Origin of the sequence: Tritonibacter sp. SIMBA_163, from assembly GCF_046535935.1 — a bacterium.
In the GTDB taxonomy this organism is placed as follows: domain Bacteria; phylum Pseudomonadota; class Alphaproteobacteria; order Rhodobacterales; family Rhodobacteraceae; genus Epibacterium; species Epibacterium scottomollicae.
Map to the genome: position 1 here is coordinate 1 of NZ_JAWJBP010000018.1, position 53,230 is coordinate 53,230.

Consider the following 53,230-nt stretch of genomic DNA (forward strand, 5'->3'; position numbering starts at 1 on the left):
GTTGGTCTCCATTACAGATACCAGCTTGAATCACGCCCGCGAGCGGATGTGAATCCCTTTTGTCAACACGACCTAGGCTTCCTGTTGTTACGCAGTGGTTGATGTATGAAAATTAACTAGAGTGGATTTCAAAAATGCCCAAAGTAACTCGACTAGGCGACATAGGCTCCGGACACGGATGCCACTTCCCTCCGGCTCCATCGACTGGAGCCTCGCCTGACGTCTACGTCAACGGCATCGCAGTGGTTCGTCAGGGTGATACTTACGCAGATCATGGGTGCGGTATTTGCCCGGCTCCGGCTCACGGGCGGAATTTGTCGGCAGGCTCAGGATCGGTTTTTGTGAACGGGAAACCTGCTGGTCGTGTGGGAGATGCAATCTCGTGCGGAGGCGCAGCTGACGCAGGTTCTTCAGATGTGCGCTTTGGCGACTGAAGCACCCAAACCTATCTTTCTGTATGCGAGCACGCCTTTAAGATTTAGGGCAAAGCGATGCGACACGCTGAGAAGGGCGGCTTTGCCCAGTGCTCGTGCAGCATAGGCATTTCGTGCTGCCGCCAGTTCCGGCGACTTTGCAAATGTCGCTAACTGCGCTTTGCTGACATCTGAGCTGAGCGCGGCATCGCCATGGTCATCGGAGCCGTTCGAAGGTCCGCTCTCAGGAGATCGTTCGCGCTTGCAGCAAAGGTATCGCTGCACCTTGCATGCATGTCGTATTCGGGCTGGATACGGTCATCGATGCGGGTATCAGCACTAGCGGTTTAGTCCCAGACCTGTGAACTCAGTTTTCAATATTGAATGACCGCAACACGGAGGCGGGGCTGATGGCCCCGCCGCTTCTGTTTTGTGGGCCAGCGGGGTTTGGACAAGCCAAACGCCCCTGGCCGTCAGGGAGAGGGCGCTGCCCTCCCCCTCGGGCAATCCGATTAGACCGGGCCGTGTCCTCGGCTGCGCCTGCGGGCCGCACCAACCCGGTCGAATAGCATTGCCTCGCCCCCTCCCGCGTTCGCCACGTGGCAGATCAGCAGGAACAGGCGGCTTCGCCGACTGAACCTGCAAATCAGCCCTGATTTTCCGAATGGAGGGTCAGATCAACGCAACAAGCCACACGGCAAAAACAGCGGATTGGGTCAGTTTATGACGCGTAGGTCAATTTCGTCTGACGTTCAACAAGGGGGAAGTGGCGGACCGAGGAGGATTCGAACCCCCGACCCCTTGATTCGTAGTCAAGTACTCTATCCAGCTGAGCTATCGGTCCACTAATTGCGGGGTTTACTCTTGGCCCGAGGGAGGTGCAACCCCAAAATGGAAAAAAATCCGGCAGGCCTGCGAACACTCTCAGACTGCGCCATCGCCCTTTGGCAGGCAGACCTCAAAGGTGGTCCCCTCGCCCCCCGTTGCAATCAGCGCAAGCTGTCCGCCGTGCCCTTTGACAAGCTCCGCCGCGATGGCAAGACCAAGACCGGAGCCGCCTTTGCGCGCACCGCCCTGAAACGGCGTGAAGAGATTGTCTTGCGCTTTCTTCGGCAGCCCCGGACCGGTGTCATCAATCACAATCCACCAGTCGTTTTCGTCTTCGCGCAAGGACACCGTGATGCGCCCGTCACGACCGGTGGCAATGATCGCCTGACGCGCATTGCGCACGAGGTTCATGATCACCCGGAAGATCTGCTCCTTGTCACAGCGGATCATAGTTGGCAGCGGCACCGCATTCACGATTTCCACCGTCACATCCGAGGCTGCAAGGTTTTCACTCTCGGCCACATCATCCACGACCTCGCTCAGACAGACCCGTCCGAAGGTGGGGGACGGCTCCTCCGCGCGGCCAAACGCCAGCGTTCCTTCACACAGGGAGACCGCGCGGGTGATGGAGTTCACCAGCTTTGGCGCCAGACGACGCACCAGAGGGTCTTCGCTCATCTCGATCCGGTCCGTGAACAGCTGGGCAGAGGTCAGGATATTGCGCAAGTCATGGCTGATCTTGGCCACGGCACCACCGAGCTGTGCCAGCCGTTCCCGCTGCTTCAACGCATGGGTCAGCTCAATCTGCAACTTCTGCAACGCCTCCTCGGCTTCGCGCAGCTCGATCACACCGGCCTTGGGCGTGATGATGCCGCGGGCATCCTCCGGTGCCGCCGCATAGCGCTGCATATAGCCGATCACCCCCTTGATGGGTTTCACCAACACCATGCGCACCGCAATGAACAGCAGGACAGCCGTCAGCACCGAGATGACCGCCGACAGGAGCAGGATGCGCAAGCCGTAGTCGATCATCTCGGCCCGAAGCGGCGCGGTCTGCATGGTGATCTCGATCAGCAGCCCCGCATCCCGCACCGGCGCGCCGATCACCCGAATGATATCGTTTTGTGGTGTGTAAAGGCGCGCCAACGCATCCCCGATCAGGGTCAGCGCTCCGGCGTCACGCAGATCGAATGTCGCGCCGATGGGGCGCGGGATCGGCGAGGACAGCACCAACTGTCGCATCTCGTCGCGCCGCAGCACCACGTTATAGACGCCTGCGTTTTCCAGCAGTTCCTTTTCCAGATCGCTCTCGATCATATCGTCTGCCAGCAACGCCAGAGAGGCGATCTGAGCGCGTTGTAGGCGGTCCTCCAGATAGTCCTGGCGGAAACGGGAAATGGAGGGGACAAAAATCAACACTTCGGCCAACATCACGAAGACCGTCGTCAGGATCAGAAATCGGCCCGAAAGCGTGTTTAACATGCGTCCCCGTTTTCGCCTCAGGGTATCCAGCGCTGCACGAACCGGACAACCCGCTTTATGACGGAATTCTCAAATAGTCTCGGGGAGAAATACGCGCCTGCGACCCGTTTGTTAAGCTCCGCGATGGTCGGATAAGGTGCAATCATTGCGGCGATTTGGCTCATCTTGAGGCGATTGGCGATGGCCAGCGACCACGTGGCGATCAACTCCCCCGCCTGATGACCCGCGATGGTGGCCCCGACCGGGCGGCCCGCAACCACCATCACCTTGATGAACCCCGTCGCCCGCCGGGTGGCAATGGCGCGATCATTGTGACCGTAGTCGAACCGCGCCACCTCCAACCTGCCGCCATATTCTGACCGCGCCTCTGCCTCCGTGAGGCCGACCTGCGCGATTTCCGGGTCAGTATAAGTGGCGCGCGGGACATGCGCCGTCTTGGCCTTTGCAGGCAGCGCAAACAACAGCGACCGGATGATAACGCTGGCATGATACCCCGCCAGATGGGTGAACTGCCCCTGCCCCGCCACATCGCCGATGGCATAGACCCTTGGGTTGGTCGTCCGCAGGTTTGCGCCCACCTGAATGCCGGTTTTGGTGGTTTCCACCTCTGCCACGTCGAGGTTCAGCCCCTCCGTGTTGGGTTTGCGCCCGACTGCCACCAGCAGATGCGAACCGGTGACAGGCCCGGCGCTGGTTTCCACCACGATCTGGTCGCCCTGCTGACGGACAGCCTCTGCCGAGGTCTGCTCCCGCACGTCAATCCCCTCGCCGCGCAAGTGGTCGAGCACAAAGGCCGCGGCCTCCGGATCATCCCGGCCCAGCGCGTCTTGCGCCTCCAGCACCGTGACCTTGCTGCCGAGGCGATGATGCGCCTGCGCCATTTCCATGCCGATGGGACCGCCGCCGATGACAATCAGGTGGTCCGGGCGATCCTTCAGGGACCAGAGCGTCTCGTTGGTGAGGTAGTTCACATCCTCCAGCCCTGGGATCGGCGGGACAAACGGGCTTGACCCGGTGGCCACAACGATCCGGCGCGCCCGGATACGGGTATCACCGGCCTCGACCTCCGTGCGACTGACAAAGCGCCCTGTCTCGCGGATGACGCGCACCCCGAAGCCCTCGAACCGGTCTTGGCTGTCCACCGGTGCGATGGTGTCGATGACCTCTTGCACATGCCCCTTTGCGGCGGCGTAATCCACGTCTGGCGCATGATCCTCTATACCAAAGGCGCTCCCATGCGCATGCGCATGGGCGACATGGCCACTGGCCAGCAGCGCCTTGGAGGGCACGCAGCCGTAGTTCAGGCAATCACCGCCCATCTTATGCGCTTCGAGGAGAACCACATCAGCGCCCATCTGGCTGGCCCCTGCTGCCAGAGACAGCCCGCCAGAGCCTGCGCCGATGACGAGGAGATCACAGGTAATCGACTTCATTCTTCAAAGTTCCTTCTTGCCGCGCAACATTTTGACCAGAATGGGCAGAGCCGCCAATGCACATAGTCCGAGGATCGGCCCCATCACATGCGGCTCCCACAACAGGCTCAGATCCGGGCTGCCACCACGGTCAAACACCTCGCCCAGCCCGACCCCGATCCAGGTAAAGACAATGGCGCCGGGTATGATCCCCAACGCCGTGGTCCAGAAGAAATTCCAGATCTTCACCCCAACAAGCGCCGGCAGCAGGTTGGCTACAAAGAAGGGAACCGCCGGCACCAGTCGCAACAGAAGCAGCACTTCGACCTCTGCATCGTGCAGCGCAGTCTTGAGCTTGTGGATACGGCCCTCGCTTGCCTCCATTTTGGCTGACAACGTCGCCCCCAGCCCCCAGCGGGCGGCGAGGAAGATTGCCATCGCACCTATGGTGGCGGCAAGCACGTTGATTCCTGTGCCTGCCACCAGACCAAACAGGAAACCGCCAGTGACCGAGGCCACAGCCGCCCCCGGCAATGAAAAGGCAACAATCACGATATAAGCGGCAAGGAAGGTCAGTGCCATGACCGCATAATTCTGGTCCCGGAACGCCAGCAGCGCCTCGCGGTTGTCACGCAATGTGTCAAAGGACAGCACATCCCCCAATGTGACCGCTCCGACGATGGCGACGAGGCCCACCAGCGCCAGTGGCACATGCCGAAGCCAGCTTTTGCGGGAAAGGTTGCTTGGTGTCTCGTCCATCGTCGTCAGATCCTTGCAGGGATGGGGGCCGTACGCTGGGCTACCCCGAATGGTCATCATGCCCATTGCTCTAGCGTCGAAGATGTGGTGCTGGCGAGAGCGGCGCAGCCTCTCTCACGCCCGCTTGAAGGCAATCCGCTGTTTCGTGATCGTCTGGCCCCGGGAGCAGCAAAACTGAAACATTTCCATGCTGGTGATTCCCTCTGCGCAGGTGATATCAGCCAGCTTCCTGATGATTTACCGCTACGCATCCGTGGCAGAACGCGTTTTTTAACGGAAATATGGCAGGCAGGGCGGAAATTGCGCCCATTGGGTTTGACAGAGCGGCGACAGGCGTCTAGAGACCGGGCTTCGAGATAGACCCCGGGGGGCCATTCCGCGCCGTACCCGATGATATATAATTGGAGACCGGAGCGATGAAACGCACCTTTCAGCCTTCGAACTTGGTTCGCAAACGTCGTCACGGCTTCCGTGCGCGCATGGCCACCAAAGGCGGCCGCAAGATTCTGAACTCGCGCCGCGCACGTGGCCGCAAGTCCCTGAGCGCATAATACCGCGCTCAGAGACAGGTTCTGACGGACATGACACCGCCGGAGGCTCCCATGGATGGCATTGCTGACCAAGGGACACAGCCTCCGGCGGTGTCCGTTTGCGCATCTGTCGCACCCCCTACCGTGACCACGCGCGCGCCGCGCCCAGCCCGACCGGCCAAGGTGCGGGCGGGAATGGAGATCCTGACCAAGCGCGGTGATTTCATCGCTGCCGCCCGGGCGCGCAAGCAGGGCACTCAGTCGATGATGGTGCAGGGGCGCAAGCGTGATGACGACGGCCCGTTTCGTGTAGGCTATACCTGCTCCAAGAAGGTCGGCAACGCGGTCACCCGCAACCGTGCCAAACGCCGCCTGCGCGAAATCGCACGGCTTCTGCTGCAGGATCACGGCCAGCCCGGCTGGGACTACGTGCTGATCGGTCGCGCGGGAGAAACCACGACGCGCCCCTTCGAGCAGATGCAAAAAGACTTCCTTTACGCCCTGCGCAAGATCCACAGATCCTAACGCCTCAACGCATCCGGCGCACGAGCGCGCTTCCGCACACCTCGGCTGCATTGGCATGTCTCCGCCAGCATTGGGCTATATAGACCCGAACGCCGCGATCAAGCGCGGTTGCACGCCCGTCGGCAGCCCCCTATGTCAGACCCCATGCGCTTTCTTGCTCACCTCATCGCACTGCCCGTGCGCGGCTACCGGCTGTTGTTCAGTCCCTGGGTGGGCTTCAACTGTCGCTATCAGCCCACCTGTTCAGCCTACGCGCTGGAGGCACTGGAGCGCCACGGCCCTATTCGCGGCACATGGCTGATGCTGCGCCGCATCGGGCGCTGCCATCCCTTTGGCAGCTCCGGCTATGATCCGGTTCCGGGGGCCGATCCGGACCATGACTGCAGCTGCAAGCACGATTCCTAAAGATCAACTCTCACCCCGACATCAAGGGGGACCTCAAAGGCGCTGCTCAAAGAAGATCGTCACCTCGCCGAGGGTCACCCCGAACCGCTCCATATAGGCGATGTTCAACAGCCGCCCATCCTCCTGCAGCCACATCCAGTCATCAAACGCGACCCGCATAGTCTCGCCGTCCGGCATGGGCAGGTCGATGGTGTAGGTCCAGTTGAAGGTATCGCCCACTTCGCGCCCGGTGGCCTGCCCCTGCACGCCCGGCGCTGTTCCGGTCCAGCTGTCGTCACCGGTCTTGGTGAGGCTCCAGTTGCGGACCTCTGCGGTTCCATCCGCATAAGCGAACTGTTCCTTCAACGTGAGTGTCTTGCCATCCCACGCCCCGTCGATCTCGACCTTGAAGCGGCGTCGCACGGTGCCGAACCGGTCCTTGAACTGCCCATAGGCCACTGTTTTTCCGTCAAAATATTCCTCAAGATTGAGCTGACGATCGCTGAGCTTGGCATCCTCCAGAGAGGGCCGCCCGCAGCTGCCAAGCCCCAAGAGCGCAACCACACCAACACTCGCAGCCACGCCGCGCCATAGCAGTTTCATCCTGACCCCTCCTTGCGTTTGATACCAATGATACGCTTGGTACCCCGCCCCGGATCGAAAACACTTGCATCAGTTTGCAGCGAGCCATGCAGGTTTTACTTGGCAAGCGCTCAGACAGGCGCTACCCGGCGGATATGCTGGATCAGGATCAAGACCACATTCACCCGCTGTTTCACGGCGCGCCACAGACCACCGAGTTCAAGAAGCTCCGCAAGCGGATCGTGCGCGCGACGCGCGAGGCGGTGGAGCAATATGGCATGGTCGAACACCGCGAGGACGGCTCCGTTCCCAAGTGGCTGGTCTGCCTGTCTGGCGGCAAGGACTCCTATACGCTGCTCGCCGTACTTCATGAGCTGAAATGGCGCGGACTGCTGCCTGTTGATCTCCTGGCCTGCAACCTCGATCAGGGCCAGCCAGGGTTCCCGGCGACAGTGTTGCCGGAGTTCCTGGAAAAAATGCAGGTCCCGCACCGGATCGAGTATCAGGACACCTATTCCATCGTTGTCGACAAGGTCCCCGCCGGACGGACCTATTGTGCGCTGTGCTCGCGGCTGCGGCGCGGCAACCTCTATCGCATCGCGCGCGAGGAAGGCTGCTCGGCGGTTGTGCTCGGCCATCACCGGGATGACATCCTGGAGACGTTCTTCATGAACCTCTTCCATGGCGGCCGTCTCGCCACCATGCCGCCCAAGCTGGTCAATGAAGAAGGCGACCTGTTCCTGTTCCGCCCGCTCGCCCATGTGGCGGAGGCCGATTGCGAAAAATTTGCGCGGTCGATGAACTATCCCATCATCCCTTGCGATCTTTGCGGCAGTCAGGACGGGCTGCAGCGCCAGCAGGTGAAACAGATCCTCGATGGTTGGGAATCAAACAGCCCCGGACGTCGTCAGGTGATGTTCCGAGCGCTGATGAATGCGCGTCCGTCGCATCTTCTGGATCCAAAACTCTTTGATTTCACAGGGCTGACCCTTAAAAATTTCGACGATATGGACGATTCTGAGGAAATCCCGCAACTGCGTTAACTCCTCGGTCAGACCCGGACCCTAGTCTAAGCCAGAGCCACCGGCGAAGTCGAAAGGTCCCACTGCTATGAAACTCCCGAATTCACGTCTCCTTCAGCGGGCCAGGGACGGAATCTCGCAGGTGGTGTTCGGCCCGCCTATGCTGGCTTTCTTGCCTGCAATGACACTCGGGGCTTTCTGGTTCGGTGGCGAACGCGCGCTGATGATGGTTGCCTTGGGATTGCCGGTTGCGCTGGCGCTCTTGGGCAGCTTCACCCGCGCCACGCGGCCTGCCCCCGGTCGCGACGGTCTGACTGGCCTGCTGATGGCACCGGGGTTTGACAGCCATGTGAAGGACCTGTTTGCCCGCACCGAGGACTGTGGACTGAAATCCGCCCTGCTGGTGATCGAGATCGACGATTACGACGAACTGTTGGCTGCCCATGGTCAAGACGCCGGGGATGTTGTTGTACAGCGCGTGGTGGAACGGATCGGCGCTGTCGTGCGTCACCGCGATACGGTGGCGCGCCTGGACCGCAACCGGTTTGCCATTTGCCTCACCCCGATCATGCAACTGGATCTGGAACTCTGCATACAGCTCGCCGGCCGGCTGCAGTTGCGCATCGAGGAACCTGTTCCGTTCGACGGATCCTCGCTGTTTGTGTCCTGCTCCATCGGCATCTGCCAGCGTCACCGCGTCCCAAAGGGGGCAACCAGCAGCTGGCTCGACTGTGCCGTCGCCGCACTGGACGAGGCGCTCAACGTCGGACCATCGAGCATCCGAGCCTTCTCCAGCGACACCCACATTCATCTCAATCATGGCGACACGCTGAAGGAAGAAGCCGCACAGGCTCTCGAATCCGGCATGATCCAGGCCTGGTTCCAACCGCAGCTCAGCACCGACACAGGTCGCGTCTCTGGCTTTGAGGCGCTGGCGCGCTGGTTTCACCCGGTCCAGGGCATGATCGCGCCTTCTGTCTTTCTTCCTGCATTGGAAGAGGCCGGGCTGCTGCCGAAACTGAGCCAGCAAATGGTGCAGCAGGCGCTGATTGCGATCAAATCCTGGGATGCGGCAGACTTGGATGTGCCCTCTGTCGGGGTAAATTTCGCCACTGACGAGTTGCGTGACCCGGCGCTGGTAAACCGCATCCGGTGGGAGCTGGACCGGTTCGGCCTTACCCCGGATCGGCTGACGATCGAAGTGCTGGAGACCGTGGTCACCGATCAACCAGACGAGGTGGTCGCCCGCAACATCACCGCGCTGGGAGAGATGGGCTGCCAGATCGACCTCGATGACTTTGGCACGGGCCATGCCTCCATCGCATCCGTGCGCCGGTTCCGGGTGTCGCGAATCAAGATCGACCGCAGTTTCGTGACCAAGGCCGATCATGACCCCGAACAACAGAAGCTGATTGCTGCGATTCTGACCATGGCTGAACGGCTGGAGCTGAAAACCCTTGGTGAAGGGGTGGAGACCGCAGGCGAGCACGCTTTGCTGGCGCAACTGGGCTGCGATCATGTGCAGGGCTTTGGCATCGGACGCCCGATGCCCTTCGACCAAACACTCGACTGGGTGGTGGCACATGAGGCGAAACTGCAGGACGCTCCAGTGATTGGCCGCCAGAGCCACTAAACCTGCCTTGATGCGGCTCGACGCGTGATTCCCAATGTTTTTTGGGGATTCGCCCCCTTGCAACCCTTGCCGTGCCCGGATTTCCCTTGACCTTCATGACCGACCTCTGTTGAACCACACCCTGTCTTTGCATGCATGAGGTGGCTGTCCAGATGGACGATCAGAACAAGAATCTACTGCTCGCAACCGCTCTGAGTTTCCTCGTGATTCTCGGCTGGTACTTCTTCTTTCCTCCCCCGGAAGAGGCTCCGCAACCGGAGGCCCAGGTGGCAGAGACCATCGCGGCCCCAGACGGGACATCGGCCCCTGCGGCCGCGCCCGCAGCAGGTGCGGCAACCGGTGAGGTCGACGCGGCCGCCACCGAAACGCAGACCGTTGCGGACACACCGCGCGTGGAGATCAACACCCCCCGTGTCGAAGGCTCCATCTCGCTCACGGGCGGACGCATCGATGACCTCAAGCTGAAAGACTACCGCGAGACGCTGGACGATGATTCGCCCATCGTGACACTGCTGTCGCCCGCAGGCGACGCCAATGCCTACTACGCGCTCTATGGCTGGGCCCCCGGCACCGGTCTCGGCATCGAAGACGTGCCCACCGCAAATACCGAGTGGCAGGCAGAGGACGGCGCGACCCTGACCCCGGAGACCCCGGTGACCCTCACCTGGGACAACGGCAACGGGCTGACCTTCACCCGCGAAATCGCCATCGACGCGGATTACATGTTCTCGATCACCCAGTCGGTCACCAACCAGACCGGCGGCTCTGTCGCACTGGCCCCCTACGGCACCCTTGCCCGTCATGGCCTGCCGGCGAACCTCGAAAACTTCTTCATTCTGCATGAAGGTGTGGTCGCCATGGCCGATGGTGAACTCGCCGAGATCGACTATGACGACATGGCCGACTTTGACCCGGATCCGCGCGACGGCTCGCGGGCTCAGGTCACGCCCGTCACCGAAAATGGCTGGATTGGCTTCACCGGTCACTACTGGATGTCTACCTTGATCCCTGGCCCCGGCGACGCCTTCCGCTCCATTGCCAAATATGACGAGCGCCGCGACATCTATCAGACCGATGTGGTGCTGCCGACGGTCACGCTCGCCGCGGGCGAGAGCACCGCTGCCAGCACGCAGCTGTTTGCAGGCGCCAAGGAATGGGCCACCATCCGCGAGTATGAGCGCGGCGGTATCGACGGCTTTCTCGACTCCATCGACTGGGGCTGGTTCTTCTTCTTCACCAAGCCGATCTTTGCGGTGCTGCACTGGCTCAACGCTGCCATCGGCAACATGGGCGTCGCAATCATCGCGCTCACCTTCCTCCTGAAGATCCTTGTTTTCCCGCTGGCCTATAAATCCTACGCCTCCATGGCGCGGATGAAGGAACTGCAGCCGGAGATGGAAAAGCTGCGCGAACGCGCGGGTGACGACCGCCAGAAGGTCCAGAAGGAGATGATGGAGCTTTACAAGCGCGAGAAGGTCAATCCGGCGGCAGGCTGTCTGCCGATCCTGATCCAGATCCCGATCTTCTTCTCCCTCTACAAGGTGATCTTCGTGACGCTGGAGCTGCGCCACTCGGCCTTCTTTGGTGTTTTCCGCGACCTCTCTGCGCCCGATCCGACGTCGCTCTACAACCTCTTCGGCCTGTTGCCCTGGGGGGCACCGCCTGTGGATTCGATCCTTGCGCTGGTGTTCATCGGCGTCCTTCCGATCCTGCTCGGTGTCTCCATGTGGCTGCAGCAAAAGCTGAACCCGGCACCCACGGATGAAACGCAGGCGATGATCTTTGCCTGGATGCCTTGGGTCTTCATGTTCATGCTGGGTGGTTTTGCGTCGGGCCTCGTGGTCTACTGGATCACCAACAACGTGATTACCTTCACCCAGCAGTATCTGATCATGCGCAAGCACGGGTATTCGCCGGATGTCTTTGGCAACATCAAGTCCAGCTTCAAGAAGAAGCCCAAGGCAGAGAAAGAATGACAGCAACTGTCAAACAAATGTGGCGGCACCCGATCAAGGGGATCGGGGCCGAACCACTCACAGGGGTCCGTTTGGAAACAGGCGGACCCATGCCTTTGGACAGGGCCTGGGCCGTGTTGACGGGCAAGGCAGAAGATACCGGCGCATGGCAGCCCTGTCGCAACTTTGCGCGGGGCTGTTTCGGTCCGGAACTGATGGCCGTGACCGCCGAAACCCGCACCGATGCCGAGGGCACCCGGATTACCCTGCGCCACCCCAAACAGGGTGAGATCACCCTGAACCCCGCCAGCGACAGCGACCAGCTTGTGGAATGGCTCCAACCGATCTACCCGGCGGAGCGTCCGCAGCCGCACAGCCTGATTTCCGCCCCGGAGGGCGGCATGGCCGATGCAAGCTTCCCCGCACTCTCCATTCTGTCTCTCGCCTCCCTGCGCGCCCTTGGCGACGCTCTGGGGCAAGAGCTGGACCCGCGTCGCTTTCGCGGGAATCTCTGGATTGATGGCACCGAGCCGTTTGCCGAATTCGACTGGATCGGCAAGACGCTGCAAATCGGCACGGTGCGCCTTCAGGTGGTCGACCGGATCACCCGCTGCCGCGCCACGGAAACAAACCCCGACACCGGCGCGCGCGATGCCAATACGCTCAAGGCCCTGCGCGAACATTGGGGTCACACCGATTTTGGCATCCGTGCCAAGGTCCTGTGCGATGGCGAAATCGCTCTCGCCGACACCATAGAGGTTCTTTGATGCAATTGCCCTTCCCCCTCGCTGAAGAGCCCGAAGCCATTGCCCATGAAACAGGGCGCAAGCTCTTTGCCGGGCAATCGGAGTTCGTAAAAGGCGTGGTCGCCATGTCCGGCCTGCCGCCTGCAGACCGGATGGAGGTCTGCTTTGCCGGGCGTTCCAATGTCGGGAAATCCTCGCTGATCAACGCGCTGACCGGCACCAAGGGCCTGGCCCGTGCCTCGAACACACCGGGACGCACGCAGGAAATCAACTACTTCACCCAAGGGCCCGAGCTCTACCTCGTTGACCTGCCCGGCTATGGCTATGCCAATGCGCCGCTGGCGGTGGTGGAGAAATGGCAGCGCCTTCTGAAACAGTATCTTTCCGGCCGCCAAACCCTGCGCCGCGCCTTTGTGCTGATCGACACCCGCCATGGCGTGAAGAAGGTCGATGAAGAGATCATGAAGCTGCTGGACACCTCTGCCGTGACGTTCCAGGTGGTGATGACCAAGGCCGACAAGGTCAAGGACAAGGACCGCGCCAAGATCCTCGATCAGGTGCGCGAGGCGCTGTCCAAACATCCCGCAGCCTATCCCGAGATCGTGCTGACCTCCTCGGAAAAGGGCGATGGCATCGCCACCCTGCGATCCATCATCGCGCATCTGGACTAAGCCTCTGCGCCGCCTTGTGCCATACTTGGGCCTGCTGGCCATCCTGATCGCCGGACTGGTTCCGGCGGGCTGGATGCCGATGTCGGCGCAGGACGGCAAGATGCTGCTTGTGCTCTGTACCGGGGACGGCCCACAGGAGATGTGGGTCGAACTTGATGATTATACGCCAGCGCATGAAGAGGACGACCACGGCAATCGACATTGCCCCTTCGCCTCACACCCGCCGCTGGCGGCGCATCAGGCGGTCGAGTTGCCATTGCCCCTGATGGGGCCGGAGCGGGACCTGTGGTTCCGCGCCCCTTTCACTCATCACCCCGCCGGGTTTCACTGGCGCTATGATGCTCGCGGTCCGCCCGCCCTCTCCTGATTCCAAAACATCGTCATCTTGACTGCACCGCGCCCCAGGGCCCGGCCCCTTTTTGGTATGGAGATCTCTCTCAATGGCACTGAGCCAAACCGCAGGCATGGACAGCCGTCCTGCCGCCCCGAACCTGTCGCAAAAATTTTATTTCGCCGCATGGCGCTGGCACTTCTACGCTGGCCTCTACGTGATCCCCTTCCTCATCATGCTGGCGCTCACCGGCCTCGGCATGATGTATATCTCGGTCTTTGACGGGCGTGACGGCGAGTATGTCGCCGTGCCTGTCGGCGAGACCGTGCAGCCCATCGAGCTGCAAACCCAAGCTGCAGTGGATGCCATTCCCGGCGCCACACTGATTGAGTGGATCGGCCCGAAGGCCGACGACCGCGCCGCCGTTGTGCGGGTCGCCGTGGAAGGCGGCAACCGCATGGTCGCCGTCGATCCCTACACGGCCGAGGTCGTGGAAAGCTGGGATCGCCGCGCCGGGTGGTATGATTTCCTATCCGACATCCATGGCACCCTGCTGATCGGCGACACAGGTGACCGGCTGATCGAAATTGCGGCCGGTCTGGCCATCGTGCTGGTGCTGACTGGCCTCTACCTTTGGTGGCCGCGTGGGGACTGGACCTCTGCCTTTGTTCCCCGGCTTGCCGCGAAGGGCCGCGCCCTGTGGAAGAGCCTGCATGCGGTGATCGGCGTCTATATCTCGCTGATATTGGTGGTGTTTCTTGTCTCTGGTCTGTCTTGGGCGGGCATTTGGGGCGAGCGGTTCGTGCAGGCCTGGTCGACCTTTCCCGCCCAGAAATGGGACGCGGTGCCCCTGTCGGACAACACCCATGCCGGTCACATGAACCATGGCGCCATGAAGGACGTGCCTTGGGCGCTGGAGCAAACTCCGATGCCCGAATCCGGATCAGACGCAGGGATCACAGGCCTGCCCGAAGGCACCGTGGCCACGGCAGACAGCATCTACGCGCTTGGCCGCGCGCTTGGCTATCAGGGCCGTTTCCGCATCGTGTTCCCGCGCGATGACGCCGGTGTTTTCACTCTCAACCAGGACAGCATGAGCAACGACAGCGCCTGCCCGACCTGTGACCGTACCGTGCATGTCGACCAGTTCACCGGCAAGATCCTAGCCGATGTCCAATTCTCCGACTATTCGCTGGCGGGCAAGTCCATGGCCGTGGGCATCGCCTTCCACGAAGGCGACATGGGCCTGTGGAATATTGTGCTGAACACCGTGTTCTGCCTGTCAGTGATCTTTGTTTGTGTCTCAGGCGTGGTCATGTGGCTAAAACGCCGCCCCACGCGCGCCGGTCGCCTTGCAGCGCCGCCGGTACCGCAGGATCTGCCGTTCTGGAAAGGGGCAGTCCTGATCGGTCTGCTCACATCCCTCGCCTTTCCGCTGGTGGGCCTCACGCTTCTGGCGGTCCTGACACTGGATGTGCTGTTGCTGTCGAACCTGCCACGTCTGAAACGCGCCGTCAGCTGACGGTTTGCCCTCCGCAGTCTCACCGCTGCGGAGGGATCTCCCACACGGTGGACCTTCAGCGGCCCGCCAATAAAGGCCGCGTCAGACGTGCTGCGCACCGTTCACTTCGATCTCGGTGCCGGAGATATAGCTGCTGTGTTCCGAACAGAGGAAATAGATCGCATCCGCCACCTCCGACGGCTGCCCCAGACGGCGCATCGGCAACTGCTCAACGATCTTGTCGGTGCCGGGGCTGAGGATGGAGGTCTCGACCTCGCCCGGCGCGATCGCGTTCACCCGCACCCCAAGCGGACCGAAGTCATGCGCCATCTCCCGCGTCAGCGCCGCGAGCGCCGCCTTTGAGGTGGCGTAGGCCGCACCCGCAAACGGATGCACTCGACTGCCAGCAATCGAGGTCACGTTGACCACCGATCCCTTCGCCGCTGCCAGCTCCTCCTTCAGGCCGCGCGCCAGCACGACCGAGGCAAAGAAGTTGACGTGAAACACCTTGGCCCAATCCATCAGATCGGTGTTGAGCGTGCTCAGCCGCTCCCCCTCGGGCCCCTTGGGTGAGACGCCGGCATTGTTCACCAGCGCATCAAGCTTGCCGCCCTCAAGCCGTTCCTGGATCACCCCAACGGCGTTGATGGTATCCGAAGGGTCCGACAGATCCAGCTGCACATGGTTTTCCTCCCCGCCGCCCCAGGGACATTCCTTTGGAAACGGCTGGCGCGAACAGGTGATGACCCGCCAGCCCTCGGCGTTGAACCGGCGCACGGTGGCATGGCCGATACCGCGGCTTGCGCCGGTCAAAAGCAGGGTTTTGCGACGCATGACGCGGATCCTTTCGCGGGTGACTCAATGCCCGCGACACTAGCACCCGCACCCGTGACGGCAATGCCGCGTAGACCATCCCGTGCCAGATCATCCTTGGCAGATGCTGCGGAAATGCGTAACACCCTTGTAACACCCCACCCCGGCACGGTCCGGGGCATCAGGACCTGACAGCGATGAAGACCCAAGACATGAACCGCGACTGGATTGCCACTGCCGAAACCCTCTCGAGCGCCCTGCCCTATCTGCAGCGCTATGACGACGCCATCGTGGTGATCAAACTCGGCGGTCACGCCATGGGCAGCGACGAGGGCATGGAGAGTTTCGCCCGCGATGTGGTCCTGCTGCGTCAGGTCGGGGTAAACCCGGTTGTCGTGCATGGCGGCGGCCCCATGATCAACGCAATGCTGGACAAGCTGAAGATCCGCTCCGAATTCGTCAACGGCAAGCGAGTGACCGATGCCGCCACCATGGAAGTGGTCGAAATGGTCCTGTCCGGCATGGTCAACAAGCGCATTGTGCAGGCGATCAATGCGCAGGGCGGCAAGGGTATCGGCCTGTCGGGCAAGGATGCCAATCTCATCACCTGCGAGCCGACCGACCCCGCGCTTGGCTTCGTCGGCACCCCGTCGGAGGTGAACGCCGACATGCTGAAGAACCTGTTCGAGAAAGAGTTCATCCCGGTCATCGCCCCGATCGGTTCCGGCGCCGAGGGCGGTACGTTCAACATCAACGGCGATACCGCCGCCGGGGCCGTTGCCGCCGCGCTGCGGGCGGACCGGCTGTTGCTGCTGACGGATGTCGCCGGGGTCAAGAACTCGGATGGCGTTGTTGTCACAGAGCTCACGGCCGCGGATGTGGATGCCATGACCGCCGAGGGCGTGATCGCCGGTGGCATGATCCCCAAGACCGAAACCGCGCTGGCCGCGGTACGCGGTGGCGTGCGGGCTTGCACCATCGTCGATGGCCGGGTGCCAAACGCGGTTCTGCTGGAACTGTTCACCGACCATGGCGCCGGATCCATGATCCGCAACTAAAATTGCCAGTGTTAAAGACGACAGGCCGACTGTCGTTTGCGCGCTTGCCAGGGGCGGCCAATTCCGCGTCTGCTGGGGGTATGACTGATGTCCCGCCACCAGAACATTCCGCCGCGACAGATCGCTACCACCGCATCCTGGCTGTGCTTCGCCGGCATGGCCTGATGATCTACGGCGGCATTCACCCAGAGCGTGTGCCAGCGCCCGAAGTTGCCAATGGAACGCTGCTTCTGATCGGTACAGCCAGCACATTTTGGGACAAGTTTTGCGCTGCGCCCGAAGGCACCGACACGTCCCCCGACCCCATTGATCGCTATTCCACCCGCGTGCTGACCGCCCTGGCAGAGCAGCTGCAGGCAATCAATGTATATTTTCCCTTCGGTGAGCCGCCTTACGCGCCGTTCGTTGCCTGGGCGCTGGCCTCTGGTCGTGCCTTCACATCCCCGTCGCAAATGCTGGTGCATGATGAGGTCGGCATGCTGATTTCCTATCGAGGAGCGCTTCACTTTGACGAGATATTTGCCCTCCCGACGCCCCGATACGCGCGCTCGCCCTGTGAAACCTGTGTCGCCCGCCCTTGCCTTTCTACATGCCCGACACACGCACTGGTTGACGCCGCCCCCTACAAGCTGGCAGCCTGTCACGACCACCTTGATACGCCGCAGGGAGCGGAGTGCATGGCATCGGGCTGCATTGCGCGCCGGGCCTGCCCGCTCAGTGCCGGTGCCGGGCGCCCAACAGCGCAAAATACCCACCACATGAGATATTTTCATCGCCCATGACCTGCACCTTGTTTCTGACCCGCCATGCCAAATCCGCGTGGAACACCGACGCACCAAGCGACCATGCACGACCTCTCAACAAACGTGGCCGTCGCTCTGCCGGCGCCCTGGGCAATTGGTTGCACCAACAGAGCGTGCAGCCGCAACAGGTCCTGTCATCTTCTGCACAGCGCACCCGTGAAACCTACGAGCTGATGGAGCTCCCCGCCCCTGCGACCTTCACCGAGCGTCTCTACCACGCCAGCGCCCAGATCATTTTCGACGTCCTGCGCGAGGCTTCGAAATCGAATGTACTTCTCCTCGGTCACAATCCCGGCCTGATGCAGTTCGCCCATGACATCGTGAAACACCCGCCCGCTCATTCCCGCTTTGAGGACTATCCGACCGGCGCCACACTGATGGTGCAGTTCGAGATCACCTCCTGGGATCAGCTGCAAACCGCATCCGGTAGGGTGCTCGATTTCGTGGTGCCCCGCGAACTTCTGGGCGAATAGTGATTGCGGCACCCCTTGCCCGCGCGTAATCTAAGGCACATCGAAACAGGAGATTTGATGTCCCGTTGATGTGGGCGCTGCGGCGCCGCTGACGCACTTTTAAACACACACGAGCGGTCGCTACTTAGGCCGCTCCTGTTGATGTGCGCGTCTCACACTCAATTCATTCGCCGCCTCAGCGCGGCCTACGACGGGATATCCCTGACAATGATCAGACCCTACACATCGTCGGACAAACCGACAGTCCTCCACATCTGGCGCAGCGCAAGCGCAATCGCTCACCCGTTTCTGAGCACCGAACACACGGATCAGGCAGAAGCCATGATCCGCGACCAATTCCTCGACCTTGCAGAAACATGGATGATCGAAGCCAACGGCACTGCGGTCGGCTTCATCGCCCTGCTCGGCACGGAGGTCGGCGGGCTCTTTGTGCTGCCAGCGCACCAAGGCAAGGGCCTTGGCCGTGCCCTGCTGAACCACGCTGCACAATCCCGTGCAGAGCTAAGCTTGTGCGTTTTTTCCGCAAATCACGCCGCCCGCGGTTTTTACACGGCGTATGGTTTCGAGGCGGAAGAGGAACGGCTCAACGACTTCTTCGGCCACCCAGAGATTGTAATGCATCGACGCTGCTAACGGGCTCAAGGGCGGCAGGCGGGTGGCATCCATGTGGCGCTGCCCGCTTCCGCGCCATTGTGCGTTTCCGTGCCACTCATGTGCGCGCGCTCGGCCTATCTTTCAGCTTTTCAAAAATATCTCGGGGGATCGGACCCGCAGGGGCCGACAAGGGGGCAGCGCCCCCTTGCCATCACCAGACAAGTGAAAAGGCCGGGCAATGCCCGGCCTTTTCTCAATTCAGCAGCAAATGCAGGTCCTCAGTGACCGAGGATCTGACTGAGGAACAACTTGGTACGTTCGCTCTGCGGGTTGTTGAAGAACTCTTCCGGCTCGTTCTGTTCCACGATCTGCCCGGCATCCATAAAGATCACACGGTTCGCCACCTGACGGGCAAAGCCCATCTCATGGGTCACGCAGAGCATGGTCATTCCTTCTTCGGCCAGCTCGATCATGGTGTCGAGCACCTCTTTGATCATCTCCGGATCCAGCGCCGAGGTCGGCTCATCGAACAGCATGATGCGCGGCATCATGCACAGGCTGCGCGCGATCGCCACACGCTGCTGCTGTCCGCCCGAAAGCTGGCCGGGGTATTTGTCGGCCTGCTCTGGGATCTTCACCTTCTCGAGGAAATGCATCGCGCGCTCCTCGGCTTCTTTCTTGGGCGTTTTGCGCACCCAGATCGGCGCCAGCGTGCAGTTTTCCAGGATCGTCAGATGCGGAAACAGGTTGAAGTGCTGAAACACCATGCCAACCTCGGAGCGGATCTTGTCGATATTCTTGAGGTCATTCGACAGTTCCGTCCCATCCACCAGAATATTCCCCGCCTGGTGCTCCTCAAGAGCGTTCAGGCAGCGGATCAGGGTGGACTTGCCGGAGCCCGAAGGCCCGGCAATGACGATACGTTCACCCTGATTTACCGTCAGGTTGATATCGCGCAGCACATGGAAAGACCCGTACCACTTGTTCATATCGGAGATCTGGATTGCGACCTCATCCGAGACTTTCATCTTGGAGCGATCGATTTGACGGTCGAGAGCAAGTTCAGACATCTGTTGAACTCCTTATCGGTGGCCAGTCTGGAGTTTGCGCTCCAGATACATGGAATAACGGGACATGCCGAAGCAGAAGACGAAGAACAGGAACGCGATAAAGCCGTAAAGCTCCCACACGAGGCCGTTCCAATCGGCGTCAGCACGAATGGCGTTGGTGAGGTTCAGCGGGTCGAAGAGACCGATGACCGACACGAGGGTGGTGTCCTTGAACACGCCGATGAAGGTAGAAACGATGCCCGGGATCGAGATCTTCAGTGCCTGCGGCATGATGATCAAACGCTGTGCCTGCCAGTAGTTGAGACCGAGACTGTCGGCGCCCTCATACTGACCCGTCGGCAGAGCGGCGAGACCACCCCGGATCACCTCGGCCATATAGGCGGAGGCAAACAGCGTCACCATGATGAACACGCGCATGATGATGTCGAAGTTGGTGCCCGGCGGCATGAAGATGTTCAACAGCGTCGAGGCCACAAAAAGAAGCGTGATCAGCGGCACGCCGCGGATGAACTCGATGAAGCACACGCAAAGCGTCTTAACGATCAGCAGATCCGATTGCCGGCCCAGTGCCAAAACGATCCCGATCGGCAGCGACAGGCCAATGGCCACCACCCCGATGGTAATCGACAGCATGAAGCCGCCAAAGGCACGCGATTGCACCGGTTCCAACGCAAGCGGCATGATCGACGCAAGCCCCGAAGACAGCAATGACGCAGCAAACATCCACCAAAGCACCGCCGATACGACACCGACGATCAGCGCGATCAACTCCGAAGTGCTCTTGAGGAGCCACTTGTAGACCACAAAGCCCACCACGAACCCCAGAGCAACCGCAACTGGCGTCCAGATCGTGCCGCCCCACAGCAGCCATGGCATGATGAAGGGATAAGCGCCCGAGAAATAGATCAGCTTGCCCGGCACCCGGTCCGAGTAGAGGATCGGGGCCAGCGCCACGGCCAGCAACGCAAAGGCCAGAATCGGACGCCAGCGTTGATCCACTGTCCCCTCTTCCGTTCCGTTTGGATAGAAGCCGAACAGCAATTGCGGCCAGCGCTCGGCGATCACGCCCCAGCACGCCCCGGCATTGTGCCCGGTCCGTCCCAGCTGCTCAAAGATATCGCGGCATTCGGGCAGCGAGGCCGCCGACCATGTCGGCACCCAAGCCCAATGAAACAGCCCCATCAAGAGCTGGATCACGAAGTACAACGCAACCAGTGTCAGGATCGAATTGAACCAACCGGAGAACAGATTGGCGCGCATCCAGCCCACCACACCGACAGCACTGGCTGGCGGATCCTTCTGCGGCAGCATCTCAGTGCGTACGAAAGAAATGTCACTCATATTACCGCTCCACCAGTTTAACGCGATTGTTGTACCAGTTCATGAAGCTGGAAATCAGCAGGCTGATCGTCAGATAGACGAGCATACCAAGCATGACGGTTTCCAACTCCCGTCCGGTCTGGTTCATGGTGATCCCCATCAATGTACCGGTCAGATCCATGTAGCCAACGGCAATCGCCAGCGAGGAGTTCTTGGTCAGGTTCAGATAGTTGGAGATCAGCGGCGGAATGATGACCCGCAGCGCCTGCGGCAGGATCACGAGGTTCATGATCCGCTTGGGACGTAGGCCAAGGGCCGCAGCCGCCTCTGTTTGCCCCTGGGAGATCGCAAGGATACCAGAGCGCACGATCTCGGCAATGAAGGCTGCCGTGTAGAGCGACAAGGCCAGCCACAGCGCAATCAGCGAGTTGCGCATATGGGTGCCGCCTTGGAAGTTGAAGCCCTTCAGCTCCGGATAGCCAAGATGGAAACCCAAGACCAACAGCAGCAGCACAGAGGGCAGCAGAACAACCGCGGCACGGATGTGCCATATGGTTGGACGCAACCCGGTGGACTCCTGCTTTGCATCGGCCCATTGACGGATCTTCGTGGACACAAAGAGGCTGCCACCCAACACGATCAGAAACGCGATGAGATCAAGCGAGATATCGAAACGAACGGCGGCATCACCAAACACCGAGACATTGCCCAGCGAGTTGTGGAACAGCGGTTCGGGCACATAGACGCCGCGATTGGTCAGCGCCACGCTGTCCATAACATGCATGGCCGCATCAGAGTTGTCTCCCCTGAACGCGCTTGGGGCCGGCAGGGTCTCGATCATGATCGCCATGATGAAGACAATCCAGAGCAGGACCGGCACGTTGCGGAACATCTCCACATAGACAGTCATCAGCCGTGCGACGAGCCAGTTCGAGGACAGGCGCAGCACGCCAATGATCACACCAAGAACGGTCGCGGTGATACAGCCGAGAAAGGCAACGAGCAGCGTGTTCAGCAGACCGATCAGGGCGGCCCGCATGTGGCTGTCCTGGTTGTCATAGTCCAGAAGACGCTGGTTGATGTCATAGCCGGCGGGCTCTGACAGGAAACTGAAGCTAGGCTCTTTGCCCAGATCTGTAAGGTTTTGAACGGTATTGCTGATCACCCATCCAACGAGGATGAGAAACCCGATCATCGCAACCACTTGAATGGTCGCCGAACGATAGCGGGTATCGTAAATCAGCATCGACAACCGAAAACTCTGTTTCGGCGGGTCAGACAAAGTCGACATATGTAGGGATCCCCGAGGCCTGCAGTTCCAATCCTCCCGGCAAGGTTTTCCCTCGCTCTGTGACTGGTCGCAGATTTCGTTATTTTACTGGGAAGAAGGGCGCGAGGATCTCCCCGCGCCCTTTCCGGTTGCGTAACTTAGCGGAACGGCGGTGCGTAGAGCAGGCCGCCATCGGTCCACTGAGCGTTCAGACCACGCGCCAGACCGACCGGCGTGTCCTCACCGATGTTCTTGGCGAAGATCTCACCGTAGTTGCCACCAGCGGACAGAGCGTTCTGCGCCCAGTCGGCGTCTAGGCCGAGCATCTCGCCCAGGTTGCCTTCGGTACCAAGCAGACGGTTGATTTCCGGGTTTTCGGTGCCAGCAGCTTTTTCAGCCAGGTTGGCGGAGGTGATGCCCAGCTCTTCGGCGCCAACCAGCGCGTTCAGGGTCCAGCGCACGACGTCGCCCCACTCGTTGTCACCATGACGGACAAGCGGACCAAGCGGCTCTTTGGAGATGATCTCCGGCAGAATCACGTGGTTGCCCGGATCGTCGAACGTGGCACGTGTTGCGGCCAGGCCGGACGCGTCCGTGGTGTAAACGTCACAGGCGTTCGCGAGGTACTGCTGACGCGCTTCTGCGTTGGTCTCGATCGGAACGGGTTCATAGGTGATGTTGTTGGCACGGAAAAAGTCCGCGAGGTTCAGCTCGGTCGTGGTGCCGGTCTGGATGCAGACCGTGGCAAAGTCGAGCTCCTTGGCGGAGGACACACCCAGTTCCTTCGGAATCATGAAGCCCTGGCCGTCGTAGTAGTTCACGCCGGCAAATTCGAACTTCAGGTCGACGTCACGAGAGAACGTCCAGGTGGTGTTGCGGGCCAGCATGTCGATCTCGCCGGAGGCCAGCGCGGTAAAGCGGGTTTTACCAGTGGTCGGCACGTACTCGACCTTGTTCGGATCTCCGAGAACGGCTGCTGCGACGGCGCGGCAGACTGCGATGTCAAAGCCTTCCCACTCGCCGTTGGCGTTCGGAGCGGAGAAGCCGACCAGACCGGTTGAAACCCCACAGTTCAGCTGATCGCGTGCTTTGACGTCATCCAGCGTGCCAGCAGCTGCAGCACCAGCTGCAAGACCGGCCACGGTTAGCGCGCCAAAGAATACGGAATTGTTCATAGTTACCTCTTCCTGAATATCCACCTGAGTTGGTGGTTCTTTATCACCCACCCCGTCACGGTGCGGGCTGTTTGAAACGGGCTTCACCCCGTTTTCGAGGTCGAGTTTGGGCGGATTCATCAACGTACGTCAAGTGCAGGATCACCAAATTCAATGGGCAGTTCACCTAGATCGACGTGGGTTTGGTATTTTTGTGGCATCGGCTTTGCGATTCTGCATGTCGCAAAAATAACATGCGGCGCCCGCCTTGGACGCCGCAGTATTATTGCGCAGGGGTTGGCCGGTTTCCCGACTCACCCTGGCCGATATTCGCATGAGGCGCAGGCGCCACTCACACCAGCAGTCGGTCCGACGATTGGTCCGGCTGACGCAAGAGACGTGGCGCGGAATCAGACCCGCCCGTAGAAGGCCGCCGCATGTTCAAACGCCTGTTTCTTCTGCGCTTCCATCGCCTGGGCTTCTTCGTCTTCGCCCCACAGCTCTTCCTGCCAGCGCTCGTCGATGCGGGAGATCTCCCAGATCTCATCCAGTGGTCGCCAGGCTTCGGCCGTGGCAAACCCCAGCACCAGCGAGCCGGTCAGCCCGACCAGATCATGAAACGCCGCCAGCTGGAACGGCGTCATTTGATGCACCCGCCCGCGCAGGACCTCCAACGCAGCCCCGTCTTGTGGCGCATGCAGGATGCCGGCACGCGGCAACAGACGTGCGCCCAGCGCAGCCTCGGCCCAGTCCAGTGCCGCATCCCAGGATTCGCTCTGGCGGGCAACCAGCCCCTCGGGGCTTTCGGCGCGGTAACACAACAGATCGCTGTCGCCGTATTCCGCCAGCATATCGGCGACCTCGGCGAACTGTACCGCCACCTTGTCGATCGCCGCATTGGCCGACCGCGTGTATGGCATCGACAGCGGGTCGATCTGTTCGTCCTGCGCGTCCCACTCGGCAGCAATCGCCTCAGCCAACGCCCGCGTCGGCACCACCAGCGCGGTTTTTGCCGGTGTTTTCACGCGTCGCCCGTCCAGCGCCACGGCAAAGCCTGCGCCGTCGTCCTCGACGCTCACCTCTTTCCAGAATCGCTTCTGTTTCCATTCACTCATCTAGGTCAGTCCTTCTTCGTCTCGGGCGCTGTCGCAACAGCGTCAGTCCGGCCAGATCCGGCGCAGCAGATCCGGCAGCGCGCCGAAATCCGACAGCATGTGATCGGCGCGCAGATGCGCGGCCGCATGGTAGCCCCAGTCGACGCCAATGGTCGTCACCCCGGCGGCGCGGCCCATTTCCATGTCAAATGTGGTGTCGCCAATCATCACCGTATCCGCCGGTGGAATCCCGGTCTCTGACATTGCGGTCAGGATCATTGAGGGATGCGGCTTTGACGGGTGATGATCGGCCACCTGGCGGGTCACGAACATCGTCAGATCATGCCCTTCGATCAGCGCATCCAGCCCGCGCTGGGATTTACCGGTGGCCACCCCCAGCAGATACTCCGGCACCGCATGCAGCGCGTCCAATGCGGCCCGCGCCCCGGGATAAAGCGGCGAATGCGCCGCCCCCTCGCGCAGCCGCGCCGCCTGATAGGCGCGTTTGTACCCGGCGACCAAGGACTCTTGAACCGGGACGGTCTGCGTGGCCGCCAGCTGTGCCAGCGCCTGCGGCAGCGACAGGCCCACGATGGACAGGATCGCCGCGCGCTGCGGTGGCTCCAGCCCCTCGGCCACAAAGGCCTCCGTCATGCAGGCGACGATGGTGCCCTGGCTGTCCACCAGGGTGCCATCCACATCAAACAGGATCAGCCGCAAGGGCCCGGTGGTGGCTCCGCTCAAAACAACGCCTCAAAGGGATCATCGGCGGCCAGGTCCTCGGTCCAGCCAAAGGTGTCCCAGCTCTCTTTCATATGATCCGGCAGCGCGGCGGTCACCGTCACTACTTTGCCCGTCACCGGGTGTGCGAACTGCAAGCGGCGTGCGTGCAGGTGCAGTTTCTTCGAGATCAGCCCGCCGATCTGCGCGCCCCAACCATCGCCAAGGTTTTCCTGACCGGAACCACCGTATTTGCCATCCCCAATGATCGGATGCCCCATGCCCGCCATATGCGCCCGCAGCTGGTGGGTGCGTCCGGTGACCGGCTCCATCGCGATCCAGCTGGCGCGGCTCGCCACACGGTAGAGCGTGGCATAGAAGGTATGCGCCCGCTTGGCGCCAGGCGTCGAATCGATGTCGCGCGTCTCGACCGGGATCATCTTCTCACCCTCGCCGGATTTGCCATGACCGGGGGCTTTGACCAGCCCGGTCTTGATCTCACCGAGGTATGGCGTCGGAACACCTGCGACCAGCGCCCAGTAGATCTTGCGGGTGTTCTTGTGCCGGAAGGCCGCTGTCAGGCCCTGCGCCGCCTTGCGATTGCGCGCCAGCGCCAGCAGGCCGGAGGTATCCTTGTCCAGCCGGTGCACCAGCCGCGGCTTTTCCTCGGCATCAAAGCGCAGCGCTTCCGACAGGCCGTCAACGTGTTTGGTGGTGCCGGAGCCGCCCTGCACCGCCAGCCCCGCTGGCTTGTTGATCACCAGCACATCGTCGTCCTTGTAGACAACGCAGCTGCGGATCATCTTGGCATCTGCTTCGGAGACCTGCACCGCGCGCGGTTCCGCCGGTTTCATGTCGCTGTCGGCCAGCGGCGGGATACGCACCACCTGCCCGGTCTCCACGCGCGAGGAGGCCTTGACCCGGCCTCCGTCGACGCGGAGCTCGCCCTTGCGGCACATCTTCTCGATGCGGCCCTGGTTCACATGTGGAAAAAGACGCCGCAGCCAGCGGTCGATCCGCTGGCCGCCGTCGTCTTCGGTGACGGTGATCATCTGCACGCCGCTCATGTCAGCACTCCTCTGGCCGCCATCATGCCAAGGGCAAGGGCTGCAATGGACAGGCCTACGGAGAGGCCAATATAAAGCGCGGCATGCCCGATGGCCCCACGCTCGATCAAGGTGACGGCCTCCAGTGAGAAGGCCGAGAATGTGGTGAACCCGCCCAGCACGCCAGTCATCACGAAAGGCGCCATCGGTGTCAGCCCCTTGTGTGCCGCCAGCACCACGAAGACGCCCATCAGGCCGGAGCCGAGGATGTTCACCCCCAGCACGCCCAGCGGAAACGGGGTCGGCCCCATCAGGCGCATGACGCCCAATCCTGCCAGATAGCGGCAGGTCGCGCCGATCGCGCCTCCAAGCGCCACATACATTACGTTCAACAACATGCACGCTCCCTTCGCGCGGAGCGCGCGGGATGTCAAGTTTTGCTGCCCCATGGCCGCTCTGCACCGGGTGCAGGGCAGCGCGCGGGACGGGCCGCGCTAGATCGCGAAGTAGTCGATCACAATCGCGCAAGCTTCCAGTGGGTGGAAGACTTGTGCGACCAAGTCCCCCGGCTAGGGTCGGGCAACAGCAACGAAAGACAAACGCCATGCCCCTTAGCCGCCGCCAGGTCCTCACCCAGATTGCCGCCCTCTCGGCCCTCCCCGCCCTGCCCCGCGTGGCAAGCGCTGCCAGCCCGCGCCGCCTGACGCTTGCGCCCGCCACACAGCAGATCGCCCCCGCCACCTACCCGGCCACCGATCTGTGGTGCGTCAACGGTTCCATGCCCGGCGAGACACTGCGGCTAAAACAGGGGGCGCGACTGATCGCCGAGGTGGAGAACCGCCTGCCGCAAGCCACTAGCCTGCACTGGCACGGCATCCGCATCGAGAACGCCATGGACGGGGTGCCAGGCGTCACCCAAGACCCGATCCAACCGAATGAGACCTTCATCTATGACTTCGCCCTGCCTGATGCGGGGAGCTACTGGTATCACTCCCACGCGCAATCGGTGGAACAGGTCGAACGCGGCCTGCAAGGCGCGCTGATCGTCGAGGAACCGGACACCCCGGATGTGGATCAGGACCTGCCGCTCGTGATCGACGATCTGCGCGTCGCGTCCGATGCCGCAGTGGACGCGCGGTTCAACGCCCCGCACGACCTGTCGCATGCGGGGCGGATGGGCAATGTGCTCTTGTGCAATGGCAAGATGGTGGCGGACCACCCCGTCAAATCCGGCGACCGGCTGCGTCTGCGTCTGATCAACAGCGCCAATGCGCGTATCTTCACCCTCGGGCTACAGGGGCTTGAGGGCTGGGTGATGGCCTATGACGGCATGCCGCTGGCCACACCCGAGCCGCTGTCAGACCAACTTGTCCTCGCCCCCGCCCAGCGCATTGATCTATTTGTCGACGTGACCGCCGCGGCGGGAGAAGAAGCCTTTCTCGTGCAGTTCGAACGTGATGGTGGCTACGAGTTGGCCCGCTTTCCGGTCTCCGCAGGCACCCGCACGCGCCGTGCCACGCCCGATGCACTACCGCCGAACCCCGACTTCCCCATCGACCTGAAATCTGCCCGCAGCGTCGATCTGGTCACCGAAGGCGGCGCGATGGCGTGGCTGCAAAGCGCCAGCTTCAAAGGCGAAGACCTCTCGGGCGAAGATCTCGCCAAACTCGGCCAATTCTGGTCCTTCAACGGCTCCGCAGGCCGCCCTATCGAACCGTTGGTGACGGCACGCTTGGGCGAGACCATCCGCATTCGCATGGTGAACGACACCCAATTCCCGCACGCCATGCATCTGCACGGCATGCATTTCGCCGAAGTCCTGCCGGATGGTACGCTCGGCCCGTTGCGCGACACGCTCCTGATGCTGCGCGGAGAAACCCGCGAGATCGCTTTTCAGGCCCATAATCCGGGCGACTGGCTATTTCACTGCCATATGCTGTCGCATCACGCCGCAGGCATGGGCACATGGGTGCGGGTTACCCCCTGAGCCTTTCCGCTTCTTAGCGAAATATCCCCGCCGGAGGCCTTCAGGTTTTGTCCGCAAAACCTGAATTACTCTCCCTGCCGCTGGATGCGCTTCTTGGCAAAGAACTCCGTGCGCTTGCGCAGCTCGCGCTCAAACCCGCGTTCCACCGGCTGATACAGCACAGGCCGCTTCACCCCGTCAGGAAAGTAATTCTGCCCCGAGAACCCATCCTCAGCGTTGTGGTCATAGTCATAGCCTTTGCCGTAGCCCTGCTGTTCCATCAGCTTGGTCGGCGCATTGAGGATATGTTTGGGCGGCGGCTCTGATCCGGTCTCCTTGGCCAGACGTCGCGCCGCCTTGTAGGCCATGTAGCCGGCGTTGGTCTTGGGCGCGAGCGCGAGGTAGATCACCGCCTGCGCCAGCGCCAGCTCCCCTTCCGGAGAGCCAAGCCGCTCATAGGCCTCCCAGGCCTGCAGGCAGATCGCCTGCGCCTGCGGGTCGGCCAGCGCGATATCCTCCACCGCCATCCGTGTCAGACGCCGGGCGAGATACTTGGGATCTTCGCCGCCCTCCAGCATCCGCGCAAACCAATACAGCGCCGCGTCCGGGTCGGAGCCGCGCACAGATTTATGCAGCGCCGAGATGAGGTTATAATGCTCATCGCCGGATTTGTCGTATTTCGCCGCCCGCCGCATCAACCGCGTCGCCAGCGCCTCTCGCCCCAGGGGCTGCTCCACCTTCCAGGCCGCGATCTGCTCGATCAGGTTCAAGAGCGCCCGCCCGTCGCCATCGGCCATCTGATGCAGCGCGTCGCGCGCCTCAGGCAGAAGCGGTAAGCGGCGCTCCAGCGCCTGCTCCGTGCGCTGGGTCAGCCGCTCCAGATCCGCAAGGCTCAGACGTTCCAGCACCAGCACCTGCGAACGGGATAGAACCGCGGCATTCAACTCAAAACTCGGGTTTTCCGTGGTGGCCCCGACCAGAAGGATGGTGCCATCCTCCATATACGGCAGGAACCCGTCCTGCTGCGCCTTGTTGAAACGGTGGATCTCGTCGACAAACAACAGCGTGCCCTGCCCGTTCTGGCGGCGAATCTTGGCGGCCTCGAACACTTTCTTCAAATCCGGCACGCCGGTAAAAATGGCCGAGATCTGCACAAAATGCAGGTCGGTTTCCTGCGCCAACAGCCGTGCGATGGTGGTCTTGCCCACCCCCGGCGGCCCCCAGAAGATCAGCGACGACAGGCTGCCGGAGGACAGCATCACACCCAGCGGAGCCTCTTCGCCCAGCACCTGCTCCTGACCGATCACCTCGGCAAGCGTGCGGGGCCGCAACCGGTCCGCGAGCGGGCGCGGTGCATCGCTGGCCCCGCCCTGCTCGCTCTGAGCGCCCGCATCCCCGCTGTCAAACAGATCCGCCATCGCTTTAAAGCCGGAACCGCAGCGACACGCGCTGGCCCTGTCGCATCAGATCCAGTCGCATCCAGCGGCCACTATTCATCAAGAGGTTCGCCACATCCTCAGGCGCGGCGATCTCCTCGCCATTGATGGCCAGCAACAAGTCCCCCGCGCGCACGCCGCCGCGACCCGCATAGGGGCCGGGGTCCATCACCACCACCCCTTCGGTCGACAGCGGCAGCTGCATCTTCGTGATCACCTGCGGGTTCACCTGCCCCACCACCAGCCCCGGCATAGGGGTTTGCTCGTTCAGCGTGATCGGATCGGCGGCCGGAGAGTTGGGCGCCTCCATCAAGGCGACCTCCACGGTTTCTGTTTCGCCCTGATGCACCCGCGTCACAGCACTGGTGCCTCCCAGCTCTGCCACTGACAGGCGAAAGGCCATCTCCGAGGGGGAATTTACCGGCTCACCGTCGACCTCCAGCACCACATCGCCGACCTCAAAGCCCGCCTCGACAAAGGGGCTTTGTGGGTGCAACTCGGAGATCAGCATGCCATCCACCTGGCCCAGACCCAGCGCTTCGGCCAGATCGGAATCCACAGGCTGGCCGGTCATCCCCGCCCAGGGGCGCTGAAATTCGCCTTCACCCTCACGCGCTTGGCGTACGAACTCACGCACCAGATTGGCGGGAATGGCAAAGCCAATGCCGTTCGACCCGCCAGAGCGGCTGAGGATCCGGGTGTTGATGCCAATGAGGTCACCATTCACGTCAATCAACGCACCACCCGAGTTGCCCGGATTGATCGGCGCGTCGGTCTGGATGTAGTAGCCAAACCCCTGCCCGCCGCCGGTGCCCGTCCGCGCAAGGCCCGAGATAATGCCCGAGGACACGGTCTGCCCGACCCCAAAGGGGTTGCCGATGGCCAGTGTCAGCTCGCCCACCTCGACCTCGTCACTGTCGCGCAGGCCCAAGGAGGGCAGACCTTCGGCGTCCTTAAGTTGCAGGATCGCCAAGTCTGATGCCTGATCGGCGAGGATCACCTCCGCCTGATACTCGCGCCGGTCACTGGTCACCACTCGGATATCGGACGCCTCTCCGACCACGTGATAGTTCGAGACCACGATGCCATCGTCGGACAGGATCACGCCAGATCCGAGCGAGTTTTGCACCCTTGGGCGGGGCTGGGCAAACTGGCGGAAGAAATCATCAAAGAACGGATCATCGGCAAAGGGGCTGCGGGCGCGGTCCTGACGGATGATCTTGGCGTAGATGTTCACCACCGCTGGCGCGGCCTCTTTGACCAATGGTGCAAAACCCAGCGAGATTTCGGCCTGGCTCTGCGGCACTTGTGTGTCGGCCTGCGCCGCAAGCGGCAGGCTGGTCACAAGTGCGAGGGTCAGGGGAAGGGCAAGACTGCGGACCATGGGGCCTCCGGACAATTTACTCTGGTCCCGATGATATGCGGAGGCGCGCGGGTGATTGCAAGCATGTGTGGTTGGCAGAACGAGCAGGGGGCGGTGCGTCGCCGCCCCCTACGCGGTTATCCTGCGAGGCGCGCACCGAGGGTGCGACGGGTGTCCACCGCTTTTGCCAGTTTGCGCAGCTGGATTTCCGTTTCCTCCCAGCCGATGCAACCATCGGTCACCGACTGGCCGTAGGTGAGTTTCGACAGATCCCCATCCTTGGGCAGATCCTGACGGCCATGCACAAGGTGACTTTCGATCATGATGCCGGTGATGCGGGTTTCGCCCTGCGCCATCTGATCGGCCACATCGGCGAGAACCTCGGGTTGTTTTGCCGGGTCCTTGGCGGAGTTGGCATGGCTTGCGTCGATCATCACCTGCGGGCGAATACCGTCTGCGTCGGCCTTCTGGCAGGCTGCATCGATGCTGGCCGCGTCATAGTTGGTGCCACCGCCCCCGCGCAGGATGATGTGACAATCGGGGTTGCCCGCAGTGGCCGCAATCGCCGCGAGGCCTGAGGGCGCCAGCGCCATGAAATGGTGCGGTGTTGCGGCAGAGCGCACCGCGTCGATGGCGATCTGCACATTGCCGCGGGTGCCGTTCTTGAACCCCACCGGGCAGCTCAGCCCCGAGGCCATCTCGCGGTGGATCTGGCTCTCGGTAGTGCGTGCGCCAATCGCGGCCCAGCTGACCAGGTCGCTGATGTATTGCGGCACCGAGGCATCGAGGAATTCGGTCCCCACCGGCAGGCCCATCTCGCTCAGGTCGAGGCAGAGTTTGCGCGCGGTCGACAGCCCCTTGTTGATGCGGAAGGAGCCATCGAGGTTGGGATCGTTGATCAGACCCTTCCAGCCCGCGATGGTGCGGGGTTTCTCGAAGTAGACCCGCATCACGATCTCAAGCTGGTCGCCCAGCTCGGCGCGCAATGGGGCGAGGCGGCGGGCATAGTCCAGTGCGGCCTCGGGGTCGTGGATGGAACAGGGGCCAACCACCACAACCAGCCGGTCGTCGGCGCCATGCAGGATCTTTTGAATGCTGGCGCGGGATTTCAAAACGGTGTCGCGCGCAGCATCGGTGAGCGGATGCTTCACCGCGAGGGCTTCGGGGCAGATCAATTCCTGCATATCGGTAATCCGGAGGTCATTGGTGGGAGTCTGGGACAGGGTGGTCATGGGCGTGGATCCTTTGGCGGGTGCCCCTGTCGGACCTCTGGACAACAAAAAACCGCCCTTGGTCCCGGGGCGGTTTGGTGCGGTATTCTGGTGTTTCTGTCAGTTCAATTCAGAAACGCGAAGACCCTCCGTCCGCCATGTGGCGCGGATAAAAGTAATACCAGAACTGGGCGAACTGTTGGGTCATAGGCCGGACGCTAGCGGAGATTCGCACATCTGTCACCCTGAAAAACATCTCCCCTCCCCCGGCAACCCGATCGCCATCCGGCGCGTCATCCCGTTACCGTCAGCCCGCCTGCCAGAAACAGCCAGTAAACCTACCGGCGCTGGACGCGGCGCCCGTTACCGCTATCCTGCACGACAAACGAGGAGGATTTTCATGCGCATTCTGTTCACCGGAGGGTCCGGCAAGGCCGGGCGCCACGCCATCGCATACCTGCTGGCCCAGGGGCATCGGGTGGTCAACGTCGATCTCACGCCACTGGACCTGCCCGGCGTCGACAATCGCATCGCCGATATGACCGACGCGGGCCAGATGCATGACGTGATGCACGCCTGGGCCGGATATGACGAAATGGACGACCACCGCAGCCCGCCCCCCTTTGACGCGGTGGTGCATTTCGCCGCCGTGCCGCGCCTGCTGATGAAGTCAGACAACGAATGCTATCGGATCAACACCATCGGCACCTACAATGTGATCGATGCGGCGTTGAAGGCGGGCGTGCGCAAGGTGATCTTTGCGTCCTCCGAGACCACCTATGGCGTCTGCTTCGCGGGCGGCGAGCGCAAGCCGGAATATCTGCCCATCGACGAGGAGCACCCCGTGGTGCCGGAGGATTCCTATGCCATGTCCAAGGTCGCAGGCGAGGTCACCGCGCAATGCTTCCAACGGCGCACGGGCGCAGACATCTACGGGCTCAGGATCAACAATGTGATCGAACCGCACGAGTACAAGGCGAACTTTCCGGCCTATATGGCGGACCCGGATTTGCGGCGACGCAATATCTTTGCCTATATCGACGCCCGTGACCTCGGCCAGATGGTGCAGTGCTGTCTGGAGACCGACGGTCTGGGCTATCAGATCTTCAACGTCGCCAATCCCGATCACTCGGTCAACTGGCCCACGACAGAGCTGATCGCGCGCTATTATCAGGGCGTTCCGGCCCGCGACATGGGCCCGCGTGAGACCTTTTATTCAATCAAAAAGGCCCGCGAAATGCTTGGATTTGCGCCGAAGCACAATTGGCGCATGTACCTCGACGACCCGCGCGAGGTCTGAGACCGCGTCGAAACCCCTTGCGCTTGGCAGGCCCCGGTGGAATGCAGGAGCAACATTTCCTGTCGTCACCGGGGGCTTCCATGTCATTTTCGATCAGCATTGGACCGAACATCCGTAAATCCGCCTATTTCGACGCCACCGTGCGCGACGGCGTGCGTGGGTTTTCGGTCTACAACCACATGTATATCCCGGGTAATTTCGGCGATCCGGATGGGGAATATGACAGGTTGATCAACGGCGTGGCCATGTGGGACGTCGCGGCGCAACGGCAAGTGCAGCTGCAGGGGCCGGACGCGGGGCGACTGGCGCAATATCTGACCCCGCGCGACCTGTCCAAAACCAAGGTGGGTCAGGGACGCTATGTGCCGCTCTGTGACCATGCGGGCTGGCTGATCAATGACCCGGTGCTACTGAAGCTTTCGGACGACTGCTACTGGCTCTCGGTGGCAGACAGCGACATTCACCTCTGGGCCGCCGCCATCGGGCGTGAACGCGGCTGGAGCGTCGAGGTCAGCGAACCGGATGTCTCCCCTCTGGCCATTCAGGGCCCCAAGGCGGAGGAGGTCACCGCCGCGCTCTTTGGCGACTGGGTGCGGGACCTGCGCTATTTCGGCTTCCGGCAAACCGAATTGGACGGCATTCCGCTGGTTCTCGCGCGCTCTGGCTGGTCGAAACAGGGTGGGTTCGAGCTATACTTGCAGGACGGATCCCGGGGCGTTGAACTCTGGGATCGGGTCAAGGCGGCTGGCGCGCCGTTTGATATCGGCCCCGGTGCCCCCAACGATATCGAGCGTCTGGAAACCGGCCTGATCTCGTATGGCGCCGACATGCGCTGGCAGGATTTTCGCGCCAGCCCGTTCGAGATGGGCTTTGGACCGCTCATCGACCTGCAGGGCGGCCATGACTTTGTTGGTCGTGCCGCGTTGCAGCGGATGGCGGCGGACCCTCCTGCCCGCCAGCGGGTCGGCCTGTTGATCGCCGATCACCCCCCGCTGTCCGGACAGCCCATCCCGCTGTGGCAAGGCGACGAGCAGGTGGGACATGTGGCCGAGTTTGCCTACTCTCCGCGCGTCGGCACGACCATTGGTCACGCGTTGATTCGCAGTGATCTGGCGGAAGCGGCCACCGGCCTTGGCATTCGTCTGGGCGACAGAACCTACGCCGCCACCCTGCATCCTATTCCTTTCCTGAAGTGAGCCCCATGAGCGATACACTCCCCCCCTGCCCCGAATGTTCCTCCACCTATACCTATCAGGTGGATGCGCTGCTGAATTGCCCCGAATGCGGCCATGAATGGTCCGCATCAGCCGAGGGAGGCGATGACACCGCAGCCGTGCGCGACAGCGTGGGCAATATCCTGTCCGATGGGGATACGGTGACGGTGATCAAGGACCTGAAACTAAAAGGGTCCTCGACCGTCGTGAAGGTCGGCACCAAGGTGCGGGGCATCAGATTGGTCGATGGCGACCACGACATCGACTGCAAGGTTCCGGGCATCGGACAGATGGGGCTGAAAAGCCAATTCGTGAAGAAGGTCACGGAGTAAGCTCCCAACCAGAACTGGACTCTCATCGGCACAAAACCGCACGGGGCCTGACCCGGCATCGGCCCGGCCGATGGGCGCGGCATCAGTAGGCAAGCAAAAACCCCGCCCTGTTTCCAGGACGGGGTAAAGTCTGACGGTCGCTTGACCGCGAGATATTATTCTTCGTCTGCGGTTTCGAACTCTGCCAGACGCGCCTTGTCGGCAGCACCTTTGGCGGCAGTGTCGCGGTCGACGAATTCGATGATCGCCATCGGCGCCATGTCACCATAACGGAAACCGGCTTTCAGGATGCGGACGTAACCGCCCTGACGATCCTTGTAGCGCGGGCCCAGAACGTCGAACAGTTTCGCGACGTCTTTGTCCTGCTTCAGCTTGGACGCGGCCTGACGGCGGGCGTGGACATCGCCACGTTTCGCCAGCGTGATCATCTTTTCGATGATCGGGCGCAGTTCTTTTGCCTTGGGCAGGGTTGTCTTGATCTGTTCGTGTTCGATCAGCGAGCCGGCCATGTTGGAGAACAGGGCCTTACGGTGCTCGTGAGTACGGTTCAGGCGGCGATAACCACGTGCGTGACGCATTTTCTAAATCCTTATCTTGCGTTTTGCTTTGTCAGGCAGCTGATGCGTGTCGGCTGCTCACCTTGGGGCGGAAGGCCCGAATTTTCCCCGGCAGGTCCGGGAATTTATTGGGGAGGACCTAGGCCCTCCCCTGTCGAAGTCAGCCTCAGAAGCTGTCTTCGAATTTCTTGGCCAGTTCTTCGATGTTGTCCGGCGGCCAGTCCTCGACGTCCATACCGAGGTGCAGACCCATGCCAGACAGCACTTCCTTGATCTCGTTCAAGGACTTGCGGCCGAAGTTCGGGGTGCGCAGCATCTCGGCTTCGGTCTTCTGGATCAGATCGCCGATATAGACGATGTTGTCGTTCTTCAGGCAGTTTGCCGAACGCACGGACAGTTCCAGCTCGTCCACTTTCTTGAGCAGAAGCGGGTTGAACTCGAGACCATCGTCCTCGTCCTGACGGCCTGCGGATTCCGGCTCGTCGAAGTTCACGAAGATCGACAGCTGGTCCTGCAGGATGCGGGCTGCGAAAGCCAGCGCATCCTCGGGCGTGATGGAGCCGTCAGTGTCAACTTTGAGGGTCAGCTTGTCATAGTCCAGCACCTGGCCCTCACGGGTGGGCTGAACGTCGTAGGAGACCTTCTTGACCGGGGAATAGATTGCATCGATCGGGATCAGACCGATCGGCGCGTCCTCGGGCTTATTCTTGTCGGCAGAGACATAGCCTTTGCCGGTGTTGACGGTCAGTTCCATGAACAGATCCGCACCATCGTCGAGGTGGCAGATGACATGCTCGCGGTTCAGAACCTCGATACCAGCGGTTTCGGCAATGTCGCCTGCGGTGACGACGGCCGGACCTTTGGCATTGATCGACAGGCGCTTGGGCCCTTCGACTTCCATGCGCAGGGAAACCTGCTTGAGGTTCAGGATGATGTCTGTGACGTCTTCACGCACACCGGCCACGGAGGAAAACTCGTGCAGCACGTTGTCGATCTGAACGGAAGTGATGGCCGCACCTTGCAGCGAGCTCATCAAAATACGGCGCAGCGCGTTGCCGAGCGTCAGGCCAAAGCCACGCTCCAGCGGTTCCGCCACGAGAGTCGCCTGGCGTGCCGGATCATTGCCCGGCTTGACCTCAAGCTGTGTGGGCTTGATCAATTCGGCCCAATTCTTATGGATCATGCGTTCCCTCCATTCCTGTCTGAACCCCATGTCCAAAGGATCAGACGCCCGAGGTTTCTAATGACGTACTGGGGCCCTGCATGCGGCAAGGCCCCAGTGAGTTTACTGTCGCTTAGACGCGGCGGCGCTTCGGTGGGCGGCAGCCGTTGTGGGCAGTCGGGGTCACATCACGAATGTTGGTGATGTTGAAGCCAACCGCGGCCAGCGCGCGCAGGGCGGATTCACGACCCGAACCGGGGCCTTGAACTTCGACCTCAAGGGTCTTCACGCCGTGATCCTGTGCCTTGCGGCCTGCGTCTTCTGCAGCCATCTGCGCAGCATAGGGCGTGGACTTACGGGAGCCCTTGAAGCCCATGGTGCCTGCGGAGGACCAGGAGATCGCATTGCCCTGAACGTCAGAGATCAGGATCTTGGTGTTGTTGAACGAAGAGTTCACATGTGCAACGCCGGTGGCGATGTTCTTGCGCTCTTTACGCTTCGTGCGGGTTTTATCACGTGCCATCTGTCAGGACCCTCCCTTACTTCTTCTTACCAGCAATGGCCTTTGCGGGGCCTTTGCGAGTACGAGCGTTGGTGTGGGTGCGCTGACCACGGACCGGCAGGTTGCGACGGTGGCGCAGGCCACGGTAGCAGCCGAGATCCATCAGGCGCTTGATGTTCATCTGCACTTCGCGACGCAGGTCACCTTCAACGGTGAAGGTTGCGTCGATATGTTCGCGGATGGCCAGAACTTCTGCATCGGAGAGTTCGTTCACACGACGGGTTTCGTCGATGTTCACGGCCTCGCAGATCGCTTTGGCAGAGGACGGGCCGATGCCCGTGATGTAGGTGAGGGCGATTGGGACCCGTTTGGAAGTCGGGATGTTAACGCCGGCAATACGTGCCACGTGTCACTTTCCTTTTGGTTGCGGTTCCGTAACTCCAGAACCTTTTTTCACAACACTCAACCATCGGCACAGGGCGCGAGGGTCCAGCATGTATCGAGGTAGTCAGGTGGACAACAAAAATTGCCCGCCTGGAATGATTCCCAGCAGGGATGTCGGTTCGTATTGGCATTTGACCGAAGGGTCAACCCTCAATGCGCCAAAGCCGTTCCCCTGCTAAAGCTCCGTTGTTTTTACTGCGTTCAGGATACGCTTTATCACCGCCGGCCAGTATATCAGATACGCAAGTCCGAACGTCAAAATCGTCAGAAGCAACCACACGAGCGCGTGCCCCAAGATGTCAACAAAGCCGATCTCGACAGAGAGCTTGGCGATCTTTGCGCCCTCCGCGTCCAGCACATAGGTTCGGTTCACCGGCGCCATGAGGAAATAATACGGCAGCACGAACAGCGCCAGCCCGAGTGTAACAATGGATAGAATGATCCAGATGATGAGCTGACCGATGGCCTCCGCCACCGAGAATTCGCAGGTAAAGCGCCGTCCCAACATAGCAATCTCCAAGTCAAACAAAAAGTCCCGCCACGATTGTTATCGTGACAGGACAATTCAACTTTGTTGCGAGCGTGACCTTATGTCAATCGCCGAGGATCCAGCCGATGGACTTCTGAACCTCGTCGATGGAGGCCAGACCGTCCAGGCGCTGCAAATCACCTTTGGCCCAGTAGTAGCCGATCAGCGGCGACGTCTTCTTGTAGTATTCCATCAGACGGGTCTTAAGACTGTCCTCGTTGTCGTCGGGACGGCGCTTCTGCGTGGTGCCGCCACAGTTGGCGCATTTGCCATCGGCCGGCCACGGCTTGGTCTGGTCGTGGTAGACCTCGCCGCAATCGCCGCAAGTGGAGCGGCCGGTGATGCGGGCAACCAGCGCCTCGTCATCGACCTGCATCTCGATCACCGCGTCGAGCTTCATGCCCATCTCGCCCAGCAGCTTTTCCAGCGCATCTGCCTGCGGCAGGGTGCGCGGGAAACCGTCAAAGATGAACCCGCCTTCGGAGCCATCCTGGAGCTTCTCACGGATCAGCCCGATCACGATCTGGTCGGTGACCAGTTTGCCCTCGGCCATGATCGCCGCAACTTTCTTGCCCATCTCGGTGCCGGAGGCCTGCGCGTCGCGCAGCATATCCCCGGTCGAGAGCTGAACCATGTTGCGCGTTTCAACCAAATGACGCGCCTGCGTCCCTTTCCCCGCGCCGGGCGGGCCCATGAGAATGATGTTGGTCATCGACGAGCAGGTCCCCGTTTGGTGCGTTTCTTGTTACGACCGCGCAGCTGGCTCTTCTCGATGAGGCCTTCGTACTGATGCGCGAGCAAATGGCTCTGAACCTGCTGGATCGTGTCCATGGTCACGGAGACCACAATCAAGACCGAGGTGCCGCCGAAATACACCGGAATGGCGAAGTTGGCGCGCAGGATCTCGGGCAGCAGACAGACAAGCGCCAGATAGCCAGAGCCCAGGACCAGAATGCGGTTCACCACGTATTCGATGTATTCCGCGGTCTTCTTGCCGGGACGGATACCGGGCACAAAGCCGTTCTGGTTCTTCAGGTTCTGCGCGACGTCATCCGGCTTGAAGGAAACGTTGAACGTGTAGAAATAGGCGAAGAACACGATCATCGACGTGAAGAACAGCAGGTAGAGCGGCTGACCGGGACCGAAATTGGCCAACAGCCAGCTCATCACCGGGCTCGACGCGGAGCCTTGGCTGAAGGTGGAGATCGTAGTCGGCAACAGCAGCAGCGAGGAGGCAAAGATCGCCGGGATCACGCCCGCCGGGTTGACCTTAACCGGCAGATGCGAGGAGCCACCGTCATAGACCTTCATGCCGACCTGGCGACGCGGATACTGGATGTGGATCTTGCGAAGTGCGCGCTCCATGAAGACCACGAACATGATCACCGCAATCACCATTACGATCACCGCGATGATCACCGCAGGAGAGATCGCACCGGAGCGGCCAGAGGCAAAGAACTGCGCCATGGCGGCGGGAACCTCGGCGATGATGCCGACAAAGATAATCAGGGAGATGCCGTTGCCGATGCCGCGGTTGGTGATCTGCTCACCCAGCCACATCAGGAACATGGTGCCCCCCACCAGAGTGATCATGCAGGCCATGCGGAAATACAGGCCGGGATCCAGGGCCAGATCGCCCGCCTCGAGCGAGGCGGCAAGTCCATAGGCCTGTGCCGTCGCCAGCACCACAGTGCCGTAGCGCGTGTACTGGTTGATCTTCTTGCGGCCCTGCTCGCCCTCTTTTTTGAGCTGTTCGAGCGCAGGCACCATGGAGGTCAGCAGCTGCACGATGATGGAGGCCGAGATATAGGGCATGATGCCAAGGGCAAAGATGCCCATGCGCCCGAGTGCGCCACCGGTAAACATCGACACCATACCGCCGATGCCCTGCCCTGCGGAGTCCATGAACTGACGCAGCGCAACGGTGTCGATTCCCGGCACGGGAATCCACGTGCCCAAACGATAGACAATCAAAAGTCCGATCGTGAACAGGATGCGGTTGCGCAGATCCGTGGCCTTGCCGAGCGCTGCCCAGCTGGTGTTCGCCGCCATTTGTTCTGCTGCTGATACCATGAAATAGGTCTCTTCTTGCGAAAACGCCGCCCGGAACCGTTTTCCGGCTCGGACGGCGTATGGGAAAACTGATGACTTATGTAAGCGGCTTATGTGCCGCTCACAAGCCGTTACTCAGCTGCGGCCTCAGATGCCACGGTCAGGGCGCCGCCTGCCTTTGAAACTGCCTCAACGGCAGATTTGGAGGCACCGGTCACCGCGATGGTCGCTTTTGCGGAGAACTCACCTTTGGCCAGAACCCGGACACCGTCCAGTTTGCGACGGACGAGACCGGATGCAACCAGGCTGTCTTCGGTGATCGAAGCAGCGTCGAGCTTGCCGGCGTCGATGAATTTCTGGATCAGGCCGAGGTTTACCACAGCGTATTTCTTGGCGTTCGGCTTGTTGAAGCCGCGCTTCGGCAGACGCTGGTAGAGGGGCATCTGGCCGCCTTCGTAGCCTTTGATGGCCACGCCGGAACGAGATTTTTGACCCTTGATACCACGGCCACCCATTTTACCCTTGCCGGAGCCGGGGCCACGGCCAACGCGTGTGCGTTTCGGGGTTGCGCCGGGATTGTCGCGCAGTTCATTGAGTTTCATATCGCTTCTCCTACAGCCGGAAGTGACCCATGAAGCGAAGCGGGTCAGACACGGCACTTTTTGACTTTGATTCTGTGCCTCTTTTGAGGCCACCGTGGGCGTATAGACGGGATGCGGGTCCGGATCAAGTGGCCAGGGGAATTGCCCCGCCCTGCCGTGCCGGAAACTGGCCGCATATCGCGACAACACGCAGGCCAGTGTCACGACAAACGAGCGCCATGCCTCGCGAATGACACAGGATTTAGCCACGCGCTTCAGCCCGGATGAGGCCCCTGCCCCGCCGGCTCATGACCTCTTCGCAATTTCGATGATCTGCCCTGCCTGCCTTACGGATGGAAAGAATGGCGGCGCCGCCGGATCGGAATGGGTTGAAGGCGTCACCCTCCGCGAAGACCAGATATCTGTTTCGCACCCCGGGGCGTCACCCCCAAGGTCCTGTTCCATTTGGGTCCGGCTTGCCACACCGGCCCGCGAGTTGCGCAACTCGCCGAACACAATGCCATTCCGGCATGAAAATCCGGTGGCCGGAGCGCCCGCGGCCCATGCAACAAAAAACGCCCCCACGATGTGGAGGCGTTTTCGTCAGCCTGCGACAAACCCCGAGGGAGGAGGAAGGGTCGCGCCACTGTCTGCTGTTGGTATCAGGCGCCGTAGACGTGTGTCCGGGCCAGGTCCACGATGTCGGAACGACGGACGCCGATATCGGCAAGGTCACGGTCGGTCAGCGAATCGAGCTCGTTGAATGTGCGTTTGTATTCACGATGCAGCGCCCAGGACGTCCGTGCGCTCTCGGCGACGCCGCGCAGGCGGGCCATGAGGGAGGAAGTCGCGGTGGTGGTGGTGTTCAGTGCATGTGCCATCTGTATGATCCTTAATCTCTAGCCGGGACGGTTTTCCGCGGCTCTTGTTGTCTGTTGTGTTCTTTTGACACTTGGAGAGATAAGGCAGGTCGTTGGCGCTAACAACTGACAGTTCGGAACAGCCGCTATGCACCTGCAGCATAGACCCGAACGGCGGAGACGCCCTCTCGATGCCGCGCAACATCACGGGCTGCAGAATGGCCAGGACGTCTTTGAACCGCACCGGTGGCATCTGAATTGGCCATCACCGCGACCCACGCGGGCATCCATCCAGGCTGACTGCCGAGGCGTGCAACAAAAAACGCCCCCGGATCTCTCCGGAGGCGTTCAGTACTTCGGTCAATCGAGAAAGAGGCTTAGCCGCGCTCTTCGACGATTTCGACCAGATGCTTGATCTTGTTGATCATGCCGCGCACGGAGGGGGTATCCTCCAGCTCACGGGTTTTGTGCATCTTGTTCAGGCCCAGGCCGATCAGGGTTGCGCGCTGGTCGGCGGGGCGACGGATCGGAGAGCCGATCTGTTTCACGACGATAGTTTTAGCCATGGATCAGTCTCCTTACGCTTCTTCAGCCACTTGGCTGGACTCGGCCGGAGCCTCGTCCCGCTTGGGCAGGATATCCGCAACTTTCTTGCCACGACGCTGAGCGACAGAGCGCGGGCTCTGTTCTTTCTTCAGACCGTCGATGGTGGCGCGGATCATGTTGTAAGGGTTCTGAGAGCCGACGGACTTGGAAACCACGTCCTTGATGCCCAGCATTTCGAAGACGGCACGCATCGGGCCACCTGCGATGATCCCGGTACCTTCCGGAGCGGTGCGCATGACCACTTTACCGGCGCCGTGACGACCATACATGTCGTGGTGGAGGGTCCGACCCTCTTTCAGCGGCACGCGGATCATCTGACGCTTGGCTTGCTCAGTCGCCTTGCGGATCGCCTCGGGTACTTCTTTCGCCTTACCCTTGCCGAAACCTACGCGGCCCTTCTGGTCGCCTACGACGACGAGAGCTGCGAAGCCAAAGCGCTTACCACCCTTAACGGTTTTGGACACGCGGTTGATTGCGACCAAACGATCTGCAAATTCCGGTGTCTCATCGCGATCGCGACGGTTGCCGCGGCGGTTATCACGTTCTGCCATTTGGCATTCCTTCATGATGTGACGAGGAGGACATGCCGCCTCGTCCTTTGTTCCAATCCTGGTGGGCGGACAAAAGCCCAGCCCCCGGATCATCGGGACCACCGAAATGGCCCACTCTCGAAATCAGTCGGGCGCCCCGACAGGCAGGGCGCCCGGATGACTTAGATTTTCAGACCGCCTTCACGCGCAGCGTCGGCCAGGGCCTTCACTTTGCCGTGGTACAGGAAGCCGCCACGGTCGAAGTATGCTTCTTCGACGCCAGCTGCCTTTGCACGCTCTGCAATCACGGAACCGACTTTTGCCGCCGCTTCGATGTTGTTCTTGCCAACAAAACCAAGATCCTTCTCGAGGGTCGAGGCTGCGGCCAGAGTTACACCTTTGACGTCGTCGATCACCTGAACAGAGATGTTCTTGTTCGAGCGGTGCACGGAGAGACGCAGACGACCTGCGTTCACCTTGCGAAGCTTGTTCCGGACGCGCAAGCGGCGCTTCAGAAACAGGGTACGTTTGCTGTTTGCCATTGTGTTCGTCCTTACTTCTTCTTGCCTTCCTTGCGGAAGATGAACTCGCCCTTGTAGCGGATGCCTTTGCCTTTGTAGGGCTCAGGACGACGCCAGTCGCGGATTTTCGCCGCCACTTCGCCAACCGCTTGCGCGTCTGCACCTTCCACAACGATCTCTGTCTGCTTCGGAGCGGTAATGGTGATACCTTCCGGTGCAGTGAAATCGACGTCGTGGCTGTAGCCGAGGTTCAGCTTCAGGGTGTTGCCCTGCATCTGAGCCCGGTAACCAACACCCTGGATCTCCAGCTCTTTCTTGAAGCCGGTGGTCACGCCTTGCACCATGTTGGCAACGATGGTGCGGGACATGCCCCACTGCTGACGTGCGCGCTTGGATTTGCCGCGCGGCTCAACAGTCACCACGTTGTCCTCAACAGTGAGGGTTACGTCGTCGGTTGCGGTGAAGCTCTGGGCGCCTTTCGGGCCCTTCACTTCGATGGTCTGGCCGGACAGGCTCGCGGAAACTCCGCTGGGCAGGTCGACCGGTCTTTTACCAATACGAGACATTGTACGTAGGCCTCCTTAGAATACGGTGCAAAGCACTTCGCCACCGACGTTGGCCGCGCGTGCGTTTGCATCCGACATCACACCCTTGGGGGTGGAGACAATCGACACGCCCAGGCCCTGACGGACCTGCGGAATGTCATTGACGCCCATGTAAACGCGACGACCGGGCGTGGAAACACGCTTCAGTTCGCGAATGACAGGTTCGCCTTCGTAGTACTTCAGGCTGATTTCAAGCGCCGGATGGCCGCGTTCATCAGTCCCTGCTTCATAGCCGCGAATGTAGCCCTCGGATTGCAGCACATCCAGAACCCAGGCACGCAGTTTGGAGCCCGGAGTCATGACGGTGGATTTGCCACGCTTTTGAGAGTTACGGATACGGGTGAGCATATCGCCGATAGGATCGTTCATATTGTCTCTCCCTTACCAGCTCGATTTCACCATGCCGGGGATCTGGCCATTCGAGCCCAGGTCCCGCAACGCGATCCGGCTAACCTTCAGCTTACGATAGTAAGCGTGGGGACGGCCGGTCAGCTGGCAGCGGTTATGCAGACGGGTTGCCGACGAGTTGCGCGGCAGTTTCGCCAGTTGAAGGCGCGCTTTGAAACGCTCTTCCATCGGGCGGGATTCGTCGTTCGCGATCTCTTTGAGCTCGGCACGTTTGGCAGCGTATTTGGCCACCAGGCGCTCGCGCTTCTTTTCGCGTTCGATCATTGCTTTTTTAGCCATGGTCTCTTCCTCTCCGCGATCAGCTGTTGAAGGGCATGTTGAAAGCTTTCAACAGCGCCTTAGCTTCCGCGTCGGTGTTCGCGGTGGTGGCAATTACGATGTCCATGCCCCAGGATTCGTCGATTTTGTCGAAATCGATTTCCGGGAACACGATGTGCTCTTTCAGGCCCATGGCGTAGTTGCCACGACCGTCGAAAGAGGTGCCGGACACACCGCGGAAGTCGCGGATCCGGGGCATCGCGATGGTGATCAGACGGTCGAGGAATTCGTACATCCGTTCGCCGCGCAGGGTCACCTTTGCACCCATCGGCATGCCTTCACGAACGCGGAAGCCAGCGATGGAGTTCTTTGCAATGGTGGTCAGCGCTTTCTGACCGGCGATCTTGGTCAGGTCTTCCTGAGCCGATTTCGCCTTTTTGCTGTCCTTAACGGCAGCACGACCGCAGCCGATGTTGAGAACGATTTTCTCCAGCTTGGGGATCATCATCTCGTTTTTGTAGCTGAATTCCTCTTTCAGGGACGCACGGATGCTGTCCTTGTAAAGGGCCTTCAGACGCGGGGTGTAGGTTGCATCGTCAAGCATCAGACAGTCTCCCCGGTGGTTTTTGCAAAGCGCACCTTCTTGCCGTCTTCCTCACGGAAGCCGACGCGGGTTGCCTTGCCGTTTGCGTCCAGCAGAGCCAGGTTCGACAATTCGATCGGCTGAGCTTTGGGCAGACGGCCGCCTTGGGCAGTCTGGGACTGACGGGTGTGGCGGATGGCCATGTTCACACCATCAACAACAGCTTTGCCGGCCTTGGGGTCGACGGAAGCAATCGTGCCTTCCTGACCTTTGTCCTTGCCAGCCAGCACGACGACCTTGTCGCCTTTGCGCAGTTTAGCAGCCATAGTTAGAGCACCTCCGGAGCGAGCGAGATGATCTTCATGAAGCTCTTCGCGCGAAGTTCGCGAACAACCGGGCCGAAGATACGGGTGCCGACCGGCTCGTTGTTGTTATTCAGGATAACAGCAGCGTTGCGGTCAAAACGGATGGCGGTACCGTCTTCACGACGAACCTCTTTGGCGGTGCGTACGACGACGGCCTTGCGGACGTCCCCTTTTTTAACGCGACCGCGCGGGATGGCTTCTTTAACCGAGACGACAATGATGTCGCCGACGGAAGCGTACTTACGCTTGGAGCCACCCAGAACCTTGATGCACTGAACTCGGCGTGCGCCGGAGTTGTCAGCTACATCCAGATTTGTTTGCATCTGGATCATGTGGTTTCTCCCGACCTTTGGGGCGCCGATGCGTGGCGTGATCCCCCAGGGTTTCGACTGTGCTGATCAGCAAAGTCGCCAGGAGCCTGTGGTTACAGGCTCTTAGGCGTCAATGACTTCCCAGCGTTTCGTTTTCGATTTCGGCGCGCATTCGATGATGCGTACGGAGTCGCCGACCTTGAAAGCGTTCTGTTCATCGTGAGCCCGGTACTTCTTGGACTTACGGATGGTTTTCTTCAGAACCGGGTGTGTGAAGCGGCGCTCCACGGACACGGTCACGGTCTGAGCGTTTGCGTCGGATGTAACGACGCCAGACAGGATACGTTTGGGCATCTGTAGAGCTCCTTATTCAGCTGCTGCTGCAGCTTTTTCGTTCAGGATGGTTTTCACGCGAGCAGCATTGCGGCGGGCCGCCTTGATGCCTGCAGTGTTTTCCAACTGACCGGTCGCTTGTTGAAAGCGCAGGTTGAAGCTCTCTTTTTTGAGGTTTGCGAGTTGATCGCGGAGCTCGTCCACGGTCTTGTCGCGCAGATCCTTGGCGTTCATCGCCTTGCGTTCCTTTCCTTGGCACCAGAGGGCCCCTTATGGTGGGTCACCCTTTGCCCTGGTGGGTTATGTAGACTGCACGGAAATGTGCAGAAAAAAGAATCGCCCGACACAATCCGACTCGCGAATTGCGGTGAGCGATGCGTCCCTCTACAGGAGCAATGCCGGAAGGGCAAGGGCAACCTGCCTATTGCCCTCCATGCGCCGCATGCTTGACTTTGCACACGCAACCTCCCAGCACTGGCGTTGTGACTCCTCCATCAAAGGCCGCCTCCCACATGGATACATCAGCCTCCGACGTGGCCCCCGTTGAGCGACCGAAGCTGACTTTCGCACCAGAGGTTTGTGCATGGCTGGAGGACCATTACGCAAATGCCGATGTCATTCTAGAATATGGCAGCGGCGGCTCGACTGTGCTGGGGGCCGAGATGCCCGGCAAGACGCTTTATTCCGTCGAAAGCAGCCGTGACTGGCACGACATGATGCAACGGTACTTCGACCAGAATGATGTGCCGTCCCCGCCCTTGCTGCACTATGTGAATATCGGTCGCACCGGGAAATGGGGTCTCCCGGTCGACAATGAACATCACCACCGCTTTCACAAGTACCCGCTGTCGGTCTGGGATCTTGAGGGGTTTCGCCACCCCGATCTGATCCTGATCGACGGCAGGTTTCGCGTCGCCTGCGCCCTGACGGCCATGCTGCGCTGCACTCGGAAAGCGACGCTGCTGTTTGACGACTACCGGGACCGCAAACGCTATCAGGTGCTGGAGGAGTTCCTCGACCTCAAGGAAATGCGCGGTTTCATGGCCCGTTTCGAGATCGAGCCGACTGCACTACCCCGCGAGCATATGACCCGCATCATCGGCCTGTTCGCGCGCGCATTCTAAGGAGCGCGTAACCGCATCTGTGGACCAAGACGCACCCGCTGTCACTGATCGCCGAGCATGTTACGCGAGCTGCGAGTCAAGATACTATGGCCGATTGCGCTGCACGCCCATTCTGTAAAGATGCAGACCTAGATAATCTCATCCTCATCAAACATCGCAGCTCCTTCCAGTTGCGCGTGCAAACTCTCGATCCGGATTTCGGCCTCGGAACTATTGACCACGCGCGCAATGTGGAACAAGGCATCGCCCTCATTGACGATGGGCAGGTTTGCCCGCCCGATGATAAGGCCCGCCTGGCTGGCTGTAAGCTCCATCTCCTCTTCGCCAAACGGATCGGCGACGATGCCAAGAACATCTCCCTCCTCGACCATCTCGCCAGTGGTTTTATAGGCGCGCAGCAAACCACCTGCGGGTGCGCGTTCCCAACTGGAGTCGCTGGCGCGCACCGGCACCACTTCGGCCAGGGGTACACCGTCATCAGGGATCATACCCAGAGCATGCATGACCCGCAGAATACCCGCCACGCCAACGCGGGCAGATTGCTCGTCGAACCGCAGCCCCTCCCCCGCCTCATACAGCAGGATGTCGACGCCAGCCTTCTGCGCCTCATGCCGCAGGGACCCTTCGCGCAGGCCCGAGCGGATCACCACCGGTGCGCCAAAGGCGTCGGCATAGGCCAGCGTCTCCTGCGCCTTTGGCGACACCCGGATCTGCGGCATGTTGGTGCGATGAATGGCGGCAGAATGCAGGTCGATGCCAAGATCGGAGCGCGCCACGATTTCGGTCATGAACAGATGCGCCAAACGGCTGGCTAGCGAACCGCCCTCGCTGCCGGGAAAGCAACGGTTCAGATCACGCCGATCCGGTAGATAGCGCGAGTGGTTCAGAAACCCGAACGTATTGACGATCGGAACCACGATGAGCGTCCCCTTCAACCGCGCGAACTGGCGACTGCGCAGCAACCGGCGGGCGATCTCGACCCCGATGACCTCATCCCCGTGGATCGCGGCAGACACAAACAGCGTTGGCCCCTCTTCCGCACCATGAATGACGTGAGCGGACATATTTACGGGGGTGTGGTCGGACAACACGCTGACCGGCATGTCCACTGTGCGGCGCGTGCCGGGGGGAACGTGAAAACCGCCAATTTCAAAAGGGGAACGCCGCGCCATTTTGGTGCCTCTTGGAAAAATTCTACCGGACGCTAAGCGGCTTTGGTCGTTTTGACAATCATGCCGATGCCGCGCGCAGCAAGTTGTGCGCTCACTGTGCGTAAGCCGCCTCTATCAGCCCCACCAACGGTGCATCCGATTTCGGCCGCAGTTTGTGGGCAGCCCCGATCCGATTGTAGCCGAAGTTTTCAAAGTCAGCGGCATAATAGTCCTCGATAATGGCCCGGCTGAGGGCATTTAGATCCGACACAGTGGACCCAATCACGCGTTCTGTCCGATTGCGCACCGGCAGCGCGACGTCGGATTGAGTTATGTTCTGTACGATGCTCCAGTCGTCGGCGATTTCTTCTAAGCGACAGACCTGCTTCACCAGTGGCGCACCAGCGGTGTCGACGACCCATGGCAGGCAGGGATGTAGAGTCATGTCGGTGTCGAGCGCTTCCGGGTCACGACCATCCAGAACCTTCGAGACCCAGTCATTGAGCGAAAGACTTTGCCCCCCGTTTGCGTCCTCTCCAACCTGGCACTCGTACCTGTAGAGCGAACAGACCCGCTCATAAGGCCGTCGTACAAGGGCAAAGGTCTTGAGCGCATCCCAAGAAGCAGCCCCAGCCACCTGCCGCCACTCCCGCGCTTTGCCATGCAGGTAGTATCCCTTCAACGCAACACCGACGGCGGTTCCGCCACATTTGGGAATATGAACAAAAAAGTATGGTCGCTGAAAGGACTTCGTCAGCCAGTTTATTGCAACTTCAGTTGGTACGGCCTGCTTTGCGACAGCGTGCTCTGGGTATTCGATCATGGGGCACCTGATGGTCGAGGGTCACGGCTGCAGACTCACAGCGTGCGCTTAAGAAAACCTGAAGCCCCGCAGTTTCACGCAAAATCGCGCTGACCTCGCCCCCTCAGGCCCAGGCGTAATTAAAGCTGACCGAAATCCGCTCATCTTCGGCCATGTTCATCGGCACCTCATGGCGGATGAAACTCTCCCACAGCAGTACATCACCAACCTTCGGCGTTTCATAGACAAAGCTCCGCAGTTCGCGTCGGCACTCTTTGGTGCGCGGCGGATGAGCCATCATCATCGCGTGACGCGGATCCTCCAGTTTCAGAGCGGATGCCCCATCCGGCATCGAAACATAGGTAGTGCCGGAAATCACCGAATGCGGGTGAATATGGCTGGCATGGGTACCGCCTTCCGGCAGAATATTGATCCAAAGATCCTCAAGCTTCAGCGCGCGCCCGTCGAGGTTCAGCTCCAGATCCTGAGCAAAGGCCGCAACATGGGCATCAAGCGATTTGACCAGGTCGGCAAAGATCGGAAAGCGCCATGGCAGATCGGTGAGCGAGGCATAGGAGGTATAACCCGGATAGCCATTCTCCTCGCACCAGTCCTGCCCCGCCTCGTCGTCCTCGGCGATGGTGATGCAGGAGGTTTGCATTTCCTGCGGATCAATATTGGGGCCGTGCTCGGAGAGCGCAGCCCGGTAAAGGCGGGTCACAAAGAGGGAATCGATCTGGGCCATGCGGCTCTGATAGCGCAAGGAGGCCCGTCTTGGCGAGAGGGGTGCCGCGCTGAAAGCACAACACGCGCACCTAGGGTGCGCGTGTTACGAGACATGTAGATCAATGGCGGCGCCTACCGAGCGCCAAGGCTCGGAGAAGCCCTATTTGTAGCGGGCCGCGATTTCAGTCTGCGTTCCGTCATCAATCATTGATTGCAGCGCGGTCTGCATACGATCCACCAGCGCCTGATCGGTTTTCTGGCTACAGGCCAGTGACATCATGGTGGTGGAAAGGACCAGCGCCTCTTCAATCTCCACCCCATCCGCGAGCGCCGACTCGAGGAAGGAGCCTGAGGTCGCCATCAGGTCAATCCGCCCTTGCAGCAGCTTTTTCAAGGTGGCCGATTGCGTCGGCGCCAGATCGATCGCGTCGAAACCCGCACCTTCCAATACGCCAACGGTGTAATCGCCGGTCTGCGTTCCGGTGCGATAGCTGCGCGCCTCTTCGATTGTCGCAGGGGCGATATCGCTGCCAGCCTTGCGGACCAGAATGGTGCTATCCGAGGCAAGAGGTTCCACCCACTTGAACTTCGGATCACGTTCGGGCGTGTGCGTGGTGCTGAAAACACAGGTATTCGGGCGGCGCTCTGCCTGACCGATGGCGCGCGACCACTGCGTCAGTTCCGCCTCGTAGGTGATGCCCGCGCGGTCCATGATTTCAAACACCTGGTCTGCCCCAAGCCCGACGATCTCGCCATCGCGTTCAAAGTTCAACGGAGCGTAATCCTCGGTGAACAGACGCACATCTGCGGCCTGAGCAGCACCAGAAACCCCGAGGGCAACAACCGTAATAAAACTAGTAACGAATTTCATGGACATGTCCTCTTGTCGTGTCGGATTCGACGATGACCATAGATCAGAAAGCTGAATGAAACGTTCGTGCCATTGGGCGGCCTATTGTACGCATGGCGCACGCTTTCCACCGCTCCCCAAATGAGTATCCTCAGCGCGCGGCATCAAACGTGTAATCGCAACCATCGTGGATCATCGCATGGCCCCGCGACATCGGGTTCCCCACCAGGAACCAACGCCAGCCACCACGTGGGGCCGGCCCAGGCGAATACGTGCAGCCATTTGCCAGCGTCCAATACGTCGCATCCTGATATCGGTATGGCGCCTGACTGATCGGAAGCAATGCGGCCGTCGGAGTCACACCACTGAGGGACTGCTCCTCTGGGAGGTACAGATCACAGGCCCCGACCAGCATCAAAACCACCCCAAAGCCAGCTGCACATGTTGCGTTCCCTGGTCTCATTTGGGTCTCCTGTATCCTGAACCGTCCCCCAACCAGAATAAGAACACAAAGTGAACATGCGCTCTATGCTTCGCAAAGTTAGCGTAAAAGGTGCCCGTTGCCTCCGCTGAAACAACGAAAAAGCCCCCCGCCAGTCACCTGGCGGGGGGCTTTAAATTCAGTTGCTGAAAACTGGAATTACCAGTCTTCGCGCACCACGATACGTGTCTGTACCGACAGTTTCATGGCTGCGAGGCGCAGAGCTTCACGAGCAATGTCTTCACCGACGCCGTCGATTTCGAACATCACGCGGCCCGGCTTCACTTTGCACGCCCAGAAGTCCACGGAACCTTTACCCTTACCCATACGCACTTCGACGGGCTTGGAGGTCACCGGGGTGTCCGGGAAGATACGGATCCAGACACGACCCTGACGCTTCATGTGACGGGTCATTGCACGACGTGCAGCTTCGATCTGACGGGCGGTCACACGCTCGGGTGTCACTGCCTTCAGGCCGTAGGTGCCGAAGTTCAGGTCGGAACCGCCTTTTGCGAGGCCTTTGATCCGGCCTTTGTGCATCTTGCGGAATTTAGTACGCTTTGGCTGAAGCATGTCGCGTTCTCCTTAGCGATCGCCACGACGGTTACCACCTGCACCGCGAGGTGCCGGACCGTCCTGGAGTTCCTGAGCCTTGCGATCACGCGCCTGAGGATCATGCTCCATGATCTCACCTTTGAAGATCCACACCTTGATACCGATGATACCATAGGGGGTGGTTGCTTCAGAGTGTGCGTAATCGATGTCTGCGCGCAGAGTGTGCAGCGGCACACGACCTTCGCGGTACCATTCGGTCCGTGCGATTTCAGCGCCGCCCAGACGACCAGCAACGTTCACCCGGATACCCAGGGCGCCCATACGCATGGCGTTCTGCACGGAGCGCTTCATCGCGCGACGGAAGGACACACGGCGCTCCAGCTGCTGAGCGATGGACTCGCCGACCAGCTGTGCGTCGAGTTCCGGCTTGCGGACTTCAACGATGTTGAGGTGCAGCTCGGAGTCGGTCATGGAAGCGATCTTCTTGCGAAGAACTTCGATGTCCGCGCCTTTCTTGCCGATGATCACGCCCGGACGCGCAGTGTGAATGGTCACACGGCACTTCTTGTGGGGGCGCTCGATGATCACGCGGGCAATACCGGCCTGCTTGCACTCAGTCTTGATGAACTCACGGATCCTGATGTCCTCGAGGAGGAGATCACCGTAGTCCTTCGTGTCAGCGTACCAGCGGCTGTCCCAGGTGCGGTTGATCTGCAGGCGCATGCCAACCGGATTGACTTTATGTCCCATTAGGCTTGCTCCTCAACTTGACGCACCTTGATGGTGATCTCAGCGAACGGCTTCAGGATCTTGCCGAAGCGACCACGGGCCCGCGGACGACCGCGTTTCATGGTCAGGTTCTTGCCAACCCAAGCCTCGGCGACGATCAGCTCATCGACGTCCAGGTTGTGGTTGTTCTCTGCGTTCGCGATGGCGGACTGAAGGCATTTCTTCACGTCCTGCGCGATCCGCTTGTTGGAGAAAGTGAGGTCGGTCAGAGCCTTGTCCACTTTCTTGCCACGGATCATCTGAGCCACCAGGTTCAGTTTCTGCGGGCTGGTGCGAAGCATGCGAATTTTCGCCATTGCTTCGTTGTCTGCCACGCGGCGGGGGTTCTTATCCTTGCCCATGACTTACTTCCGCTTCGCTTTTTTGTCAGCGGCGTGACCGTAATAGGTCCGGGTCGGCGAATACTCACCGAACTTCTGACCAATCATGTCTTCCGAGACGTTGACAGGAATGTGCTTGTGGCCGTTGTACACACCAAAGGTCAGACCCACGAACTGGGGCAGAATGGTGGAACGACGGGACCAGATCTTGATC

At 60.7% G+C, this 53,230-nt stretch carries 65 protein-coding genes and 1 tRNA gene (1 of these 66 cut by a window edge); 20 read left to right on the forward strand and 46 right to left on the reverse strand.

The window, feature by feature from the left end:
• Positions 1-134 precede the first annotated feature (134 nt).
• Positions 135-434 (forward strand): PAAR domain-containing protein, encoded by a 300-nt coding sequence (locus R0J92_RS17920; protein ID WP_411052625.1) that lies wholly within the window; start codon positions 135-137, stop codon positions 432-434.
• Here R0J92_RS17920 and R0J92_RS17925 read toward each other — a convergent pair.
• From R0J92_RS17925 to R0J92_RS17945, 5 genes are all read right to left on the reverse strand, one after another.
• Positions 411-698, reverse strand: coding sequence for a hypothetical protein (locus R0J92_RS17925; protein ID WP_411052661.1), 288 nt, complete (start codon positions 696-698; stop codon positions 411-413). The genes R0J92_RS17920 and R0J92_RS17925 overlap by 24 nt on opposite strands.
• A gap of 482 nt (positions 699-1,180) precedes the next feature.
• Positions 1,181-1,257 (reverse strand) — tRNA-Arg (locus R0J92_RS17930).
• Positions 1,258-1,337: 80 nt separating this feature from the next.
• On the reverse strand, positions 1,338-2,723 hold the full coding sequence (locus R0J92_RS17935; protein ID WP_411052626.1) for a sensor histidine kinase: 1,386 nt from the start codon (positions 2,721-2,723) through the stop codon (positions 1,338-1,340).
• A gap of 17 nt (positions 2,724-2,740) precedes the next feature.
• Entirely contained in the window at positions 2,741-4,156 is a 1,416-nt protein-coding gene (locus tag R0J92_RS17940) for a dihydrolipoyl dehydrogenase family protein (protein ID WP_411052627.1), read from the reverse strand.
• A 3-nt stretch (positions 4,157-4,159) separates the two neighbouring features.
• Positions 4,160-4,894 (reverse strand): TVP38/TMEM64 family protein, encoded by a 735-nt coding sequence (locus tag R0J92_RS17945; RefSeq protein ID WP_411052628.1) that lies wholly within the window; start codon positions 4,892-4,894, stop codon positions 4,160-4,162.
• Between the two features lie 416 nt (positions 4,895-5,310).
• Between R0J92_RS17945 and rpmH the strand changes: the two genes are divergently transcribed.
• The 3 genes from rpmH (at position 5,311) to yidD (ending at position 6,354) form a co-directional block, all read left to right on the forward strand.
• Positions 5,311-5,445 carry a 50S ribosomal protein L34 gene (gene rpmH / locus R0J92_RS17950; protein WP_106165185.1) on the forward strand — a complete coding sequence of 45 codons (135 nt, stop codon included), beginning with the start codon at positions 5,311-5,313 and terminating at the stop codon, positions 5,443-5,445.
• 30 nt (positions 5,446-5,475) lie between these two features.
• Positions 5,476-5,949 carry a ribonuclease P protein component gene (gene rnpA, locus R0J92_RS17955; RefSeq protein WP_411052629.1) on the forward strand — a complete coding sequence of 158 codons (474 nt, stop codon included), beginning with the start codon at positions 5,476-5,478 and terminating at the stop codon, positions 5,947-5,949.
• A gap of 144 nt (positions 5,950-6,093) precedes the next feature.
• Positions 6,094-6,354: a membrane protein insertion efficiency factor YidD gene (gene yidD, locus R0J92_RS17960; protein ID WP_106165187.1), complete on the forward strand. Its 261-nt coding sequence runs from the start codon at positions 6,094-6,096 to the stop codon at positions 6,352-6,354.
• 33 nt (positions 6,355-6,387) lie between these two features.
• Here yidD and R0J92_RS17965 read toward each other — a convergent pair whose 3' ends face one another.
• The gene (locus tag R0J92_RS17965; protein WP_411052630.1) at positions 6,388-6,936 is read right to left on the reverse strand and encodes a DUF3833 domain-containing protein; all 549 of its coding nucleotides are present in this window, start codon (positions 6,934-6,936) and stop codon (positions 6,388-6,390) included.
• A gap of 134 nt (positions 6,937-7,070) precedes the next feature.
• On the opposite strand from R0J92_RS17965, the gene ttcA reads away from it, so the two are divergent.
• The 7 genes from ttcA to R0J92_RS18000 all read left to right on the forward strand — a co-directional run bounded on the left by ttcA (position 7,071) and on the right by R0J92_RS18000 (position 14,795).
• Entirely contained in the window at positions 7,071-7,958 is an 888-nt protein-coding gene (gene ttcA / locus R0J92_RS17970) for a tRNA 2-thiocytidine(32) synthetase TtcA (RefSeq protein WP_411052660.1), read from the forward strand.
• A 67-nt stretch (positions 7,959-8,025) separates the two neighbouring features.
• Positions 8,026-9,570, forward strand: coding sequence for a putative bifunctional diguanylate cyclase/phosphodiesterase (locus R0J92_RS17975; protein WP_411052631.1), 1,545 nt, complete (start codon positions 8,026-8,028; stop codon positions 9,568-9,570).
• Between the two features lie 152 nt (positions 9,571-9,722).
• Positions 9,723-11,546 (forward strand): membrane protein insertase YidC, encoded by a 1,824-nt coding sequence (gene yidC, locus R0J92_RS17980; protein WP_106165249.1) that lies wholly within the window; start codon positions 9,723-9,725, stop codon positions 11,544-11,546.
• Positions 11,543-12,292, forward strand: a complete 750-nt coding sequence (locus R0J92_RS17985) for an MOSC domain-containing protein (RefSeq protein ID WP_411052632.1) — start codon at positions 11,543-11,545, stop codon at positions 12,290-12,292. The genes yidC and R0J92_RS17985 overlap by 4 nt, the downstream gene beginning before the upstream one ends.
• Positions 12,292-12,942, forward strand: a complete 651-nt coding sequence (yihA, locus tag R0J92_RS17990; protein WP_106165191.1) for a ribosome biogenesis GTP-binding protein YihA/YsxC — start codon at positions 12,292-12,294, stop codon at positions 12,940-12,942. Before R0J92_RS17985 ends, yihA begins: the two co-directional genes overlap by 1 nt.
• A 16-nt stretch (positions 12,943-12,958) precedes the next feature.
• Positions 12,959-13,309: a DUF2946 family protein gene (locus R0J92_RS17995; protein ID WP_411052633.1), complete on the forward strand. Its 351-nt coding sequence runs from the start codon at positions 12,959-12,961 to the stop codon at positions 13,307-13,309.
• Between the two features lie 73 nt (positions 13,310-13,382).
• Positions 13,383-14,795: a PepSY-associated TM helix domain-containing protein gene (locus R0J92_RS18000; protein ID WP_411052634.1), complete on the forward strand. Its 1,413-nt coding sequence runs from the start codon at positions 13,383-13,385 to the stop codon at positions 14,793-14,795.
• A gap of 81 nt (positions 14,796-14,876) precedes the next feature.
• On the opposite strand, the gene R0J92_RS18005 is transcribed toward R0J92_RS18000, so the two are convergent.
• The gene (locus R0J92_RS18005) at positions 14,877-15,608 is read right to left on the reverse strand and encodes an SDR family NAD(P)-dependent oxidoreductase (protein ID WP_106165194.1); all 732 of its coding nucleotides are present in this window, start codon (positions 15,606-15,608) and stop codon (positions 14,877-14,879) included.
• A 176-nt stretch (positions 15,609-15,784) separates the two neighbouring features.
• On the opposite strand from R0J92_RS18005, the gene argB reads away from it, so the two are divergent.
• The 4 genes from argB (at position 15,785) to R0J92_RS18025 (ending at position 18,554) form a co-directional block, all read left to right on the forward strand.
• The gene (gene argB / locus R0J92_RS18010) at positions 15,785-16,645 is read left to right on the forward strand and encodes an acetylglutamate kinase (protein WP_411052635.1); all 861 of its coding nucleotides are present in this window, start codon (positions 15,785-15,787) and stop codon (positions 16,643-16,645) included.
• An 80-nt stretch (positions 16,646-16,725) separates the two neighbouring features.
• Complete coding sequence (locus R0J92_RS18015; protein ID WP_411052636.1) at positions 16,726-17,427, forward strand: ferredoxin; 702 nt, start codon at positions 16,726-16,728, stop codon at positions 17,425-17,427.
• Positions 17,424-17,921 (forward strand): SixA phosphatase family protein, encoded by a 498-nt coding sequence (locus tag R0J92_RS18020; RefSeq protein ID WP_411052637.1) that lies wholly within the window; start codon positions 17,424-17,426, stop codon positions 17,919-17,921. The genes R0J92_RS18015 and R0J92_RS18020 overlap by 4 nt, the downstream gene beginning before the upstream one ends.
• Before the next feature lie 207 nt (positions 17,922-18,128).
• Positions 18,129-18,554 (forward strand): GNAT family N-acetyltransferase, encoded by a 426-nt coding sequence (locus R0J92_RS18025; RefSeq protein WP_411052638.1) that lies wholly within the window; start codon positions 18,129-18,131, stop codon positions 18,552-18,554.
• Positions 18,555-18,793: 239 nt separating this feature from the next.
• Here R0J92_RS18025 and R0J92_RS18030 read toward each other — a convergent pair whose 3' ends face one another.
• The 8 genes from R0J92_RS18030 to crcB all read right to left on the reverse strand — a co-directional run bounded on the left by R0J92_RS18030 (position 18,794) and on the right by crcB (position 26,587).
• Positions 18,794-19,585, reverse strand: coding sequence for an amino acid ABC transporter ATP-binding protein (locus R0J92_RS18030; RefSeq protein ID WP_106165199.1), 792 nt, complete (start codon positions 19,583-19,585; stop codon positions 18,794-18,796).
• 12 nt (positions 19,586-19,597) lie between these two features.
• Positions 19,598-20,926, reverse strand: coding sequence for an amino acid ABC transporter permease (locus R0J92_RS18035; protein WP_411052639.1), 1,329 nt, complete (start codon positions 20,924-20,926; stop codon positions 19,598-19,600).
• A 1-nt stretch (position 20,927) separates the two neighbouring features.
• Complete coding sequence (locus R0J92_RS18040; RefSeq protein WP_106165201.1) at positions 20,928-22,196, reverse strand: amino acid ABC transporter permease; 1,269 nt, start codon at positions 22,194-22,196, stop codon at positions 20,928-20,930.
• Positions 22,197-22,333: 137 nt separating this feature from the next.
• Positions 22,334-23,350 carry an amino acid ABC transporter substrate-binding protein gene (locus R0J92_RS18045; RefSeq protein WP_106165202.1) on the reverse strand — a complete coding sequence of 339 codons (1,017 nt, stop codon included), beginning with the start codon at positions 23,348-23,350 and terminating at the stop codon, positions 22,334-22,336.
• A gap of 389 nt (positions 23,351-23,739) precedes the next feature.
• Positions 23,740-24,444 carry an ATP12 family chaperone protein gene (locus tag R0J92_RS18050; protein WP_411052641.1) on the reverse strand — a complete coding sequence of 235 codons (705 nt, stop codon included), beginning with the start codon at positions 24,442-24,444 and terminating at the stop codon, positions 23,740-23,742.
• 42 nt (positions 24,445-24,486) lie between these two features.
• Positions 24,487-25,167 carry an HAD-IA family hydrolase gene (locus R0J92_RS18055; RefSeq protein WP_411052642.1) on the reverse strand — a complete coding sequence of 227 codons (681 nt, stop codon included), beginning with the start codon at positions 25,165-25,167 and terminating at the stop codon, positions 24,487-24,489.
• Entirely contained in the window at positions 25,164-26,210 is a 1,047-nt protein-coding gene (locus tag R0J92_RS18060) for an RluA family pseudouridine synthase (RefSeq protein ID WP_106165205.1), read from the reverse strand. The genes R0J92_RS18055 and R0J92_RS18060 overlap by 4 nt, the downstream gene beginning before the upstream one ends.
• On the reverse strand, positions 26,207-26,587 hold the full coding sequence (crcB, locus tag R0J92_RS18065; RefSeq protein ID WP_411052643.1) for a fluoride efflux transporter CrcB: 381 nt from the start codon (positions 26,585-26,587) through the stop codon (positions 26,207-26,209). Before crcB ends, R0J92_RS18060 begins: the two co-directional genes overlap by 4 nt.
• A 206-nt stretch (positions 26,588-26,793) precedes the next feature.
• On the opposite strand from crcB, the gene R0J92_RS18070 reads away from it, so the two are divergent.
• Entirely contained in the window at positions 26,794-28,176 is a 1,383-nt protein-coding gene (locus R0J92_RS18070) for a multicopper oxidase family protein (RefSeq protein ID WP_411052644.1), read from the forward strand.
• A 65-nt stretch (positions 28,177-28,241) separates the two neighbouring features.
• Here the strand turns inward: R0J92_RS18070 and R0J92_RS18075 are convergent, their stop codons facing one another.
• The 3 genes from R0J92_RS18075 to R0J92_RS18085 all read right to left on the reverse strand — a co-directional run bounded on the left by R0J92_RS18075 (position 28,242) and on the right by R0J92_RS18085 (position 32,186).
• A complete protein-coding gene (locus tag R0J92_RS18075; RefSeq protein ID WP_411052645.1) occupies positions 28,242-29,573 on the reverse strand; it encodes a replication-associated recombination protein A in 1,332 nt (443 codons plus the stop codon).
• 4 nt (positions 29,574-29,577) lie between these two features.
• Positions 29,578-30,975, reverse strand: coding sequence for a trypsin-like peptidase domain-containing protein (locus tag R0J92_RS18080; RefSeq protein WP_411052646.1), 1,398 nt, complete (start codon positions 30,973-30,975; stop codon positions 29,578-29,580).
• A gap of 116 nt (positions 30,976-31,091) precedes the next feature.
• Entirely contained in the window at positions 31,092-32,186 is a 1,095-nt protein-coding gene (locus R0J92_RS18085) for a 3-deoxy-7-phosphoheptulonate synthase (RefSeq protein WP_411052647.1), read from the reverse strand.
• A 379-nt stretch (positions 32,187-32,565) separates the two neighbouring features.
• Here R0J92_RS18085 and R0J92_RS18090 point away from each other — a divergent pair, with 379 nt between their 5' ends.
• From R0J92_RS18090 to R0J92_RS18100, 3 genes are all read left to right on the forward strand, one after another.
• A complete protein-coding gene (locus tag R0J92_RS18090; RefSeq protein ID WP_106165211.1) occupies positions 32,566-33,465 on the forward strand; it encodes an NAD-dependent epimerase/dehydratase family protein in 900 nt (299 codons plus the stop codon).
• Between the two features lie 80 nt (positions 33,466-33,545).
• Positions 33,546-34,661 (forward strand): glycine cleavage T C-terminal barrel domain-containing protein, encoded by a 1,116-nt coding sequence (locus R0J92_RS18095; RefSeq protein WP_411052648.1) that lies wholly within the window; start codon positions 33,546-33,548, stop codon positions 34,659-34,661.
• Between the two features lie 5 nt (positions 34,662-34,666).
• The gene (locus R0J92_RS18100) at positions 34,667-35,011 is read left to right on the forward strand and encodes a zinc ribbon domain-containing protein YjdM (RefSeq protein WP_411052649.1); all 345 of its coding nucleotides are present in this window, start codon (positions 34,667-34,669) and stop codon (positions 35,009-35,011) included.
• A gap of 155 nt (positions 35,012-35,166) precedes the next feature.
• Here the strand turns inward: R0J92_RS18100 and rplQ are convergent, their stop codons facing one another.
• From rplQ to rpmC, 20 genes are all read right to left on the reverse strand, one after another.
• A complete protein-coding gene (gene rplQ, locus R0J92_RS18105) occupies positions 35,167-35,589 on the reverse strand; it encodes a 50S ribosomal protein L17 (RefSeq protein ID WP_106165214.1) in 423 nt (140 codons plus the stop codon).
• 145 nt (positions 35,590-35,734) lie between these two features.
• A complete protein-coding gene (locus tag R0J92_RS18110) occupies positions 35,735-36,751 on the reverse strand; it encodes a DNA-directed RNA polymerase subunit alpha (RefSeq protein WP_005621805.1) in 1,017 nt (338 codons plus the stop codon).
• Between the two features lie 112 nt (positions 36,752-36,863).
• Positions 36,864-37,253 carry a 30S ribosomal protein S11 gene (rpsK, locus tag R0J92_RS18115; RefSeq protein WP_106165215.1) on the reverse strand — a complete coding sequence of 130 codons (390 nt, stop codon included), beginning with the start codon at positions 37,251-37,253 and terminating at the stop codon, positions 36,864-36,866.
• A gap of 16 nt (positions 37,254-37,269) precedes the next feature.
• Entirely contained in the window at positions 37,270-37,638 is a 369-nt protein-coding gene (rpsM, locus tag R0J92_RS18120; RefSeq protein ID WP_106165216.1) for a 30S ribosomal protein S13, read from the reverse strand.
• A 213-nt stretch (positions 37,639-37,851) separates the two neighbouring features.
• Positions 37,852-38,205 carry a DUF6693 family protein gene (locus tag R0J92_RS18125; protein ID WP_411052651.1) on the reverse strand — a complete coding sequence of 118 codons (354 nt, stop codon included), beginning with the start codon at positions 38,203-38,205 and terminating at the stop codon, positions 37,852-37,854.
• A gap of 64 nt (positions 38,206-38,269) precedes the next feature.
• Positions 38,270-38,917, reverse strand: a complete 648-nt coding sequence (locus R0J92_RS18130) for an adenylate kinase (RefSeq protein WP_106165218.1) — start codon at positions 38,915-38,917, stop codon at positions 38,270-38,272.
• Complete coding sequence (gene secY, locus R0J92_RS18135) at positions 38,914-40,278, reverse strand: preprotein translocase subunit SecY (RefSeq protein WP_106165219.1); 1,365 nt, start codon at positions 40,276-40,278, stop codon at positions 38,914-38,916. The genes R0J92_RS18130 and secY overlap by 4 nt, the downstream gene beginning before the upstream one ends.
• Positions 40,279-40,388: 110 nt before the next feature.
• Positions 40,389-40,859, reverse strand: a complete 471-nt coding sequence (gene rplO / locus R0J92_RS18140; RefSeq protein WP_106165220.1) for a 50S ribosomal protein L15 — start codon at positions 40,857-40,859, stop codon at positions 40,389-40,391.
• Between the two features lie 641 nt (positions 40,860-41,500).
• The gene (locus R0J92_RS18145) at positions 41,501-41,719 is read right to left on the reverse strand and encodes a DUF1127 domain-containing protein (RefSeq protein ID WP_106165221.1); all 219 of its coding nucleotides are present in this window, start codon (positions 41,717-41,719) and stop codon (positions 41,501-41,503) included.
• A 356-nt stretch (positions 41,720-42,075) separates the two neighbouring features.
• Positions 42,076-42,264 carry a 50S ribosomal protein L30 gene (gene rpmD / locus R0J92_RS18150; RefSeq protein WP_106165222.1) on the reverse strand — a complete coding sequence of 63 codons (189 nt, stop codon included), beginning with the start codon at positions 42,262-42,264 and terminating at the stop codon, positions 42,076-42,078.
• Positions 42,265-42,276: 12 nt separating this feature from the next.
• Complete coding sequence (gene rpsE, locus R0J92_RS18155) at positions 42,277-42,855, reverse strand: 30S ribosomal protein S5 (protein WP_106165223.1); 579 nt, start codon at positions 42,853-42,855, stop codon at positions 42,277-42,279.
• A gap of 161 nt (positions 42,856-43,016) precedes the next feature.
• Entirely contained in the window at positions 43,017-43,376 is a 360-nt protein-coding gene (gene rplR, locus R0J92_RS18160; RefSeq protein ID WP_106165224.1) for a 50S ribosomal protein L18, read from the reverse strand.
• An 11-nt stretch (positions 43,377-43,387) separates the two neighbouring features.
• On the reverse strand, positions 43,388-43,921 hold the full coding sequence (gene rplF / locus R0J92_RS18165) for a 50S ribosomal protein L6 (RefSeq protein WP_106165225.1): 534 nt from the start codon (positions 43,919-43,921) through the stop codon (positions 43,388-43,390).
• A 15-nt stretch (positions 43,922-43,936) separates the two neighbouring features.
• Positions 43,937-44,329, reverse strand: a complete 393-nt coding sequence (rpsH, locus tag R0J92_RS18170; RefSeq protein WP_106165226.1) for a 30S ribosomal protein S8 — start codon at positions 44,327-44,329, stop codon at positions 43,937-43,939.
• A 12-nt stretch (positions 44,330-44,341) separates the two neighbouring features.
• On the reverse strand, positions 44,342-44,647 hold the full coding sequence (gene rpsN / locus R0J92_RS18175) for a 30S ribosomal protein S14 (RefSeq protein WP_106165227.1): 306 nt from the start codon (positions 44,645-44,647) through the stop codon (positions 44,342-44,344).
• Positions 44,648-44,666: 19 nt separating this feature from the next.
• On the reverse strand, positions 44,667-45,230 hold the full coding sequence (rplE, locus tag R0J92_RS18180; protein WP_106165228.1) for a 50S ribosomal protein L5: 564 nt from the start codon (positions 45,228-45,230) through the stop codon (positions 44,667-44,669).
• Positions 45,230-45,535, reverse strand: a complete 306-nt coding sequence (rplX, locus tag R0J92_RS18185) for a 50S ribosomal protein L24 (protein ID WP_106165229.1) — start codon at positions 45,533-45,535, stop codon at positions 45,230-45,232. Before rplX ends, rplE begins: the two co-directional genes overlap by 1 nt.
• A 2-nt stretch (positions 45,536-45,537) precedes the next feature.
• Positions 45,538-45,906: a 50S ribosomal protein L14 gene (gene rplN, locus R0J92_RS18190; RefSeq protein ID WP_042456818.1), complete on the reverse strand. Its 369-nt coding sequence runs from the start codon at positions 45,904-45,906 to the stop codon at positions 45,538-45,540.
• 102 nt (positions 45,907-46,008) lie between these two features.
• Complete coding sequence (gene rpsQ, locus R0J92_RS18195; protein ID WP_106165230.1) at positions 46,009-46,239, reverse strand: 30S ribosomal protein S17; 231 nt, start codon at positions 46,237-46,239, stop codon at positions 46,009-46,011.
• A 12-nt stretch (positions 46,240-46,251) separates the two neighbouring features.
• On the reverse strand, positions 46,252-46,452 hold the full coding sequence (gene rpmC / locus R0J92_RS18200) for a 50S ribosomal protein L29 (RefSeq protein WP_106165231.1): 201 nt from the start codon (positions 46,450-46,452) through the stop codon (positions 46,252-46,254).
• Between the two features lie 278 nt (positions 46,453-46,730).
• Here rpmC and R0J92_RS18205 point away from each other — a divergent pair, with 278 nt between their 5' ends.
• Positions 46,731-47,342 (forward strand): hypothetical protein, encoded by a 612-nt coding sequence (locus R0J92_RS18205; protein ID WP_411052652.1) that lies wholly within the window; start codon positions 46,731-46,733, stop codon positions 47,340-47,342.
• A gap of 128 nt (positions 47,343-47,470) precedes the next feature.
• Here R0J92_RS18205 and R0J92_RS18210 read toward each other — a convergent pair whose 3' ends face one another.
• The 8 genes from R0J92_RS18210 to rpsS form a co-directional block, all read right to left on the reverse strand.
• Positions 47,471-48,514, reverse strand: a complete 1,044-nt coding sequence (locus R0J92_RS18210; RefSeq protein WP_106165233.1) for a succinylglutamate desuccinylase/aspartoacylase family protein — start codon at positions 48,512-48,514, stop codon at positions 47,471-47,473.
• A gap of 91 nt (positions 48,515-48,605) precedes the next feature.
• Positions 48,606-49,316 (reverse strand): hypothetical protein, encoded by a 711-nt coding sequence (locus tag R0J92_RS18215; protein WP_411052653.1) that lies wholly within the window; start codon positions 49,314-49,316, stop codon positions 48,606-48,608.
• Between the two features lie 103 nt (positions 49,317-49,419).
• The gene (locus R0J92_RS18220) at positions 49,420-50,040 is read right to left on the reverse strand and encodes a TIGR02466 family protein (protein WP_411052654.1); all 621 of its coding nucleotides are present in this window, start codon (positions 50,038-50,040) and stop codon (positions 49,420-49,422) included.
• Positions 50,041-50,181: 141 nt separating this feature from the next.
• Positions 50,182-50,892 (reverse strand): substrate-binding periplasmic protein, encoded by a 711-nt coding sequence (locus R0J92_RS18225; RefSeq protein WP_411052655.1) that lies wholly within the window; start codon positions 50,890-50,892, stop codon positions 50,182-50,184.
• 619 nt (positions 50,893-51,511) lie between these two features.
• On the reverse strand, positions 51,512-51,925 hold the full coding sequence (gene rplP / locus R0J92_RS18230) for a 50S ribosomal protein L16 (protein WP_106165237.1): 414 nt from the start codon (positions 51,923-51,925) through the stop codon (positions 51,512-51,514).
• A gap of 12 nt (positions 51,926-51,937) precedes the next feature.
• Positions 51,938-52,657, reverse strand: a complete 720-nt coding sequence (rpsC, locus tag R0J92_RS18235) for a 30S ribosomal protein S3 (protein WP_106165238.1) — start codon at positions 52,655-52,657, stop codon at positions 51,938-51,940.
• On the reverse strand, positions 52,657-53,037 hold the full coding sequence (gene rplV / locus R0J92_RS18240; RefSeq protein ID WP_005621907.1) for a 50S ribosomal protein L22: 381 nt from the start codon (positions 53,035-53,037) through the stop codon (positions 52,657-52,659). The genes rpsC and rplV overlap by 1 nt, the downstream gene beginning before the upstream one ends.
• A gap of 3 nt (positions 53,038-53,040) precedes the next feature.
• Positions 53,041-53,230 carry the 3' portion of a 30S ribosomal protein S19 gene (rpsS, locus tag R0J92_RS18245; RefSeq protein WP_106165239.1) on the reverse strand. Its footprint extends 89 nt past the window's final position, so 190 of the gene's 279 nt are visible here — the last part of the coding sequence; its start codon lies off the right edge, out of view; it ends in the stop codon at positions 53,041-53,043.

Excerpts from the sequence above, each read along its gene's own strand:
- R0J92_RS17920 (WP_411052625.1), top strand. The coding sequence starts at position 135 with ATGCCCAAAGTAACTCGACTAGGCGACATAGGCTCCGGACACGGATGC.
- R0J92_RS17935 (WP_411052626.1), bottom strand. The coding sequence starts at position 2,723 with ATGTTAAACACGCTTTCGGGCCGATTTCTGATCCTGACGACGGTCTTC.
- R0J92_RS17940 (WP_411052627.1), bottom strand. The coding sequence starts at position 4,156 with ATGAAGTCGATTACCTGTGATCTCCTCGTCATCGGCGCAGGCTCTGGC.
- R0J92_RS17945 (WP_411052628.1), bottom strand. The coding sequence starts at position 4,894 with ATGGACGAGACACCAAGCAACCTTTCCCGCAAAAGCTGGCTTCGGCAT.
- rpmH (WP_106165185.1), top strand. The coding sequence starts at position 5,311 with ATGAAACGCACCTTTCAGCCTTCGAACTTGGTTCGCAAACGTCGTCAC.
- rnpA (WP_411052629.1), top strand. The coding sequence starts at position 5,476 with ATGACACCGCCGGAGGCTCCCATGGATGGCATTGCTGACCAAGGGACA.
- yidD (WP_106165187.1), top strand. The coding sequence starts at position 6,094 with ATGCGCTTTCTTGCTCACCTCATCGCACTGCCCGTGCGCGGCTACCGG.
- R0J92_RS17965 (WP_411052630.1), bottom strand. The coding sequence starts at position 6,936 with ATGAAACTGCTATGGCGCGGCGTGGCTGCGAGTGTTGGTGTGGTTGCG.
- ttcA (WP_411052660.1), top strand. The coding sequence starts at position 7,071 with ATGCTGGATCAGGATCAAGACCACATTCACCCGCTGTTTCACGGCGCG.
- R0J92_RS17975 (WP_411052631.1), top strand. The coding sequence starts at position 8,026 with ATGAAACTCCCGAATTCACGTCTCCTTCAGCGGGCCAGGGACGGAATC.
- yidC (WP_106165249.1), top strand. The coding sequence starts at position 9,723 with ATGGACGATCAGAACAAGAATCTACTGCTCGCAACCGCTCTGAGTTTC.
- R0J92_RS17985 (WP_411052632.1), top strand. The coding sequence starts at position 11,543 with ATGACAGCAACTGTCAAACAAATGTGGCGGCACCCGATCAAGGGGATC.
- yihA (WP_106165191.1), top strand. The coding sequence starts at position 12,292 with ATGCAATTGCCCTTCCCCCTCGCTGAAGAGCCCGAAGCCATTGCCCAT.
- R0J92_RS18000 (WP_411052634.1), top strand. The coding sequence starts at position 13,383 with ATGGCACTGAGCCAAACCGCAGGCATGGACAGCCGTCCTGCCGCCCCG.
- R0J92_RS18005 (WP_106165194.1), bottom strand. The coding sequence starts at position 15,608 with ATGCGTCGCAAAACCCTGCTTTTGACCGGCGCAAGCCGCGGTATCGGC.
- argB (WP_411052635.1), top strand. The coding sequence starts at position 15,785 with ATGAAGACCCAAGACATGAACCGCGACTGGATTGCCACTGCCGAAACC.
- R0J92_RS18015 (WP_411052636.1), top strand. The coding sequence starts at position 16,726 with ATGACTGATGTCCCGCCACCAGAACATTCCGCCGCGACAGATCGCTAC.
- R0J92_RS18020 (WP_411052637.1), top strand. The coding sequence starts at position 17,424 with ATGACCTGCACCTTGTTTCTGACCCGCCATGCCAAATCCGCGTGGAAC.
- R0J92_RS18025 (WP_411052638.1), top strand. The coding sequence starts at position 18,129 with ATGATCAGACCCTACACATCGTCGGACAAACCGACAGTCCTCCACATC.
- R0J92_RS18030 (WP_106165199.1), bottom strand. The coding sequence starts at position 19,585 with ATGTCTGAACTTGCTCTCGACCGTCAAATCGATCGCTCCAAGATGAAA.
- R0J92_RS18035 (WP_411052639.1), bottom strand. The coding sequence starts at position 20,926 with ATGAGTGACATTTCTTTCGTACGCACTGAGATGCTGCCGCAGAAGGAT.
- R0J92_RS18040 (WP_106165201.1), bottom strand. The coding sequence starts at position 22,196 with ATGTCGACTTTGTCTGACCCGCCGAAACAGAGTTTTCGGTTGTCGATG.
- R0J92_RS18045 (WP_106165202.1), bottom strand. The coding sequence starts at position 23,350 with ATGAACAATTCCGTATTCTTTGGCGCGCTAACCGTGGCCGGTCTTGCA.
- R0J92_RS18050 (WP_411052641.1), bottom strand. The coding sequence starts at position 24,444 with ATGAGTGAATGGAAACAGAAGCGATTCTGGAAAGAGGTGAGCGTCGAG.
- R0J92_RS18060 (WP_106165205.1), bottom strand. The coding sequence starts at position 26,210 with ATGAGCGGCGTGCAGATGATCACCGTCACCGAAGACGACGGCGGCCAG.
- crcB (WP_411052643.1), bottom strand. The coding sequence starts at position 26,587 with ATGTTGTTGAACGTAATGTATGTGGCGCTTGGAGGCGCGATCGGCGCG.
- R0J92_RS18070 (WP_411052644.1), top strand. The coding sequence starts at position 26,794 with ATGCCCCTTAGCCGCCGCCAGGTCCTCACCCAGATTGCCGCCCTCTCG.
- R0J92_RS18075 (WP_411052645.1), bottom strand. The coding sequence starts at position 29,573 with ATGGCGGATCTGTTTGACAGCGGGGATGCGGGCGCTCAGAGCGAGCAG.
- R0J92_RS18080 (WP_411052646.1), bottom strand. The coding sequence starts at position 30,975 with ATGGTCCGCAGTCTTGCCCTTCCCCTGACCCTCGCACTTGTGACCAGC.
- R0J92_RS18085 (WP_411052647.1), bottom strand. The coding sequence starts at position 32,186 with ATGACCACCCTGTCCCAGACTCCCACCAATGACCTCCGGATTACCGAT.
- R0J92_RS18090 (WP_106165211.1), top strand. The coding sequence starts at position 32,566 with ATGCGCATTCTGTTCACCGGAGGGTCCGGCAAGGCCGGGCGCCACGCC.
- R0J92_RS18095 (WP_411052648.1), top strand. The coding sequence starts at position 33,546 with ATGTCATTTTCGATCAGCATTGGACCGAACATCCGTAAATCCGCCTAT.
- R0J92_RS18100 (WP_411052649.1), top strand. The coding sequence starts at position 34,667 with ATGAGCGATACACTCCCCCCCTGCCCCGAATGTTCCTCCACCTATACC.
- rplQ (WP_106165214.1), bottom strand. The coding sequence starts at position 35,589 with ATGCGTCACGCACGTGGTTATCGCCGCCTGAACCGTACTCACGAGCAC.
- R0J92_RS18110 (WP_005621805.1), bottom strand. The coding sequence starts at position 36,751 with ATGATCCATAAGAATTGGGCCGAATTGATCAAGCCCACACAGCTTGAG.
- rpsK (WP_106165215.1), bottom strand. The coding sequence starts at position 37,253 with ATGGCACGTGATAAAACCCGCACGAAGCGTAAAGAGCGCAAGAACATC.
- R0J92_RS18130 (WP_106165218.1), bottom strand. The coding sequence starts at position 38,917 with ATGACCAACATCATTCTCATGGGCCCGCCCGGCGCGGGGAAAGGGACG.
- secY (WP_106165219.1), bottom strand. The coding sequence starts at position 40,278 with ATGGTATCAGCAGCAGAACAAATGGCGGCGAACACCAGCTGGGCAGCG.
- rplO (WP_106165220.1), bottom strand. The coding sequence starts at position 40,859 with ATGAAACTCAATGAACTGCGCGACAATCCCGGCGCAACCCCGAAACGC.
- R0J92_RS18145 (WP_106165221.1), bottom strand. The coding sequence starts at position 41,719 with ATGGCACATGCACTGAACACCACCACCACCGCGACTTCCTCCCTCATG.
- rpmD (WP_106165222.1), bottom strand. The coding sequence starts at position 42,264 with ATGGCTAAAACTATCGTCGTGAAACAGATCGGCTCTCCGATCCGTCGC.
- rpsE (WP_106165223.1), bottom strand. The coding sequence starts at position 42,855 with ATGGCAGAACGTGATAACCGCCGCGGCAACCGTCGCGATCGCGATGAG.
- rplR (WP_106165224.1), bottom strand. The coding sequence starts at position 43,376 with ATGGCAAACAGCAAACGTACCCTGTTTCTGAAGCGCCGCTTGCGCGTC.
- rplF (WP_106165225.1), bottom strand. The coding sequence starts at position 43,921 with ATGTCTCGTATTGGTAAAAGACCGGTCGACCTGCCCAGCGGAGTTTCC.
- rpsH (WP_106165226.1), bottom strand. The coding sequence starts at position 44,329 with ATGAACGATCCTATCGGCGATATGCTCACCCGTATCCGTAACTCTCAA.
- rpsN (WP_106165227.1), bottom strand. The coding sequence starts at position 44,647 with ATGGCTAAAAAAGCAATGATCGAACGCGAAAAGAAGCGCGAGCGCCTG.
- rplE (WP_106165228.1), bottom strand. The coding sequence starts at position 45,230 with ATGCTTGACGATGCAACCTACACCCCGCGTCTGAAGGCCCTTTACAAG.
- rplX (WP_106165229.1), bottom strand. The coding sequence starts at position 45,535 with ATGGCTGCTAAACTGCGCAAAGGCGACAAGGTCGTCGTGCTGGCTGGC.
- rplN (WP_042456818.1), bottom strand. The coding sequence starts at position 45,906 with ATGATCCAGATGCAAACAAATCTGGATGTAGCTGACAACTCCGGCGCA.
- rpsQ (WP_106165230.1), bottom strand. The coding sequence starts at position 46,239 with ATGCCCAAACGTATCCTGTCTGGCGTCGTTACATCCGACGCAAACGCT.
- rpmC (WP_106165231.1), bottom strand. The coding sequence starts at position 46,452 with ATGAACGCCAAGGATCTGCGCGACAAGACCGTGGACGAGCTCCGCGAT.
- R0J92_RS18205 (WP_411052652.1), top strand. The coding sequence starts at position 46,731 with ATGGATACATCAGCCTCCGACGTGGCCCCCGTTGAGCGACCGAAGCTG.
- R0J92_RS18210 (WP_106165233.1), bottom strand. The coding sequence starts at position 48,514 with ATGGCGCGGCGTTCCCCTTTTGAAATTGGCGGTTTTCACGTTCCCCCC.
- R0J92_RS18215 (WP_411052653.1), bottom strand. The coding sequence starts at position 49,316 with ATGATCGAATACCCAGAGCACGCTGTCGCAAAGCAGGCCGTACCAACT.
- R0J92_RS18220 (WP_411052654.1), bottom strand. The coding sequence starts at position 50,040 with ATGGCCCAGATCGATTCCCTCTTTGTGACCCGCCTTTACCGGGCTGCG.
- R0J92_RS18225 (WP_411052655.1), bottom strand. The coding sequence starts at position 50,892 with ATGAAATTCGTTACTAGTTTTATTACGGTTGTTGCCCTCGGGGTTTCT.
- rplP (WP_106165237.1), bottom strand. The coding sequence starts at position 51,925 with ATGCTTCAGCCAAAGCGTACTAAATTCCGCAAGATGCACAAAGGCCGG.
- rpsC (WP_106165238.1), bottom strand. The coding sequence starts at position 52,657 with ATGGGACATAAAGTCAATCCGGTTGGCATGCGCCTGCAGATCAACCGC.
- rplV (WP_005621907.1), bottom strand. The coding sequence starts at position 53,037 with ATGGGCAAGGATAAGAACCCCCGCCGCGTGGCAGACAACGAAGCAATG.